Annotated in this window: 50 protein-coding genes and 1 tRNA gene; 33 read left to right on the forward strand and 18 right to left on the reverse strand. The window is 59.6% G+C overall.

Annotation, left to right across the window (positions count from 1 at the left end; translation table 11 throughout):
- Window positions 1-98 precede the first annotated feature (98 nt).
- The 5 genes from pknB to ACWI8T_RS00820 form a co-directional block, all read right to left on the reverse strand.
- Window positions 99-2,078 (reverse strand): Stk1 family PASTA domain-containing Ser/Thr kinase, encoded by a 1,980-nt coding sequence (gene pknB / locus ACWI8T_RS00800; RefSeq protein WP_449137581.1) that lies wholly within the window; start codon window positions 2,076-2,078, stop codon window positions 99-101.
- Window positions 2,079-2,199: 121 nt separating this feature from the next.
- Window positions 2,200-5,013, reverse strand: a complete 2,814-nt coding sequence (locus ACWI8T_RS00805) for an FtsW/RodA/SpoVE family cell cycle protein (RefSeq protein WP_449137582.1) — start codon at window positions 5,011-5,013, stop codon at window positions 2,200-2,202.
- On the reverse strand, window positions 5,013-6,167 hold the full coding sequence (locus ACWI8T_RS00810; protein WP_449137583.1) for a Stp1/IreP family PP2C-type Ser/Thr phosphatase: 1,155 nt from the start codon (window positions 6,165-6,167) through the stop codon (window positions 5,013-5,015). The genes ACWI8T_RS00805 and ACWI8T_RS00810 overlap by 1 nt, the downstream gene beginning before the upstream one ends.
- A complete protein-coding gene (locus tag ACWI8T_RS00815) occupies window positions 6,167-6,580 on the reverse strand; it encodes an FHA domain-containing protein (RefSeq protein ID WP_123219567.1) in 414 nt (137 codons plus the stop codon). Before ACWI8T_RS00815 ends, ACWI8T_RS00810 begins: the two co-directional genes overlap by 1 nt.
- A gap of 10 nt (window positions 6,581-6,590) precedes the next feature.
- Window positions 6,591-7,934, reverse strand: coding sequence for an FhaA domain-containing protein (locus tag ACWI8T_RS00820; protein WP_449137584.1), 1,344 nt, complete (start codon window positions 7,932-7,934; stop codon window positions 6,591-6,593).
- Window positions 7,935-8,020: 86 nt separating this feature from the next.
- On the opposite strand from ACWI8T_RS00820, the gene ACWI8T_RS00825 reads away from it, so the two are divergent.
- The 11 genes from ACWI8T_RS00825 to purB all read left to right on the forward strand — a co-directional run bounded on the left by ACWI8T_RS00825 (window position 8,021) and on the right by purB (window position 19,336).
- Complete coding sequence (locus tag ACWI8T_RS00825; RefSeq protein ID WP_449137585.1) at window positions 8,021-9,790, forward strand: serine/threonine-protein kinase; 1,770 nt, start codon at window positions 8,021-8,023, stop codon at window positions 9,788-9,790.
- 292 nt (window positions 9,791-10,082) lie between these two features.
- Window positions 10,083-11,093, forward strand: a complete 1,011-nt coding sequence (gene hemH / locus ACWI8T_RS00830) for a ferrochelatase (RefSeq protein WP_449137586.1) — start codon at window positions 10,083-10,085, stop codon at window positions 11,091-11,093.
- A gap of 244 nt (window positions 11,094-11,337) precedes the next feature.
- The gene (locus tag ACWI8T_RS00835) at window positions 11,338-12,237 is read left to right on the forward strand and encodes a DUF2797 domain-containing protein (RefSeq protein ID WP_449137587.1); all 900 of its coding nucleotides are present in this window, start codon (window positions 11,338-11,340) and stop codon (window positions 12,235-12,237) included.
- A 243-nt stretch (window positions 12,238-12,480) separates the two neighbouring features.
- Entirely contained in the window at window positions 12,481-13,164 is a 684-nt protein-coding gene (gene trhA, locus ACWI8T_RS00840) for a PAQR family membrane homeostasis protein TrhA (protein ID WP_123219561.1), read from the forward strand.
- A gap of 117 nt (window positions 13,165-13,281) precedes the next feature.
- On the forward strand, window positions 13,282-14,064 hold the full coding sequence (locus ACWI8T_RS00845) for a hemolysin family protein (RefSeq protein WP_245910416.1): 783 nt from the start codon (window positions 13,282-13,284) through the stop codon (window positions 14,062-14,064).
- Window positions 14,065-14,106: 42 nt separating this feature from the next.
- Window positions 14,107-14,868: a PspC domain-containing protein gene (locus tag ACWI8T_RS00850; protein ID WP_449137588.1), complete on the forward strand. Its 762-nt coding sequence runs from the start codon at window positions 14,107-14,109 to the stop codon at window positions 14,866-14,868.
- A gap of 13 nt (window positions 14,869-14,881) precedes the next feature.
- Window positions 14,882-15,316 carry a PspC domain-containing protein gene (locus tag ACWI8T_RS00855; RefSeq protein WP_114615282.1) on the forward strand — a complete coding sequence of 145 codons (435 nt, stop codon included), beginning with the start codon at window positions 14,882-14,884 and terminating at the stop codon, window positions 15,314-15,316.
- A 171-nt stretch (window positions 15,317-15,487) separates the two neighbouring features.
- A complete protein-coding gene (locus ACWI8T_RS00860; protein ID WP_281668615.1) occupies window positions 15,488-16,228 on the forward strand; it encodes a hypothetical protein in 741 nt (246 codons plus the stop codon).
- Between the two features lie 38 nt (window positions 16,229-16,266).
- Window positions 16,267-16,929, forward strand: coding sequence for a potassium channel family protein (locus tag ACWI8T_RS00865; protein WP_114615283.1), 663 nt, complete (start codon window positions 16,267-16,269; stop codon window positions 16,927-16,929).
- A gap of 6 nt (window positions 16,930-16,935) precedes the next feature.
- Window positions 16,936-17,616: a potassium channel family protein gene (locus ACWI8T_RS00870; RefSeq protein WP_288485160.1), complete on the forward strand. Its 681-nt coding sequence runs from the start codon at window positions 16,936-16,938 to the stop codon at window positions 17,614-17,616.
- A gap of 376 nt (window positions 17,617-17,992) precedes the next feature.
- Window positions 17,993-19,336, forward strand: a complete 1,344-nt coding sequence (gene purB, locus ACWI8T_RS00875) for an adenylosuccinate lyase (protein WP_449137589.1) — start codon at window positions 17,993-17,995, stop codon at window positions 19,334-19,336.
- Window positions 19,337-19,695: 359 nt separating this feature from the next.
- Here the strand turns inward: purB and ACWI8T_RS00880 are convergent, their stop codons facing one another.
- Window positions 19,696-21,012, reverse strand: coding sequence for a hypothetical protein (locus ACWI8T_RS00880; protein ID WP_449137590.1), 1,317 nt, complete (start codon window positions 21,010-21,012; stop codon window positions 19,696-19,698).
- 355 nt (window positions 21,013-21,367) lie between these two features.
- Between ACWI8T_RS00880 and ACWI8T_RS00885 the strand changes: the two genes are divergently transcribed.
- The 4 genes from ACWI8T_RS00885 (at window position 21,368) to ACWI8T_RS00900 (ending at window position 25,496) form a co-directional block, all read left to right on the forward strand.
- Window positions 21,368-22,072 (forward strand): response regulator transcription factor, encoded by a 705-nt coding sequence (locus tag ACWI8T_RS00885; RefSeq protein ID WP_114615287.1) that lies wholly within the window; start codon window positions 21,368-21,370, stop codon window positions 22,070-22,072.
- Window positions 22,073-22,129: 57 nt separating this feature from the next.
- A complete protein-coding gene (locus ACWI8T_RS00890; protein ID WP_449137591.1) occupies window positions 22,130-23,737 on the forward strand; it encodes an ATP-binding protein in 1,608 nt (535 codons plus the stop codon).
- 3 nt (window positions 23,738-23,740) lie between these two features.
- On the forward strand, window positions 23,741-24,613 hold the full coding sequence (locus ACWI8T_RS00895) for a phosphoribosylaminoimidazolesuccinocarboxamide synthase (RefSeq protein ID WP_114615289.1): 873 nt from the start codon (window positions 23,741-23,743) through the stop codon (window positions 24,611-24,613).
- A gap of 274 nt (window positions 24,614-24,887) precedes the next feature.
- A complete protein-coding gene (locus ACWI8T_RS00900; RefSeq protein ID WP_418950214.1) occupies window positions 24,888-25,496 on the forward strand; it encodes a hypothetical protein in 609 nt (202 codons plus the stop codon).
- A 179-nt stretch (window positions 25,497-25,675) separates the two neighbouring features.
- On the opposite strand, the gene ACWI8T_RS00905 is transcribed toward ACWI8T_RS00900, so the two are convergent.
- Window positions 25,676-27,037, reverse strand: a complete 1,362-nt coding sequence (locus ACWI8T_RS00905) for a class I SAM-dependent rRNA methyltransferase (RefSeq protein WP_449137592.1) — start codon at window positions 27,035-27,037, stop codon at window positions 25,676-25,678.
- Window positions 27,038-27,213: 176 nt separating this feature from the next.
- Here ACWI8T_RS00905 and ACWI8T_RS00910 point away from each other — a divergent pair, with 176 nt between their 5' ends.
- The 4 genes from ACWI8T_RS00910 (at window position 27,214) to ACWI8T_RS00925 (ending at window position 31,883) form a co-directional block, all read left to right on the forward strand.
- Window positions 27,214-28,515: a glycosyltransferase gene (locus ACWI8T_RS00910; RefSeq protein WP_281668610.1), complete on the forward strand. Its 1,302-nt coding sequence runs from the start codon at window positions 27,214-27,216 to the stop codon at window positions 28,513-28,515.
- Window positions 28,516-28,535: 20 nt separating this feature from the next.
- Window positions 28,536-29,477 (forward strand): sulfite exporter TauE/SafE family protein, encoded by a 942-nt coding sequence (locus ACWI8T_RS00915; protein ID WP_449137593.1) that lies wholly within the window; start codon window positions 28,536-28,538, stop codon window positions 29,475-29,477.
- A gap of 129 nt (window positions 29,478-29,606) precedes the next feature.
- Window positions 29,607-30,902, forward strand: a complete 1,296-nt coding sequence (locus ACWI8T_RS00920; protein WP_449137594.1) for a histidine kinase — start codon at window positions 29,607-29,609, stop codon at window positions 30,900-30,902.
- 267 nt (window positions 30,903-31,169) lie between these two features.
- Window positions 31,170-31,883 carry a LytR/AlgR family response regulator transcription factor gene (locus tag ACWI8T_RS00925; protein WP_123219552.1) on the forward strand — a complete coding sequence of 238 codons (714 nt, stop codon included), beginning with the start codon at window positions 31,170-31,172 and terminating at the stop codon, window positions 31,881-31,883.
- A gap of 56 nt (window positions 31,884-31,939) precedes the next feature.
- On the opposite strand, the gene ACWI8T_RS00930 is transcribed toward ACWI8T_RS00925, so the two are convergent.
- Window positions 31,940-33,481, reverse strand: coding sequence for a hypothetical protein (locus ACWI8T_RS00930; RefSeq protein WP_449137595.1), 1,542 nt, complete (start codon window positions 33,479-33,481; stop codon window positions 31,940-31,942).
- 72 nt (window positions 33,482-33,553) lie between these two features.
- Between ACWI8T_RS00930 and ACWI8T_RS00935 the strand changes: the two genes are divergently transcribed.
- A complete protein-coding gene (locus tag ACWI8T_RS00935; RefSeq protein WP_449137596.1) occupies window positions 33,554-33,931 on the forward strand; it encodes a YhdT family protein in 378 nt (125 codons plus the stop codon).
- Window positions 33,918-35,435 (forward strand): sodium/pantothenate symporter, encoded by a 1,518-nt coding sequence (gene panF, locus ACWI8T_RS00940; protein ID WP_449137597.1) that lies wholly within the window; start codon window positions 33,918-33,920, stop codon window positions 35,433-35,435. Before ACWI8T_RS00935 ends, panF begins: the two co-directional genes overlap by 14 nt.
- Before the next feature lie 83 nt (window positions 35,436-35,518).
- Here the strand turns inward: panF and ACWI8T_RS00945 are convergent, their stop codons facing one another.
- From ACWI8T_RS00945 to ACWI8T_RS00975, 7 genes are all read right to left on the reverse strand, one after another.
- Complete coding sequence (locus ACWI8T_RS00945) at window positions 35,519-37,243, reverse strand: glucose-6-phosphate isomerase (RefSeq protein WP_449137598.1); 1,725 nt, start codon at window positions 37,241-37,243, stop codon at window positions 35,519-35,521.
- 258 nt (window positions 37,244-37,501) lie between these two features.
- Window positions 37,502-38,527 carry a hydrogenase expression/formation protein HypE gene (gene hypE / locus ACWI8T_RS00950; RefSeq protein WP_281668605.1) on the reverse strand — a complete coding sequence of 342 codons (1,026 nt, stop codon included), beginning with the start codon at window positions 38,525-38,527 and terminating at the stop codon, window positions 37,502-37,504.
- Window positions 38,528-38,907: 380 nt separating this feature from the next.
- Window positions 38,908-39,987, reverse strand: a complete 1,080-nt coding sequence (hypD, locus tag ACWI8T_RS00955; protein ID WP_114615299.1) for a hydrogenase formation protein HypD — start codon at window positions 39,985-39,987, stop codon at window positions 38,908-38,910.
- A 9-nt stretch (window positions 39,988-39,996) separates the two neighbouring features.
- Window positions 39,997-40,245: a HypC/HybG/HupF family hydrogenase formation chaperone gene (locus tag ACWI8T_RS00960; RefSeq protein ID WP_114615300.1), complete on the reverse strand. Its 249-nt coding sequence runs from the start codon at window positions 40,243-40,245 to the stop codon at window positions 39,997-39,999.
- A 15-nt stretch (window positions 40,246-40,260) separates the two neighbouring features.
- Window positions 40,261-42,747, reverse strand: a complete 2,487-nt coding sequence (gene hypF / locus ACWI8T_RS00965; protein WP_449137599.1) for a carbamoyltransferase HypF — start codon at window positions 42,745-42,747, stop codon at window positions 40,261-40,263.
- A gap of 15 nt (window positions 42,748-42,762) precedes the next feature.
- A complete protein-coding gene (gene nikR, locus ACWI8T_RS00970; RefSeq protein ID WP_123219544.1) occupies window positions 42,763-43,281 on the reverse strand; it encodes a nickel-responsive transcriptional regulator NikR in 519 nt (172 codons plus the stop codon).
- Window positions 43,282-43,284: 3 nt separating this feature from the next.
- A complete protein-coding gene (locus ACWI8T_RS00975) occupies window positions 43,285-43,539 on the reverse strand; it encodes a dynein gamma chain protein (protein ID WP_114615303.1) in 255 nt (84 codons plus the stop codon).
- Window positions 43,540-43,843: 304 nt separating this feature from the next.
- Between ACWI8T_RS00975 and ACWI8T_RS00980 the strand changes: the two genes are divergently transcribed.
- Complete coding sequence (locus ACWI8T_RS00980) at window positions 43,844-44,290, forward strand: hypothetical protein (RefSeq protein ID WP_418349827.1); 447 nt, start codon at window positions 43,844-43,846, stop codon at window positions 44,288-44,290.
- A gap of 1 nt (window position 44,291) precedes the next feature.
- On the opposite strand, the gene ACWI8T_RS00985 is transcribed toward ACWI8T_RS00980, so the two are convergent.
- A complete protein-coding gene (locus tag ACWI8T_RS00985) occupies window positions 44,292-44,648 on the reverse strand; it encodes a winged helix-turn-helix transcriptional regulator (protein ID WP_114615305.1) in 357 nt (118 codons plus the stop codon).
- Between the two features lie 392 nt (window positions 44,649-45,040).
- On the opposite strand from ACWI8T_RS00985, the gene ACWI8T_RS00990 reads away from it, so the two are divergent.
- On the forward strand, window positions 45,041-45,229 hold the full coding sequence (locus tag ACWI8T_RS00990; RefSeq protein ID WP_114615306.1) for a 4Fe-4S binding protein: 189 nt from the start codon (window positions 45,041-45,043) through the stop codon (window positions 45,227-45,229).
- A 324-nt stretch (window positions 45,230-45,553) separates the two neighbouring features.
- Here the strand turns inward: ACWI8T_RS00990 and ACWI8T_RS00995 are convergent.
- Together ACWI8T_RS00995 and ACWI8T_RS01000 are read right to left on the reverse strand one after the other, a co-directional pair.
- Window positions 45,554-45,640: transfer RNA gene (locus ACWI8T_RS00995), tRNA-Leu, on the reverse strand.
- A gap of 215 nt (window positions 45,641-45,855) precedes the next feature.
- Window positions 45,856-46,059, reverse strand: a complete 204-nt coding sequence (locus ACWI8T_RS01000; RefSeq protein ID WP_114615307.1) for a DUF6724 family protein — start codon at window positions 46,057-46,059, stop codon at window positions 45,856-45,858.
- A gap of 399 nt (window positions 46,060-46,458) precedes the next feature.
- Between ACWI8T_RS01000 and ACWI8T_RS01005 the strand changes: the two genes are divergently transcribed.
- From ACWI8T_RS01005 to ACWI8T_RS01050, 10 genes are all read left to right on the forward strand, one after another.
- Window positions 46,459-47,388: a hypothetical protein gene (locus tag ACWI8T_RS01005; RefSeq protein WP_449137600.1), complete on the forward strand. Its 930-nt coding sequence runs from the start codon at window positions 46,459-46,461 to the stop codon at window positions 47,386-47,388.
- Between the two features lie 89 nt (window positions 47,389-47,477).
- Complete coding sequence (locus tag ACWI8T_RS01010; protein ID WP_449137601.1) at window positions 47,478-49,373, forward strand: protein kinase domain-containing protein; 1,896 nt, start codon at window positions 47,478-47,480, stop codon at window positions 49,371-49,373.
- Window positions 49,366-50,310 (forward strand): FHA domain-containing protein, encoded by a 945-nt coding sequence (locus ACWI8T_RS01015; RefSeq protein ID WP_449137602.1) that lies wholly within the window; start codon window positions 49,366-49,368, stop codon window positions 50,308-50,310. Before ACWI8T_RS01010 ends, ACWI8T_RS01015 begins: the two co-directional genes overlap by 8 nt.
- Before the next feature lie 219 nt (window positions 50,311-50,529).
- A complete protein-coding gene (gene serS / locus ACWI8T_RS01020; protein WP_449137603.1) occupies window positions 50,530-51,813 on the forward strand; it encodes a serine--tRNA ligase in 1,284 nt (427 codons plus the stop codon).
- Window positions 51,814-51,831: 18 nt separating this feature from the next.
- Window positions 51,832-52,701, forward strand: a complete 870-nt coding sequence (locus ACWI8T_RS01025; RefSeq protein WP_449137604.1) for a hypothetical protein — start codon at window positions 51,832-51,834, stop codon at window positions 52,699-52,701.
- A gap of 28 nt (window positions 52,702-52,729) precedes the next feature.
- A complete protein-coding gene (locus ACWI8T_RS01030; protein ID WP_449137605.1) occupies window positions 52,730-53,872 on the forward strand; it encodes a hypothetical protein in 1,143 nt (380 codons plus the stop codon).
- A gap of 71 nt (window positions 53,873-53,943) precedes the next feature.
- Entirely contained in the window at window positions 53,944-54,339 is a 396-nt protein-coding gene (locus ACWI8T_RS01035) for a cyanophycin synthetase family protein (RefSeq protein ID WP_449137606.1), read from the forward strand.
- A 276-nt stretch (window positions 54,340-54,615) separates the two neighbouring features.
- Window positions 54,616-55,230 (forward strand): YtxH domain-containing protein, encoded by a 615-nt coding sequence (locus ACWI8T_RS01040; RefSeq protein WP_449137607.1) that lies wholly within the window; start codon window positions 54,616-54,618, stop codon window positions 55,228-55,230.
- 76 nt (window positions 55,231-55,306) lie between these two features.
- Window positions 55,307-56,500, forward strand: coding sequence for a PRC-barrel domain-containing protein (locus ACWI8T_RS01045; RefSeq protein WP_449137608.1), 1,194 nt, complete (start codon window positions 55,307-55,309; stop codon window positions 56,498-56,500).
- A 182-nt stretch (window positions 56,501-56,682) separates the two neighbouring features.
- Window positions 56,683-57,579 carry a TVP38/TMEM64 family protein gene (locus ACWI8T_RS01050; RefSeq protein WP_449137610.1) on the forward strand — a complete coding sequence of 299 codons (897 nt, stop codon included), beginning with the start codon at window positions 56,683-56,685 and terminating at the stop codon, window positions 57,577-57,579.
- Window positions 57,580-57,671 lie beyond the last annotated feature (92 nt).

A 57,671-nucleotide genomic window follows, 5' to 3' on the forward strand; every position in this document is an offset into this window, starting at 1 on the left:
CGTTGTCGAATGGCGTTCACTCTATTCGAGAATGCCATTGCGCTAAAAAAGAAGCGCCCCTCGATGAGGGACGCTTCTTGAAAGTAAGGGCTCGACCGCTAGTTCGTCGTGCTTCCGGTGTTGGAAGCGTTGCCGGAGTTGTTCGTGTTATCACCCGTGGAGCTCGAAGATTCGGGCACGACGTAGATAGTGACCACGGTGCCGCTGTCGACCTTCTTTCCGGCGGTGACGCTTTGCTTGGCAACCGTTCCCGGGGTTCCCGAACCAGCGGATGCCGTGTCAAGCGCATAGGCGAGGTTGTAGGAGAGCAGCGTGTTAATCGCTTCGCTCTGGCTCATGCCCGTGACTGGTGGTACGGTGACTTTGTTCTTCTCGGGGTCTTGGCCCTGCGATACGGTGATGGTCACGGTGCCGCCTTTTTCAAGCTTGCCGCCGTTGGGGCTTTGCGACATGACGATGCCTTCGCCGTATTTATCGCTGTAGTCGCCCGTTTCGACCTGCACGGTGAACCCGGCACTTTCCAGCTGGGCTTTTGCGCTTGCCTGGTCGGACCCGACTACGTTAGGTACCGACGTGTCTTCGGGGCCCGTGGAAATCCAATATTTGACCGTGGTGCCTTCGTCGACTTCCTTGCCTGCGGCAGGGTCTTGCCTGCTCACGGTGTCTTTATCGGCGTCGGATGCCTCGTTGCCGGCGTATTGGGCCTTCAGGCCAGCGTCTTTCAGCGCCTTTTCGGCCTGTTCGGATGTCATGCCCGAGAGGTTGGGAATGGAGCCCTTCTTTACACCCTTCGAAATGACGATGTTGATCTTACCGCCCTTCTCGAGGTCGCTGTCGGCTTCGGGGTCTTGCTTGCACACGCGACCCGCTACGGTTTCGGCGTCGTAGTCTTCGGTGACGGTGCCTACGGTGTAGCCGGCTTTTTCAATGGTTTGAACGGCGGCTTCCTGGGTTTGGCCAATCACGTTGGGAACTTTGTCGCCCCCGCCGAGACCTCCCGTTATCGCGAACGCGAGCGCGGCGATAACGGCGATTGCCGCGATGGCCGCGACGGCGATAAGGGGGCCGCGTTTCTTGCTCTTCGCCTTGCCCATGTCGATATCGTTGCCGCCGCGGTATGAGTTCGTTTTCATTCCCGCGTCGCTGCCGATGGGTTGCATAACGGCGGTGCCGCCCGCTTCGCTTGCCATGCCGGGCACGCTGCCCATGACCGACGTGGGAGCGCTTGCGAAGCCGCCCGCCGCACCGGCGATGTTTACGGGGCGTCCCATGAGGAAGTCGTCGAGCGCCTGCTTCATATCGCGCGCCGTTTGGAAGCGGTTGTAGGGGTTTTTGTCCATCGCCTTCAAGATAATGGCTTCGAGGTCGGGCGAAATGTCGGGCTTGACCTGCGAAGGGGGCAGGGGCTCCTCCTGAACTTGTTTCATGGCGACGCTTACGGCGTCGGGGCCGTCGAAGGGAAGTTGGCCCGTGGCGGCTTCATAGAGCACGCAGCCGAGCGAGTACATGTCAGAGGCGCCGGTGAGTTCTTTGCCCTGGGCCTGCTCAGGCGAAATGTAGTGCGCCGTGCCAAGCACGCTGCTCGTTTGCGATTTCACGGAGTTTTTCGCGCGCGCGATACCGAAGTCCATGACCTTCACGTTGCCGTCGGGCTGGACCATGATGTTTTGCGGCTTCACGTCGCGGTGGATGATGTCTTGGTTATGCGCGACGGAAAGCGCTTGACACACTTGGCTGCCGATTTCGGCGACCTTGCGCTGATTGATGGCGCCGCGTTGCAGAATGGCGCTCTTCAAATCGGTGCCACGCACGTATTCCATGACGATGAAGTATGTGCCGTCATCGTGGCCCCAGTCGTACACGTTCACGATGTAGGGGCTCTGCAGGTTGGCCGCCGATGCGGCTTCCTGCTTGAAGCGCGCCGCGAATTCGGGGTCGGCTGCGTATTGCGGCAGCATCACCTTCACAGCGACAATGCGGCCGAGCGTTTGGTCCTGGGCCTTGTAGACCTCGGCCATGCCGCCAATGCCGATGCGCTCGGTGATGCGGTATCGGCCGTTGAATACTCTGCCTATCACGTTTCTCTCCTCACCTTCCGCCGCCGCGGATGGACCTATGGTTAAGCGCTTTTCGGCTGGTGCGTTTTCCTGGTTCGATTGCCGAGCGCTTTCTTTCGTTAAATACCTTATTTTATTCCAACTACAGCAGGCCTTGCGCCTGAAGTGCCGAAGTTAACACCTTCTGCGCACGCACGCTCGCCAGGCCCGATTCGTCGGTGCCGTGCACGCCTTCTTCGATGAGCACAGCGACGGCGACCGAGGGGTTGTCGGACGGTGCGAAGCCCACGAACCAGCTGTCGTTGTATTCCTTGTTCGTCTCGGCCGTGCCGGTTTTGCCGGCGACCTGCACGCCTTGGATTTTTGCTCCCGCGCCAGTGCCGTTGTTCACGACGCCTTCCATCATTTCGGTGATGGTTTTCGCTGAAGAGTTCGACATGACGCTGCCGAGGCTCTTCGGAGTTGCGCTGAAGGAGCGCTCGCCTTGGGCGTTGTAGACGCCTTCAACGAAGTATGGCTTCTCGAGCACGCCGTCGTTGGCAATCGCCGAGGCGACCATCGCCATTTGCAGCACGGTGGCCTGCGGGCCTGCGGGGCTTGCGTGTTCGCCTACCGGCTGGCCGCATGCCGCCCACGCGGTTTCCCACGTGGTCATCTCGTCGGGGTCGGGCATGAGGCTTGCCGTGGTGGGGATGTCGGTGTCAATGGCGCTGCCGAAGCCGAACTTCTGCGCGGTTTTCACGAGCAGGTCGCTGCCGACTTCCTCACCGAACTGGCCGAATGCTGTATTCGACGAAACGGCGAGAGCCTGGGCGAGCGTGATGGTGCCATAGCCAATGTCGTCGGCGTTGGTGACCGATGCGTTGCCGATGGTCATTTGCGCAGGCGCGTCGACGGTGGTGGAAGGCGTGGCGAGGTTGCCCTCGATAAGCGCAGTAAGCGTGACGAGCTTGAATGTGGAGCCCGGCGCATACACGGCGCTCGTGGCGCGGTTGACGAGCGCACCATTCGTGGCGTCGGCGCCGCTTGCGGCCTGGGCCAATATGTCGTCGACGTCGTTGATGTCGTAGGTGGGCGAGCTCGCGCAGGCGAGCACCGCGCCTGTTTTCGGGTTCATGACCACGACGGCGCCCTTGTAGCCCTCGAGCACCGATTCGGCGGTTTTCTGAATCTCGGAATTGATCGTGAGGCGCACGTCGTTGCCGGGCGTCTCGATTCCCGCCATGCTGTTCACTACGTCGGTCCAGCTTGCGAAGCTCGAATCGCCTTTCAGCGCGTTGTTCTGCGAGGCCTCAATGCCCGATGCGCCGTAAACCTGCGAGTAGTATCCCACCAGGTGAGCTGCGAGCGAACCCTGCGGATATTCGCGCGTGTATCCGCCATCGTCTGCCTGCACGCTGTCGGCCAACACGACGCCATCGTATGTGGAGATGGAGCCGCGTTCGGTGCGCGCTTCCTTATAGAGCGTGTGGTTGTTGCCGGGGTAGCTCTGATACTCGTCGGCCATAAACACCATAACGTAGGTGAGGTTCGCTACAAGCGCCGCGAACATGAGCGCGAACGCGAGCGCGGTATTGGTGAGACGTTTGCCCAGGGCAACGCGGCCGAGCACGCCCGTTTCTGCGGGGCGGCCGTGCGAGCCGTGCGCGCCAATGGGGGCCATGCGGCTCGTTCCGTCGCGAACTTCCGAGTTGATGCCGGTGCCCTCGTCGCCGCATCGCAGCAAAAGGCCAATGCCAATGAAGCTTGCGAGCAGGGAAGATCCGCCTTGGCTAATGAAAGGCAGGGTAAGGCCTGTAAGCGGAATGAGTCGCGTAACGCCGCCCACGATGATGAACGCCTGAAGCACGATGGTCACGGTGCAGCCTACGGCCATCATAGCCGACACGTCGCTTTTCGCGCGAGCCGCGGTCGCGAAACCGCGAATGCACAGACTCAAATACAAAAGCAACACGGCGGCTCCGCCGAGCAAGCCCGTTTCTTCGGCGATGGCGGCGAAGATGAAGTCGGACTCAACGACGGGGATGTTTTCGGCGAGGCCGTTGCCGATGCCTACGCCCACCATGCCGCCATCGGCTAGGGAATAGAGCGTTTGGCACAGCTGATAGCCATTGCCCGATGCGTCAGAGAACGGGTCGAGCCAGGTGTTCACGCGAATTTGCACGTGGCCGAAGAACTGGTACAAAAACACGCAGCCAATGGCGGCAAGGCCGAAGCCCACCACTAAATAGAGCTTCTTTCCGCTCGCGATATAAAGCATGACCAGGAACAGCACGAAGCATACAAGCGCGCTTCCCAAATCTTTCTCGAACACGACGATGATGAACGAAATCGCCCACATGACGAGCAGTGGCGCAAGCGTTCCCAGGTCGGGAACGCGGAAGCGGCCAACGCGCACGGTGAAAATGGAGAGCATCTCGCGGTTTTGCGCCAAATACGACGCCAAGAAGATGACGATGCAGATTTTCGCGATCTCGCCTGGCTGGAAGCTGAAAGGACCAAGCTTCAGCCAAATGCGGCTGCCGAGGATTTCCTGGCCGAGGCCGGGAATCATGGGGGAGAGCAGCAAAATGATGCCCAGCACCATGAACGTATATTTGTATTGTGAGAGGCGGTCGATGTTGCGCACGACCGCCAGAGTGATCACCATGCACGCGATGCCCACGAACAGCCAGATAATCTGGCTTACCGCCAAATCGGGCGCGAGGCGCGTGACGAATGCGATGCCGATGCCGGAAAGGCCGAATGTGATGGGCAAAATGGCCGGATCGGCGTTTTTCGCAAGGAAGCGGGTGGCGATGTGCGCCACCACAAACGCGGCGAACAGGCCGAGGGGCGCGGTGAGCGATTCGAGAGAAAGCGCCGTGCCTTGCTGAACGAGCACCATGGCGAACAGCAGCACAACGAACGGCGCCGCCAAGCACAAAAGCAGCAGTTCGGTATTGCGACGGCTCATTATTTGTCACCACCCTTTCCCTCATTGGCGTCGTCCTGCGTTTTTTCGGAAGTCGCTTGCGATTTCCACGTGCTCACGAGCGAATCGGCGTCGGCCACGGAATCGACGCGCATGCCGCCGTTTTCGGTGAGCCTGTCGATGGTGTTTTGCGGAAGGTCCAAATCGTTCGTTTTCACGCCGGTTTTATGGTCGAGCGTGTAGGTTTGGATGCCGAATACCTCGCCCGGCAGGCCGCGGTTCACGACAATCTCGTTATTCGAATCGACGGTAAGAAACGCCACGTGGTTCAAATAGGCATACGAGCCGAAGGCGGTTGCGGCGAGCACGGCAAGAAGCGCAAGCGCGCCGATAATGGCGCCCGTTCGGCTGCGGAACCGCGCTTTTTTCACGCGGGTCTCTTCGTCGCCTTTCACATCGATTACGACGGCGGTCACGTTGTCGAAGCCGCCTGCCTTAATCGCCTCATTTACCAGGATGTTTGCGCAAAGCTGCGGGTCGCAACGACGCACAAGCACGCTTTGGATGACGTCGTCTTCAATCATCGACGAAAGGCCGTCCGAACACAAAAGCAGCCTGTCGCCGCCTTCGAGCGTCATCTCGTAAATATCGGGAAGGGTTCGCGGATCGCTGCCAAGCGCTCGGGTGATGACGCTGCGCTGGGGATGCACGCGGGCCTGTTCTTCGGTGATTTCGCCCGCTTCAACCATGTCGGCCACGAGCGAGTGGTCGCGCGTGATGCGCTGAAGATTGCCGCGATGCAGCAGGTAGGCGCGCGAATCGCCAACCTGTGCCACCACGAGGCGAACTCCGTCGACCACGGCGGCGGTCATGGTGGTTCCCATGCCTTGTTTGCCGCGCCCGTCGACCGCGGCGCGAATAACCGCGCGATTCGCTTCGACCACGGCGCGCGCAAGCGCATCGCCGTCGGCGGTGTCGGGTGCGTTTTCGACAAGCGTTTGGATGGCGATTTCGCTGGCGACCTCACCTGCCGCATGGCCGCCCATGCCGTCGGCGACGGCGAATACGGGTGGGGCCACGGTCAGGCTGTCTTCATTATGGTCGCGAACCAGGCCGACGTCGGTGCGAGAACCGTATTCGGGGAAATCGACCTTGGCGTGGCGGCCGCGGCGCTGGGCCTTCTTTGCGGCGGCCATTATTCGTACCTCACTCGCATGGTGACGTCGCCGATATTGACCACATCGCCGCTCTTGAGCGCGACAGGTTCAGCGATGCGCTGGCCGTTTACGGCAGTGCCGTTCGTTGAACCCAAGTCTTCAACGAACAGGTTTTGGCCCATGATGGAAAAACGCGCGTGGCGCGCGGAAACGTAGCTCGCGCCAATCACGATGTCGGCGCCAGGCGAGCGACCCACGATAACGGGGCCGCGTACGGGCATTTTCACGCCGCGCAGCTCTTTGGGCCCGCGTTCTACCGACACCTCCCAGGCCTTTTCGCGTTTGCGCTGGCCTTTCACCAGGCCAATTCCCGTTTTCATGATGGCGAACAGGAAGAGATACAAAAGCGCGACGAACAGAAGACGGCCAACTAAAAGGACGATGTCGATCACGGAAGGGCTCCTAACGCAGTGAGAAGATGAAATCGGTGATGCCGAGCGTGATGCGGTCGCCGTCGGACAGGCCGCGTCGCGTGACGGGCGCGCCGTTGACGAGCGTGCCGTTGGTGGAGCCAAGGTCGGTAATGACCCAGACGCCCTGCGGTTCGAATTCGATTTGCGCGTGCTGGCGCGAAGCATTCAGGTCGTTCACGACGATGTCGTTGCCCGTTTCGCGGCCGAGGAGCACGCGGTTGGTGGCAAGGTCGTAGGAGCGATTCGATGCGACGTCGATGAGACGCGCGCGAACGGCATTGGCATTGGGAATTTGGTTTGCCTGTGCGGCACCCGCAGTGAACGCGACGGTTCCGGGAACGCCCGCATAAGCGGCATTGCCCGGCATGCCAGGCGTGCCACCTGCGGCTTCGGCGACGTGGGCGACATCGGGGAATGCGCCAGCTCCGCCTGCGGGGTAGGTCGCGGGGAATGCGCCGGGGAACGCGGGGGCCTGCTCAGGCAAAATGACCGGTTCGGGCGCGGGAGGCTGCGGAATGCTCTGCGCGAACGATTGGGCGGCCTGGGCTCCGGCGGCAGCCGGCTGTGCGACGTGCTGCTGGTTGGCGTAGGCGGGAGCTTCGGGTTCAATCACGGGCGGTACGTTGACCGGCGCATGGGGGTCGCTGAAGTTCTCGCTGTTGAACGTGTATTCGCCGTAGTTGGCGTCGTAATCGATTTCGTCTTCGTTGACCTGGGGCAGCGGCGGCTTTGCGACGGGTTGCTGGGCCGCGACGTATGCCGCGCCTGCTGCTGCGCCGTATCCGGGCGCCTGACCGAAAGCCGCATTTCGATTGGGCTGCGCGTAGGCGGGCTGTTGGGGCTGCGCTTGCGGTTGCTGACGGTATGCGGGTTGCTGCTGGGGTTGCTGCGCGTAGCCTCGGCCACCGGCGGGAGCCATGCCGTAGCGCTGCATTTCCTCATCGCGCAGCTGTGCGATGATGGGTGCGCTCACCACTTCGGCGATCACGTCGAATTTTCCGTGCTTCAGGCTCTCGTCCACGATGAAGCGCACGAGCGGCTTGCAATCCAGGGCCAGACCTTCGGAAGACGCTGCCGATTCGAGGCGCGTTTCGGTTTCGCCCGCAAGCGTGGGATAAAAGCCGAAGAGACGCTGGTCGTCGTCGGCGTTCACGAGCACGGTGTAGAGCGTGGGGGCGAATTCGCGGCCCGCACTCACCATTTTCTCGCGGCGCATTTGCTTTTCAGCCTTCTTCATTATTTGGACGGGCGAGATGGGGGCGTTGTTCATTTTCCCCGCTGCACCCTCGAAGGTATCTTCCATTTTGCCTTCGAATTTCGAGAAGAATCCCATGGGCGACTCAAGCCTTTCTGCGGTTTTAGTACGTGAGCTTAAAAAAGATATAATAGCCAACCATTAAAACAGAAAGGCCATGTGGCGTGCAAAATCTCATCTTGAACAGATATAGGCCGCTCGAGGAAGCGGGCGCGGGCGGTTTCGCGACGGTGCTTGCGGCGTGGGATACGCGTATCCAGCGACGCGTGGCTATTAAGTGCCTGCGCCTTGACGGCTACGCGTCGCCCGCTGATGCGCGCTCGCCGCGCGAGATTCCCGGGCTCGATGAGGCACGCACGGCTGCCATGCTGTCCGATTCGCACATTGTGGGTGTGTACGACTTCGACGCATCGGGCGCCCAGGCGTATTTGATCATGGAATACATGGACGGCATCACGCTCACCGAGCTCATGCGCGAGGAAGGCGCGCTGTCGCTCGATGTGGCGACGTGCGTGTTCGAAGCGGTGGCTGGCGCGCTTGAAACGGCGCATGAGAACCAGGTGCTTCACCTCGATATTAAGCCCGATAACGTTTTGATCAATCGGCAAGGCCAGGTCAAAGTGGCCGATTTCGGCCTGTCGCAGTTGTCGCATGCGGCGGGGTATGGCCGAGCGGCGGGTGGGACCATTGGGTATATGCCGCTCGAGCAAATGCGCCTTGAAGCATGTGACGCGCGTACCGATGAGTGGGCGCTCGCTGCGCTTACCTATGAAATGCTCGTGGGCGAAAATCCGTTTCGGGCGCCCGGGCTCGATGCGGCCGAACGCGCTATTGAACAGGCGGAAGTGTTTGTGCCGTCTATGGTGCGCGACGATTTGAACGAGGAGATTGACGAGGCGCTGTTTGGCGCGCTCGCAATCGATCGCAACGACCGATTCGATTCGGTCGAGCTGTTCGCCGACGCCATGCTGCCGCATATGGGCGATGCGCGGCGAGGCGCGCGCGAGCTTGCGGTATTGGTGGGCGAGGCGTGTGACGACGGCGCCGAATTTGATGAAGGGGGCGGCGCGGCGTCGGCCTTCTTGCCGGGACGCGGCGGGGCGTATGCGGGCTTGAGCATGTTCGACCGCATGGCGCCGCGCACGAAGGCGCTGGCCGCGCGTTTATGGGCGGCTGTCGTATGCGGATTCGCCGCGTTCGAGGCGGCTGCGAACATTCCTGCGTGCATGACGATTGCTGGGCGCATGGAGCCGGCGTTTTGGGGCGTGGTGGGCGTCGCCGTCGCGGCGGCGCTCGCGTGGCCCGGGGCTGGCGCAGCGTTTGCGATGAGCGCGCTCGTGGTGGCGCTCGCGCTTGCGGGGTCGCCGTTTTTGGCGCTGGCGCTCGCGCTTGCGGGCGTGGCATGGCTCGCGCTCGGCGGCGCGCGCTGGCACGCCTGCGCGAATGTGGGGGCGACGGCCGTTTTGGCGGGCGCGTTCGGCTTCGCGCCGGCGGTGCCGCTGCTCGCGGGGTATTTCTTGAACATCAAGCATGCGCTCGCTGCCACGGCGTTCGCGGCGGTTTCGGCGTTTTGCCTGGCATGTGCGGGCTCGCTCGATTTAACGGGCTGGAATGTGTTCGCGTTTGGCGCCATGCCGGGCGCGAGCGCTATGGAGAATGCGGCGTTGTCGCTCGTCGCAAGCCCGAGCATGTGGGCGATGGCGGTGTCGTGGCTGGTTGCGGCCGTGGCAGGCTCGCTTCTGTGCGCCCGCGACAACCGCGGCCTTGCGGCCTGCGGTATGCTTGCGGCAACTGCCGTTTTGGTGCTCGGCGTTATCGCGGCGGCGCGCCTTGGCGGCGCTGATTTTCCCGATGTGGCGCAGCTCGCCCCCGCTTTGGTCGCTGGAATCGCCATGGCCTGCGCTACGGCGGCCGGCGTTCCCTCGCGCGAGTAACGTGCGTTGGGGTTGTCGCCTTTGGCGATCTTATTTGCGGTGGACGGCTTACTGCCCAGGGTTGCCTCGATTTCGACGAGGTCGCTCGCAGGGCTGCTGCCGAGTTCGTCGAATAGACATTGGGCCGCGTGCCACGCGTGGCCAAGCGTCTTTCATTACGTCATACGCCGTCATTTTCCTGCGGCTCATGTGGCTGGTTCCGTGCGGGGCCAGCCTCTTTTCGTCTGGTGCTAAAGTTTGGTTCGCTATAAAGGGGGCGTGCGGCTTTTCGCTGCTCGCGTTGCATGGAAGGATGTTTGTTGTGCTGGGCGTTTTGATTCTTAACACGGGAACCCCCGATGCTCCAACGCCCGAAGCCATTCGTCCCTACTTGAAGCAATTCCTTTCCGACCGCAACCTCATCAATGTACCGCGGCTCATTTGGAAGCCGGTGCTCAATTTCTGCATTTTGCCGAATCGTCCGAAGAAGACCGCTGCGCACTATCAGCAGTTTTGGACTGAGGAGGGCAGCCCGTTTTTGCTTACGTCGCTCGCGCAGCGCGACAAGCTTCGCGCCCGCCTGGCGGAGCTTATGGGCGAACCTGTCGCGATTGAACTGGGCATGCGCTACGGAAACCCGTCGACGAAATCGGCCATTGAGGCGCTGCTCGACGCGGGCGTCTCTCGAATTGTGGTTGTGCCGCTCTATCCGCAGGAAACGAAGGCGTGCGCGGGCACGTGCCTGGAGGAATTCGAGCGCGCCTTCGGCGAGGCTATGGCCGAGCATCCCGAGCTGCCGCGGCCGGAAGCGCGCACGATTTCGCACTATTGGAATGCGCCGGGCTATCTCGATGCGCTCGCGCAATCGGTGCGCGATGCGTGGTCGTACGAGCCGGGCAAAAAGCTCGTGGTTTCCTTCCACTCCATTCCCGTGAGCTTTCAAGCGGCGGGCGACACCTATCCCGAATCGACCAAGGCCACGGCCGAGGGGCTGGCGTCCAAGTTGGGCATTGCGCCCGAAGATGTGGTGCTCACCTACCAATCGCGCTTTGATTCGCGCAAATGGCTTGGGCCTTTCCTCGAACCCGAACTGCGTCGCTTGGCGGCCGAAGGTGCGCGCGACGTTGCCGTGGTGTGCCCCATTTTCTCGGTCGATTGCATCGAGACTTCGTATGAGGTGGGCATCGAGGCGCGCGAGGAATTCGTCTCGGCGGCGCGCGAAGCGGGCACCGAGGCGCCGAATTTCACCTATATTCCCGCGCTTGGCGCGGCCGATTCGATTGTTGGCGTGCTGGCCAATCTCATTATGGCGAAGGGCGCGTAAAGCCCCACGTCCCGCGCGCCTTCTCATCGCGCATGGCGTCGCTATTCTTCCTTGTGCGCCATAAAGCGTAGCCTTTGGGCCTCTTTCTGGATGGTGGGGCTTTCGCTTTCGCGGGCGAGCGGGCATGTACCTCTTCGGTTTCGCCGCGAATGCGAAGTCTCGCCTGCACGGCGTTTGCGCTATTATCGAACGCCGAAAGTTTCGCGGCGCGTCGGCGCTGCCATTTGTGAAAGGATTCGCCCGCATGCCTCGTTTCATGCCGAATGCAACGCTCGTGTTTTCTGGGCTCGGCTATGCCGCCGATGGTCCCTATCTGCTGGTCAATGATGTGTATGGAAAAAAGCAGATGCGCCTGCCCGTTCTGGGCCGCACCTTTACGTTCCGCCATACGCAAAAGCGCTTCTGCATTGGACCGTTCGATTTGAAAACCTACCAATCGAAGGCATGCGAAAACAGCGTGGAACTCATGCCGTTTTCCCAGTACAAAGATGACATGTGTCCGGCTTGCCGCGAAGAGACGGGCTTCAATCCCGCTTTCTACAACGCCGACAGCATTTCGGCTCAGCAGCGCGCCTACAACCTCACGCCGCACTTCGTGTACATGGCGTATTTCTCGCCGCAGCATTTGAAGGTGGGCATTTCGTCGGAGACGCGCGGCATCGAGCGCCTGCTTGAGCAGGGTGCGCGCGTCGCGGGCATTTTGAAGCGTTTCGCGAATGCCGACGAGGCCCGCGCGCTCGAGGCCCACTTGTGCGCGCAGGAGGGCATTTACGAAACCATGCGTTTGGGTACGAAGGTTCGCCTGCTCAGCGACCCGTTCAAGGCCGATGCCGCCATTGAAACGGTGTACGAAGCGGCTCGCGCCCATGGCGTTGAGCCCGAGGGCGGCGTGCTTGACCTCACGAAATACTACTTCGGTGATGTGGAAGCGGCGCCCGACATCGTGCAGCTGCCCGACGATTCGCCGAGCGATATGGTCGCTGGTCGCTGCGTGGGCATGGTGGGCGGCATTTTGATGCTCGAGCAGGGCGGAAATGTGTTTGCCGCGCCTGTGAAGGAATGGGAATCGTACGAGGTTGAGATCACGGTCGGCGAACTTTTATGCGAATACGAGTACGAACCGCAGCAAATGGGGCTGTTCTAGCGCGGCATAGTTGGCGCCATACGCAAAAAAGGCGGCGCCACAACCCCTCCCTCGGTGGCACCGCCCGCATTGGAATCATAGCCGTTTTTTCGGGCAAATTCGCCCAGGCGTCGTAAAAAAGTCACTGCACGGGCGGCCCTGTTCCGGGTATATCCATTGGTTGCTCTGTCCTATCGCCGCTCGTTTGTGCCCAAATATGGCAAGGGGGCCGCCCATGGCGGTTGGCATGCTAGAATTGCACCCATGACTACTTTATTAACATCCTCCGCCCACGACACCATGCGCCGCCACAAGAAGGTGCGCGAATATTCCGTGGGCGAAGAAATCGGCAATTCCATTACGCACGGCGTAGGCGCGGCTTTAGCCATCGCGGCGATTCCCATTAGCATTGTGCGCGCTGTCGGCGATGGCGCAGGCGTGCTTTTGGCCGCGGCGCTCATCTATTCCATCTCTATGCTCATGGAATACTTGGCCTCGACGCTTTACCACGCTCTTGCCATCGATGGCGCGAAGCGCGTGTTCAAGGTCATCGATCACGCTGCGATTTACCTGTTCATTGCGGGAAGCTATACTCCCTATTGCTTGGTTACGCTTTCCGAATCGGGCGGCGTGTATCTGTGCGCGTTCGTGTGGGCGCTCGCGATTATCGGCATGGCTGCCGAGGCGTTCTGGACATTCCGTCCTCGCTGGGTGTCGGTCGTGATTTATTTGATCATGGGCTGGTGCGTAGTGGGATTCTTGCCGGCGCTTGTCGAAAACCTCGCGCCAACCGGCCTTTGGCTGCTCGTCGCCGGCGGCGTTTGCTACAGCATTGGCTGCGTGTTTTATGTGCTGAAGAAAATTCCCTTCATGCATATGGTGTTCCATCTGTGGGTGCTCGCTGGCAGCGTCCTGCAGTTTTTCTCGATATTGTTGTTCGTGCTGTAAGCACACCCGCATGGCTGCGGTGATTTATGAAAGCGGTGACGTGCCTTTATGGACGCAGGCCCCACGAGTTCGACCCCTTCTTTTGAAGAAAAGCCTTCATCGAAAGGCTTCCTTTCGATGTTTTTCGGCGACAAGCGTCGCCAAGAGGTCTCCGAAGACGAGATTCGCACAATGGTCGCCGACAACGAAGAGCTCGACGACGAAGAAAAGCGCATGATTCATGAGGTCATGGACCTCGGAGACGCTACGGCGGAAGAAGTTATGACTCCGCGCGTCGACATGATTATGGTGGGCTCCGACGAAACGGTGCGCCAGGCTATCGACCGCATGCGCGGCACAGGCTACTCACGCCTGCCCGTGTTCCGCGACGATGACGATGACATCATTGGCATCGTTCGTTATAAAGACCTCATCGACCCTTTGCTCGAAGATAAAGAAGACGACCTTGCGGCCGATTACGTGGCCGAGGTGGGTTTCGTGCCCGAAAGCAAGAGCTTGCTGCCGCTGCTCAACGAGATGCAAACGAATCGTCAACAGATGGTGATAGTCGTTGACGAATACGGTGGCACCGCTGGTTTAATTACCATCGAAGACATCGTCGAGGAGATCGTCGGCGAAATCGTCGACGAAACCGACTTCGAAGATGCTGACATCAAAGCGCTTGGCGCGGGTTCGTGGTGCGTGAAGGGTTCGTGTCCCACAGACGAAGCGGCCGAGGCTGGCTTCCCCGTGAAGGTGAGCGACGATTACGAAACCGTGGCCGGCTGGCTTATGGACGAATTCGATTGCGTTCCTCAGCTTGGCGATGAATTCGCGAAGGACGGCTTTACGTTCAAGGTGCGCAAGGTGCGTCGCCGTCGCATTTCGGAGCTTTTGGTGACGAAGATAGAGCAGGCTTAAGAGCGCGGCCACGTGCCGCGCGTGACGAGAAGGAAGGACACGTTGGCGGCAACGAGGAAAATTTATCGCTCCGACGATACGGCCATTGCCGGCGTGTGTTCTGGTGTTGCCGAAGGGCTCGATATGGACCCCGCCGCCGTTCGCATTCTCGCCGCGCTGCTCGTTCTTGCTACGTTCGGGCTCTTTACCCTGGTATATGCCACGCTGTGGCTCGTGTTGCCCAAGCATGTGGCGATTTCCCCCGAGACCCTGCCGTGCGACGCGTATGCGGCCGACGGCTCGCCGCGCCCGTGCTTTTCTGAAGACGATTCCCCTTGTGGCATTGGCCCTCATGGCTGGTCGCGTGCGGGCATGTGGATTGGCACCGCAGCGCTTGCGGTGATTACGGCGTTTTCCCTCACGATTATTGCGCCGAAGGTCGAGTGGTGGCAGTTTTTGCCTATCGCCGTTTGCCTCACGGGCGCGGCTCTCATGATCACGCCCTCTCGCAGCATGGCGCGCCTGCGCCGTTTCTCGTTAGGCCTCATGCTCATGTTCTGCGGGCTGACGCTTTTGGCCGTCTCGGTTGGGGTGGTTGATTTTGAGATGCTTCTGTATGGCATTTCCAAGCTATGGCCTGGCCTTTTTGTTGTCATCGGTCTTGTGCTCATTGGGAAAGCCATGCAGGACGATTTGTTCTATTTCGCGGCTGCTGCGTGCTTCGCCGTGCTCTTGGCCGCAGCGACGTTTGGTTTTGCGCCTCCAGCTCCGCTTGAGGTAATCGAGATATCGCCGTCGCCCCTTACGCCGCGCGGCATGTTCTAGGAGGCGTATCGTCATGGCTCAAAATTCTTCAGGAAAACGTGGCAATGCTCCGCAGGTCGCCGTCGTTATTGGCGTGGTGCTCATTCTTATTGGCGCATGGAATCTTGTGAACGTGCTTGTTCCGGCCGCCGCTATTTCGAGTTTGATCAACTTCATTCGTCATTTGTGGAACGTCGTGTGGCCCTGCGGCTTGCTTGCTGCCGGCGGGTATTTGCTGTGGGCGACTAAATCTGGAAAGCTGTCGGGCTTTGCGCAGCCTGGCAACCATGAGGCGTTTCGCCGCTCGCGTGCCGACAAGCGCATCTTCGGCGTATGCGGCGGAATCGCGTATTACTTTGGCGTCGACGCTACGGTGGTTCGCATTATCGCGGTTATTCTGCTCGCCGCATTTCCCCCGATGGCCACGGTGGCGTACCTGGTTATTGCTCTTTTTGTGCCGCAGGTGTGAAGCTGCGAGCGCCATTCGCGGCGTGGATTTTGAGCCCTCTCGGTTTCGCGATATAATAGGATAGTTTTCTTGTATTGGCAGATGCGTTTCGCAGGTCAGCACGTATGTGCTTTCCATCGCGATTCGCCGCATGAGGTTTGGGCGGCGCGCATCTTGAACATTGGAGGCCGAGTGGCTCGTATCGCTGAAAAACGCGGCAATAGGCACGCGTTCGCAGCGGCGTTCATCGCCGTGGCGGTTGTCGCCCTTGTTGCTGCGGGGTTCACGGTCATCACCCTTGAGCCCGCCGTGGCATCCCATGACGTGGACAACTCCACGCTTGGCATCGGCGAGGCACGCAATACCGTTTCCGACGATGAGGCATTCGCTTCTTCCGAAGGCGATTCCAACGCGCAGGAGCGCATTAGCGATTCAAATTCGCTTACGAAAACCGCGTCGCGCACCATCACGGTGAAAGACCCCGATCCGGTTATCGCGCTTGCCGCATATGACGCCCTGAATTCGTCTACCGCCGAGGCCGCGTTGGCCTTGGGAACCACCAATCCGCTGCCCACTGCACCGCGCATTCTCCCTGATGAGTCTGACGGCTGGTCGTACGGCATGGCTTCGGCGTACAGCCGCTCTGACAACGACGACGGTTCGGGCAACTTCTGCACCGATGCCACCGCGTCGGGCCGCCTGCTTTCTGAAAACGAGCTCACGGTGGCCGTTCCCCAGTCGCAGTCGAATCTGCTTGGGCACGCGGTTGCCATTCGCTACGGCGAAACCATCATTGTCGCAACGGTGACCGATACGGGCGGCTTCGAGAAATATGGGCGAGCCCTCGATTTGGCGCCGGGCTGCTGGAAAGCCCTTGGTGCAAGCCAAATCGGCGACTGGGGCGTCAAGCCTGTTTACTACAAATTCCTCTAACGCGCCGTTGACCTCGGCGTAGGCCGAAAGGCAGGAGTATGGCGAATATCATCATCGTTGGCTGCGGGCGTGTTGGCTCTCAGCTTGCAACGTTGCTTTCCCAGGGCGACGGCAACGTGTGCGTCGTTGACCGCAATGCCGCGGCGTTCTCGAATCTCGATCGCAATTTCAATGGCAACACCCTGCAGGGCGTAGGCTTCGACGAGGATGTTCTTGTGCGCGCGGGCGTGGAGGAGGCCGACGTTGTGGCTGCTGTTACGCAGTCGGACAACTCGAACCTCATGGTGATCGAGGTCGCTCGCCGTATTTTTCACGTGCCTCATGTTATCGCGCGACTTTACAACCCCGCGCGCGAGCGAGCCTATATGCAGTTGGGCCTCGACTATGTGTGCGGAACCTCGCTCGTTGCTGAGGAAATCTTCTCGAAAATCATGTCAGGCCACGGAAGCCATCTCGATACGTTCGGCGACTTTGAGGTGCTTCGCTTCTCCATCGACCTGTCTATGACGCCCCGCGGTCGCGTGAAAGTGGGCGACCTCGAACGCAACCACGGCATTCGCATAATCGCGTTCGAGCGCCGCGACGGCTCCATGAGCTCCATTCCCACGCGCGACAGCGTGCTCTACCATGGCGACAGCGTGCTGGCATGCATTCGCCATGACCTGCTGAATTCGTTCTCGGTTTACATGATGCAAAGGTAGGCTGCGGTGTATATCGTTATTATGGGCGGCGGCAAAGTCGGCGAATACCTGGCGAGCGTTTTGTTGGGCAAGGGCCATGAAGTCGCCGTGCTCGAAAGCGACCGCGATACGGCCGACCATCTCTCCGTCGAGCTTCAGGGCGAATACCTCATCATTAACGGCGATGGCTGCGACTCCGACTTCCAGGAAGACGCGGGCATTCGTAAGGCCGACGTCTTCGTTGCCGTAACGGGCCGCGACGACGACAATCTGGTGGCGTGCGAAATCGCGACGCGCGTATTCAACGTGAATCGCTGCATCGCTCGCGTGAACAACCCCAAGAATCGTCGAATCTTTCGCGAGGTCGGCATCGAGAGCGTGTCGTCGACCATGCTTATCGCGAACATGATTGAAGAAGAAGCCCTGATGGGCGGCGTGGGCGTCGTGTCGGCCCTTTCGCGCGGCGATATCGCGCTGCTCGAAATCGCGATCCCGCAGAAGCTTCGCCACTTCAAAATGAACGACGGCGTGCCCGTCGATGTTATCGATCTGCCCGAAGGCAGCCTGCTCATTGCTGTTGATCGCCGCGAATATGGCGAGGCCGAGGTGGCGACCGACGACATGGTGCTCTACCCGGGCGATAAGGCCGTCGTGGTTGCCGAGCACGATATCGTCGACGACGTTCGCGCGGTATTCGGCGCTTTGTAGGCCACCGCTGCGCGAATCGAGTGCCGTCTGACGATTCGCATGCCTTTCTGTTCGTGTTCGGGGGGCCTGGGCGAACGCCCTGAAATGCCCGCTCGGCTACCGGCCGCTTCGCGGCCTATGCGCCGAGCTCCGGTTTCCCGTTTTGGGGAGAAGTGAGAAACCGAGCATTTCCAGTCGTTCGCCCAGGGCCCCCGAACACGAACGCTTGTCTTTTCCACCTCCGGAGCGGCCGCCCCGGCGCCTTCTGCGTGTGAGCGGTTGTCTTTTTCGCCTCTAGGGTGTTCGCGCTTCGACTTTATCGCGATTCCGCGAGTTTGCGCCCCCGCTGTACCATTGGCCGTATAATAGCCTGGTCAATTCGCCTGAAAGGACCAGTATGATTTCTCGCTACACGCGCCCGGCCATGGGCGCCATTTGGGAGCTTGAGAACAAGTTCAACATTTGGAAGGAAATCGAGCTGCTCGCATGCGAGGCCCAGGCCGAGCTGGGGCAGTGCGGCATCACCAAGGAAGACGCAAAGTGGATTCGTGACCATGCGAACTTCACCGTCGACCGCGTTTCCGAGATCGAGGCCGTGACGAACCACGACGTTATCGCGTTCCTCACGAACATGGCCGAGTATATCGATGCCGATATTCCCGAAGGCGAAGAAAAGCCCAGCCGTTGGGTGCACTATGGCATGACCTCTTCCGACTTGGGCGACACCGCGCTGTCATACCAAATTACCCAGGCGCTCGACATTATTTTGGCCGACGTGAAGCAACTCGGCGAAACCTGCAAGCGTCGCGCGTTTGAATTCCAGGACACCCTGTGCGTGGGTCGTACCCACGGCATTCATGCTGAGCCCATGGTGTTCGGCATGAAGTTCGGCAGCTGGGCTTGGGCCCTCAAGCGCGCCGAGACTCGCCTGCAGCAGGCCCGCGAGGTTGCCGCAACGGGCGCCATTTCTGGCGCGGTGGGCACCTATTCGAGCATTGATCCGTTCGTTGAGCAGTACGTCTGCGAGAAAATGGGCCTGACTCCCGATCCGCTGTCTACGCAGGTGCTTGCCCGCGATCGCCATGCGCAGGTCATGTGCGCGCTTGCCGTGTGCGCCTCCACGCTCGAGAGCATCGCTTTGCAGGTGCGCCTCATGCAGGAAAGCGATGTCATCGAGGCGGAAGAGCCGTTCAAGGCTGGCCAGAAGGGCTCTTCGGCCATGCCTCACAAGCGCAACCCCATCACCGCGGAACGCGTGTGCGGCCTGGCTCGCATCGTGAAGGCGAACGCCCAGGTCGGCCTCGACGACGTGGCGCTGTGGTTCGAGCGCGACATCTCGCACTCGGGCGCTGAGCGCGTGGCTCTGGCCGATAGTTTCATTGCGCTTGACTATATGTTCGGCAAAATGCAGTGGATGCTCGATGGCCTGCAGACGTATCCCGACAAGATGGAGCACAACCTCCACCGCACGCGTGGCCTGATCTTCTCCTCGAAGGTATTGCTTGCCCTGGTGAACACGGGTATTACGCGCGAAGATGCCTATGTCATCGTGCAGCGCAATGCCATGGCCGTGTGGCATGACATCCAGAATGCGGTTGCCGGCCCCACCTATCGCGAGCGTTTGGAAGCCGACCCCGAGGCAAAGCTTTCCAAGGAAACCCTCGACGAGATTTTCAATCCGTGGGCGTTCTTGCAGCACAAGGATGAAGCCTTCAAAAAGCTTGAAGGCCTGGAATTCTAAGCCTGTTCGATTATCGCTAAGGAGCGTTCGGCGACCTGCCGGGCGCTCCTTTTCAGTATGCGGAGAAGGCGTCTTGTCCCGCGCGGAAGACTCGTCGTAGCCCGTGCGCGGAAGGCGCCGGGACGGACGCTCGGAAATGCCCGCTCGGCTACCGGCCGCTTCGCGGCCTATGCGTCGAGCTCCGGTTTCCCGTTTTAAGAGGAAATGAGAAACCGAGCGTTTCCGGTCGGCCACCCCGGCGCCTTCCGCGCATTGATGCGACTGCTGCTAGGTTTTTGAAGGCCAACATTGCACGAAAAAAGGGCGGCGCTTGAAGCGTCGCCCTTAGGCTGGTATTGGCTCGTTTGGTTGGGCGCGTCTTATGCGGTCCACACGCGTACGAGGGTATAAGCGTCGTCTTCGTTAGTGCTCATTCCCAGATACGTGACAAGGGAGTTGACATCACCTTGGCTGGCGAGGAAATCGCCGTAGTTGTCGCAATCGTCGGGACAGTCGAGCGAGAACATCTCGCGCGTGCTTAAATTCACGCCTGCGACCGTGCGAGTCGATTTCACAACGAGGTTTCCGCCGCACCATGCGGGGGCGCATAGCGGGTTGCGGTCGAAACAGAACCACTGGCCGCCCGTATCGTTGCTTACGGGAGCATACGTGCCAAGGCTCGCGAGGCCTTCGCCATAGGTGTAAATAGAGTCGAATGTGAACGAGAACCGTCCATTCACATAGGCGGCTTCGAGCGGGCGCATCGAAGCGGGCAGCGTGAGCGATTCGCGCATGGCTCCCGATTCCGCGTCGATGAGCGTGAGCTGCGAATACGAGCTGGAGGCTTGCGAGCGCGGCGAAATGCAAATGGCGTCGCCCGTGGAATAGGGCGACGTGCTCATGCGGCCATTGCTCTGCCAATCGACGCGCACGTCGCTCGACCCGAAGGCCGCCGATTTCAGCGCGGACGGCTCAGAGGTGGCGTTTCCGCTTGTTGAAGGCATTACCTGCCAAAACGCTCGCGACTTCGCAACGGTGATCGATGGCACGTCCCAGTCGCCATTGCCTGAGTCGACTTGCTTGGCGTCGCCCGCAACGCCGCGCGAAAGCGTGGCCTGGAAAACGCGCCACTCGCCCGTATAGCAATTGGATTCAATCCACACGATGCCCTGGTCGTTGCAACGCACGTCGTAAATGTCGAAGCCGCGCTCGCTGCTGTGCGGGCCGTCAAGCACGACGGTGTATTGTCCGCTGGAAAGCGAGAGAACGGCAGCCTGCGTGAGTGGGCTTGAGTTTTCGGTGGGCAGAAGGCATGCCGCATAGGTTTCGCTGTTTGCCCACACCAACGTGCCGTAGGGCATTTTGAACTCGCCGGCGAGCGAGAGCGGAGCGGAATCGAGCACGGTGCAATCGGAAATCGAGAACACCGATTCCTTATTCACGGCAAGCGCGTCAACTTCGCTGTCGGCCTTCTTTTCGTTGCTTACGGCTGAGGCGGCGGCTCCAGCGACCACCACAGCGCCAATGCCAAGGGCCCCAATGAGCAATTGGCGTCGCGTAATGGAGAGGCTTTCGCCTGCCGGCAGGGAGATGTTGATTCGTGCGTCAGGCGCTTGGGATGCTGCGGTAGGGCGCCCTGTGCCAATGCCCACATTGGGGCCAGGCGTAAAGGTCGCAGAGCCGAGGCTCTGCTTCACGGTGCCGTGCGCACTGCGTCCCGCTTTGCCGCGAACCGTCGAGATGCCATGGCGAGGTGCCCTTGTTGCTTGGTTGCGCGCCGACGGACGTGCTGTTGCGCCGCGCGACGTGCGGGTTGCGCGCGTATTTTGGGCATGCGGACGCCTGCTGCGCTGCGAAGCGCCGCGTGCGGAATGTCGAGGTGTTTGGTTTCTTTGGGCCATAGGGGCTTATTATGTCGTTTTGCCAGCAAATGGCCCACGGTTGCGCCTGAATCGTTACAATAAACCCAAATCGAAAATTGCGCGCGGCATGCGGCCGTACGCCGGGGTCGCGTGTCGGCCTCGAAATCAATACAGCAGGGGAGCATTCATCATGAGCAACGAAACGCGACGCATTCTCCTCGTCGAAGACGAGAAGGCAATCCGCGATGCTGTAGCCGCCTATCTCGAACGTGAGAATTACTGGGTGACTGCCGTTGGCGACGGCCAGGAAGCCCTCGAAGAATTTTCCAAGCATCATTTCGACCTGGTCGTGCTCGACCTCATGCTTCCCCGCGTGCCGGGCGAGCGCGTGTGCCGTGCCATTCGCGACAATTCCGATGTGCCTATCATCATGCTCACCGCAAAGGGCGAGGTTGAAGACCGCATCATCGGCCTCGAGCTCGGTGCCGACGACTATCTGGTGAAACCCTTCAGCCCTCGCGAGCTCGTCGCCCGCGTTCGCGCCTTGCTTCGCCGCGTGCATGCCGATTCCGAGCCTCAGCGCGAGGTGCTCGAGTTCGGCGAGCTCACGATTGACGTTTCGGGCCACAAGGTGCTCGTCAAAGGCAAGGAAGTCGACCTTACCGCCAGCGAGTTCAAGCTGCTCACCACGCTTTCCCGCTATCCCGGCCGCGTGTATTCGCGCATGGAGCTCGTCGAGAAGGTTCTCGGCTACGACTTTGAGGGCTATGAGCGCACCATCGACTCCCACGTGAAGAACCTGCGCGCCAAAATCGGCGACAATCCGCGTAATCCCAAGTGGCTGCACACCGTGCATGGCGTGGGCTATCGTTTCGAAGACCCCACCAAGCAGTAAGTCGGTTTGCGCCGGCTTGCCGGCATTGAGAAACACGGGGGCGAGATCGCAGCAATCATGGCGTCAGAACCTAAGCAAGCAAGTGGCAAGAAGCAGCGAACCGATGAACGAACCGTGCTCCAGCGCATTTATGATTGGTTCTTTGGCTTCTCGTATACCACTCGCGTAACCGTAACCTTTTCGCTCGTTGCCATCATGACCGTCGTGGTGGCAATGGGCGTTCTTTCCTATGTGTGGGAAGAGCATTTCCAGGCCTATACTCGCGAGAATGTTCAACAGCTCGCCGATACCACCGCCGCCAACATTGCGAACCGCTACGAGCGAAGCAACTCTGCAACGCTTGACGCTATTGGCGAGGGCAACAAAATGAGCTACCCGTCGCTTTCCATTAACGATGTGGAGCCGGCCGAATCGGTGCATATGCTGCAGCCGGGCATGGGCATTCAGGTTATTTCCTCTTCGACCGAAACCGTCGTGTACGACTCGTCGCGCCCCAACGGCTCTTCGTATTCATCTTCGAACAGCATTGATGAAACGGGCTCGTTTGCGCCGTCCGACGGCAAGATGGCCTCCGCGGCCATCACGCTTGGCGATGGGCAGGTTGTCGGCACCGTCCAAATTTGGGTCTATGGCAGCGATCTGCTGCTTTCGAAGGCCGATCAAGAATTCCGCATGCAAAGCTACCAGGGCATGTGCCTTGCCGCCGTGCTCTCTGTCGCGCTCGCGTCGCTTATCGGCATTGTGTTCGCTCGCGGTCTGGTGCGCCCCATTAACCGCATCACGAAAACGGCGCAGGAAATCAAAGAAGGCAATCTTTCGGCTCGTGTGAACCTCGATGGCAAAGACGAAATCGCCGAGCTCGCCAAAACGTTTGACGCCATGGCTGAAAGCGTCGAGAGCAATCAGGAGCTCGAGCGCCGCCTCACCACCGACGTGGCGCATGAGCTGCGCACGCCTCTCATGGCGATTCAGTCGACGGTCGAGGCCATTATGGATGGCGTGTTCGAGGCAGACGAAGAGCGTCTGAATACGATCGACGCCGAGGTGCAGCGCCTTTCTCGCTTGGTCGACGCCATTTTGAAGCTCTCGCGCCTTGAGAGCCGCTCGACCCCCATGAATGAGGAAGTCGTCGACGTGGGCGACATTATTCGTCCGCTCGTTATGTCGCACGAAGCGTTCGTCAACGACGCCGGCCTCACGCTCGAATATGACGCAGAGCCCGACGTCATCGTCTACGGCGACCGCGACATGCTGCGCCAGGCAACCGCGAACCTCATCTCCAACGCGGTTCGCTATACGCCGGCGCCGGGCAAGATTACCGTTTCGGTTAAGCGCGGCGATGTTATGGCCGCGATTGCCGTTCGCGATACAGGCATCGGCCTTTCCCCCGAAGAGCGTCGCATGGTGTTCAAGCGTTTTTGGCGTGCTGAGGAAAGCCGTCAGCGTCAAAGCGGCGGTTTGGGTGTAGGCTTGGCCGTTGTGAAAGAAATCGTCGACCGCCACGGCGGCTGGGTGCAGGTGGAAGGCAAGAAGGGCGAAGGCGCTTGCTTCACCATTCATGTTCCGCTTTATGACGAAGAGCGCATTAAGGCGCAAAAGGAAAAGGCCAATTCGAAAGAACGCGGCGCAAAAGCGCAGGCGGCAAAACGAAAGGGAAGGAACTAGGCTGTGAACCCCATTACCATCAAGCCCGACGCGCAGGGCAAGGTACGCGACATCTATGATCTTGGCGACACGCTGCTGTTCGTCGCGACCGACCGCATCTCGGCGTTTGACTACATCCTGGAAGACGAAATTCCCCACAAGGGCCAGGTTCTTACCCAGATCAGCTGCTTCTGGTTCGAGCTGCTCGAGGGCGTTGTCGAAAATCACCTGGTTTCTTCCGACGTGAACGATTTGCCCGAACAGTTCAAAGAGTGGAGCGACTACCTCAACGGCCGCTTCATGATCGTGAAGAAAGCCCAGATGATTCCTATCGAGTGCATCGTGCGCGGTTATCTGACCGGTTCCGGCTTCAAGGATTACCAGAAGACGGGCAGCGTATGCGGTATCGAGCTTCCTTCTGGCTTGCAGAACTCCGCCAAGCTTCCCCAGACGCTATTCACGCCTTCCACGAAGGCCGAGATTGGCGATCACGACGAGAACATCAGCTTTGAGCGCGCGGTTGAGATCGTGGGCGAGAAGGCCGCGACCGACATTCGCGACCTGTCGCTGAAGGTGTACGAGACCGCTGCGGAGCATGCACGCAAGCAGGGCATCATCATCGCCGACACGAAGTTCGAGTTTGGCGTGCTTGACGGCCGCACGATTCTGGGTGACGAGGTGCTCACTCCCGACAGCTCTCGCTTCTGGAGCGCCGACGATTACGAAGTGGGCCGTGAGCAGGCAAGCTTCGACAAACAGTTCGTGCGCAACTGGCTTAACGCCAATTGGGACCGCCAGGGCAATCCGCCGCATTTGCCGGCCGACGTTATCGAGAAGACCACCGAGAAGTACATTCAGGCATATGAGAAGCTTTCGGGCCGCACGTTCAACTTCTAGGTGGCATCCGCTTCACGATTTTGAATGCGCCACATTGCTGGTATGACGAGTGGTGCGATAACGCATGTAGGCTGCGCATGGGGAATGCCTCGAGGTGCGCCCGCGCCTTTGTTGCTCCCTTTATGCGATAAAGCTACCTGCCAATTTTGGCGTGAATGCGACGTTTTTCAACGAAACGCCAAAAGGTCCCATTGAAGGTTTGCCTTTGATGGGGCCTTTCTTTATTATTTATGCTTTGGATTTACCAAGTGTTTTCGAGAAGAAAAGTATCCATATGAGCACACGAAACCCGATGAACGACCGCTATCAGACCGACGGACCGAAGGGCCAGACCAAGAAATCTGCCTCGTCGCTCAAGCCGAAGTCGAAAGCCGCGTCGAGCGTGTACGTGAAGTCCACGCAAAAGACTCCTCAGGAAAAGAAAGCTGCGCAAAAGGCCGCTCGCCAAAAGCAGGCCGAGCTCGACCGTAAGTATTACAATCCGCCTACGGCTCAGTACAAAAAGTACAAGCGCATTTGGTGGGGCATGCTCGGCGGCGCTATCGTCTGCACGTTGGTCGCCATGGGCGCTGGCTCCTGGTGGCCCGATAACCCGAATATGACGTGGTGCTTCCTGATTCCTGCATACGCGTTGATTATCGGCGCGCTGTGGTTTGACTTCGCCAAGGTGCGCAAGGTTCGCCGCGAGTACCAAATGGAGATGCTCAAGAAACATCCCAAAGAGGCTAAAAAGCATCCCACCACGGCAGCGAAGAACAAGATCGATGCCGCTAAGGAAGCTGAGCGTGAGGCCGCGAAGGCGGAAAAGAAGCGCTTCGGCCATTCCTTCATTCGCAAGGCAAAGCCCGAAGAGGCAGCTGAAGGCGAAAAGAAATCTGAATAGCAGAAAGCCCGCTCAATCGAGCGGGCTTTTTTGTGCGGCTCCGATGGGGCGTGCCGCGCTGAGTGGCAGGCTGAAGGCTTTGCGGGGAAGCTTCGAGCCTCGTTGCGAGACGAGCTGATCGTTTCAAAACGAACGAACAAATGAGCGAACGGGCGCGTTTGTCCCTTCTTGTCCCGCCTTTACACAACCTGGAACAAGAAGAACTTGAGGTAGTCGGTTTCGGGCACGCCCCATACGATGGGATGGTCGGGCGATTGCTGGCGTTCCTCGATTTGGCGCAGCTGAACGCCGGCATCGTGCGCCGCGCTCACGAGCATTTTGCGGAAGCGGTCGGTATCCATGAAGTGCGAGCAGCTGCAAGTGGCCAAGTATCCTCCGCGCGGCAGGGCTTTCATGGCGCGGTAGTTGATCTCGTGGTAGCCACGTGTAGCCGAATCGATGGTCTTGCGGCTCTTCGTGAACGCCGGCGGGTCAAGAATGATGAAGTCGTACGGTGCTTTTTTCTGGGCCTCGATTTCGGGCAGCAAATCGAACACGTTGACGGCCTGGAAGCTCATGCGATTTTCGAAGCCGTTCAGGCGGGCATTCGATTCTGCCATGTCGACCGCGAGTTGAGAGATGTCGACGGCATGCACGTGCTCGGCTCCGCCAGCGGCAGCGTTTAGGGCGAACGAACCCGTGTGCGTAAAGCAGTCGAGCACGCGACGCCCGCGGGCGATATTGGCCACGGCGCGGCGGTTGTATTTCTGGTCGAGGAAGAAACCGGTTTTCTGGCCGTTTTCGAAATCGACATGGTAGCGCACGCCGTTTTCGGTGATTTCGGTCGTGGTGGGGCCGAATGCCGCTGCGGCTTCGTCGCTTGGCGCGAGAGGCGCGGGCACCGCCGAAAGCGCGGGCTGAGCCCCTAAGCCAGCAAAATCGTTTTCCAGGGGGAACCAGCCGCAGCTTTCCTGAAGGCCTTCGAGTTTGCGCGTTGACACGTCATTGCGCTCGTAGATGCCGCGAATGACGACGCCATCTTCAGCGAGCACCTTCACAAGCAGGGGGAACACGACGGGCTTCAGGCGTTCCATGCCGTAGGCGAGCGTTTGGGTTACGAGCACGTCGTTGAATCGGTCAACAACAAGGCCGCAAAAGCCATCGGCCTCGGAGAAAATCATGCGGCAGGCGGAAACGTCGTCGCCCATCACGGCGCGACGATGGTTCCAAGCCCAACGAATCTTGCGTTCCCAAAACGCCGAATCGAACGCGTCGTTCGCGTTGGTTGAAAGCAGGCGAATGCGAATCTTGCTTTGCTGCGAGAAAATACCTGTGCCAAGGTATGCGCCTTTGCGCGAGAGCACGTCGACGAGGGCACCGTTTTCAGGGGTGATTCCACCCGACTCGATTGATTCTTTCCACGTGCGGGCCGCTTCTTTGGGGTCGCCCGCTTCTACGATGCGCTCGACTTCCGCATCGTAGACCCAAGGGTGGCCGGCGCGGCATGCGCGTTCGCCTTTGGGCGTGATGAATGCCATAGGGTAGGGACGGTGGGTTTTCATGGGTTCTCCTTGGTTGGAGCGTGCTTGGCCGCATGGGCTGCATCGCAAGTAATACCAGGGCATTATACGTTGCGTTGGGGCGGGGCGGAACAAAGGGGTAGAATAACCGTAACTGAAATACGGCTTCGCCGAAGCGAGGACACGCACCTTGTCTCGAGCGATGGAAAAGAGTGCCCATGAACCCAGTTGTGATTATTCCCACGTTCGTGTCCGCGCGTGGGCGCGTTGAATCGGGTCCTGTTACCACGACATATGACCATACGACATCGATGTCGGCCTCGGGCGAGTTGCCCCGCTGCCTCGAATCGCTTCGGTGCGTGCGCGGGCTTGGGCATATCATTGTGCTCGTGATTGCCGAACCCGCTATCGAGAATAAGGCCGCGAGCAAAATTCGCGCCGTTGCCGAGCAATTTCCCGATTTGAATATCGCCGTGGTGGGCGCTCCCGAGATGGCGCTTGTGCGCCAGCGCATGGAGCAGCTCAACATTGGACTGCGCAACGAAGTGGGTCTTGCAGGCTATGGCGCAATGCGCAACCTGGGGCTTCTTCTTGCAGGCGCACTCGATTTCGATTCGGTGGTATTCGTCGACGATGATGTGGTGATCGACGATCCCGCGTTTCTGGAAAAGGCGATGTATGGCCTGGGCAAGCTTACGCGAAGCGGCGTGCCTATTCTTGCGAAGTCGGGCTTTTATCTGAACAAAGAAGGCGAATATCTCTCGAGCCGATCCACGAAATGGTACAACCGCTATTGGGACCAGGCTACCGCATTCAACAAGTGGATTTCCAAAGCCATGAAGGGCCCGCGCCTGTCTCGCTCGAACCATGTGTGCGGTGGTTGTTTGGCGCTTCATCGTGAGGCATTTCGTCGCGTGTCGTTCGACCCGTGGATCGCCCGCGGGGAAGATTTGGATTACATGCTCGATTTGCGCATGTACGGCAGCGATATCTGGTTCGACAACACGTGGTACATGCATCACCTTCCGCCCGAAACCAAGCGTGAAGGTCTTCGCTTCCGCCAAGACATCTTCCGTTGGCTCTACGAGTATCGCAAGGTGGAATACGGGCGAACCCAAATCGACCTGCTGCAGATCAAGCCGCAATCGTTGCTGCCATACCCGGGGCCTTTCTTGGAGCCAGGCATCACGCGCCGCATTAAGCGCACGGCGTGGCTGCGTAGCTTCGGGCGCCCCGATGGCGCTGGGTATCGTCGCGCGGCGAGAGCGGCCACGGGCGAGGCGTCTCGATATGCCGAAGCCCACTGTTCGAAGTATTTCGGCTTCCAGTCGATGTGGCCTGCGGTCATGAAGCGCATGGCGAACGACGCGATTCTCCAAAGCGTGCTTTTGAGCTCGTCGAACCGTGATGTGCGGCAAGCCGAGGCGCAACGCGCCCAGCGTGCGGCATGGGGAGCCGCCGGCGGAATCGACCCTGGCGCAACGACGGAGATTCGCCTTAATATGGGCAACGCAGAATAGGGTTTACGGGAAGTTCATTCATGGTTTCGTTCTTCATCGCCGCGCTCGTTGGCGTGGGCGTCGGCGTGCTTTCAGGGCTTTTGGGCATTGGTGGCGGCACCGTTATGGTGCCCCTGTTCCGCCTGGCTTTTGGCATGGAGCCCATTGCCGCTACGGCGACTTCGCTGTTCACCATTGTGCCAACGTCAATTTCGGGCATGTGGAAGCATGCTAAAAACAAGACGTCCCTGCCGCGGGTGGGAATCGTGTGCGGCCTGACGGGCGCGTGCCTCTCGCCCGTTGGCGTGTGGGCCGCAAACGTGTCGCCGGGTTGGGCGATTATGGGCGCAGCTGCGGTTGTCGTGATGTACTCGTCGTTCACTATGCTGAAAAAGGCGCTGGCGGCGCCAAAAGGCGGCGCAGCGAAGGGAAGTCGCAAGGCGTGCGAGAAGAAGTCGACGACGAGCGACATGGCGGCGGTGGGCGCTGCGGGGGCGACGGGCGATGCGGCAGCGGCAAGCCTCGCGGCGACGGCGCCTGTGGCAGCGGGCGGCTCGAGTGCCGCAGGGGCGCAGGCCGCTCCTCTTGAGGCGCCGGCAATCAAGCTCACCCCCAAATACGTGGCGAAGGTGGCGCTCATTGGCGTTGTTGCCGGCTTCATGAGCGGATATGTGGGCGTGGGCGGCGGTTTCATTATGGTGCCGCTGTTCGTGAGCATGCTCGGAATTCCCATGCGCTTGGCGTCGGGCACGTCGCTTACCGCGGTGTGCATTCTGGCGATTCCCGGCGTTATTGAGCAGGCTGTTTTGGGCAATATCGACTACATGGTCGGCGTTGCGATGATGGTCGGTTCTATTCCTGGCGCGATTGTCGGCGCTAACTTGGTGAAGCGCGTGCCCGAGCGTGCGTTGCGTTTTGCGTTTGCGCTATTTTTGCTGCTGATGGCCGTGCTTTTGGTCGTGAATGAAGCAAGTGTGATTTAGGGGAAGGCGATCGCGCCGACGCGTCGTGCGAATGTGGTGCATGGCGGCTCGGATTGATCTCCTTCTTCAAGAGACGTTCTCGAAATTCCGCCCATCGGGCGGCGCTGCCCAACGTATGAAAGGAACCTCATGTCCAAACCACCTCGAAATATATATGCGCGCGTGCTCGATGTCGTGCTTGCGGCGATATGCGTGCTCTCGGCCGCGGTGCTTGCGTGCGCGATGGCCTGGCCCGAAACGGTGGGCAATTTGAATGTGGTCGCGGGTATTTCGTTCACCATTTCCGTGGCACTGCTCATCTATTTGCGCCTTAATCCCGATACGGTGCGTGCTCGTCAGTCCGATACGATTCTTAAAATCGCGTCGCAAACGCTTGCGTGCTTCCAAGAGGGCTTCGACATTCCCACAGCGCAGAAGGTGTGCCATTTGCTGCTGCCCGCCATTGGGGCGCAGGCTGTGGCGATTACCGATCGTGAGTCGATTTTGGGTTATGCCGGAGACGACGAAGAAATCAGCCCAGGCGGCGCGCCCATTCGCACAAAGGCTACGCATGCCACGCTTGAAGACGGCAAGCTGCGTGTGCTGGGCACACCGCAAGAGATTGGATTCCCCGATAGCATCAAAGGCCTGCGAGCCGGCATTATCGTGCCGCTTACGCGAGGCGACGCCATTATTGGCACGCTGAAGTTTTACTATCGCCGTTCGCGCGACATCACCGAAACGCAGGTGGCGCTCGCGGAGGGCTTGGGGCAGCTGCTTTCGACGCAGATTGCCGCCGTTGAGCTGGAACAACAAACCAAGCTTGCGACCACCATGGAGCTCAAGGCGCTCCAGAGTCAAATCAACCCGCACTTCCTGTTCAATACTATCAACACCATTGCGTCGCTCGTGCGCACCGACCCCGATCGCGCACGCATGTTGCTGCGCGAGTTCGCTGTGTTTTACCGTCGTACGCTTGAGAACTCCGACGATTTGCTTGAGTTGTCGCGCGAGGTCGAGCAGACGATGCGCTACTTTACGTTCGAAGTGGCGCGATTCGGCGAAGACCGCCTTGCCATCGACGTCGATATCGAGCCGGGCCTTGAAAGCGTGATGGTACCCGCGTTCATGGTGCAGCCGCTTGTGGAAAACGCCGTGCGCCACGCCATGCCGCAAGAAGGAAAGCTCGAGATTCATATTTTGGCGTACAGCGAGGGCGATGATTTGTATATCGCCGTTTCCGACAACGGCGTGGGTATGGATGCCGAGCAGCGCCGCAAGCTTTTGCGCCCCGAAGCCTCGAAGGGCTTGGGCATCGCAATGAAGAACATCAACGAACGCTTGCGCGGTTATTTCGGCACTGAGTCGCGCATGGAGGTTGATTCGACGCCAGGCAATGGCACCCGTGTGACCATGTTCATGAAAGACGGCTTGGTGGAAGACTAGCGTTATGGCGTTTTGTCGGCGACTGGTTTTCCTGAGCTGGCGAAAGGTATGAATTTCCTGATGAACGGCATTATTCATTGGCGATATCTATAGCTTGCGTGAAGTGGGGCTAAAGGTGTCCCATTCTAGGGTTTCCATGCTTTCAAACATCGCGAATTTGGGCTACTATTCGTATACGGGCATCGCTCGCCGACGGTTTTACGCCGTTGGCATGGGGCGCTTGAGTCCGCCTTCCTTATACGAACTTTCCAGTTATTGGGGGATGCTGTGCTGAACGCGATTATCGTTGACGACGAAGCTCCTGCTCGTTCCGAGCTGCGTTACTTGCTGGGCGAAGTCGGTGGGGTCGAAGTGCTCGCCGAAGCCGCAAGTGTACGCGAGGCTATTGAGAAAATGCAGAGCTACCCCGTGGACGTGCTGTTCCTCGATGTGAGCATGCCTGAGGTCAATGGCATTCAGTTCGCCGAGGCCCTGCAGCGTTTGAAGAACCCTCCGGCGGTCATTTTCGTTACCGCCTATAGCGAGCATGCACTCGAAGGCTTCAAGGTGAATGCCGTCGATTATTTGGTGAAGCCGGTCGAAACCGATCGCCTGCAGCAGGCCGTGAATCGCGCGAGCGAATACATTACGCTGCATGTGAAGGCCAGCCAGTCGGAGCGCATTCCTGTCGAAAAGGGCGGCAAGAAGATTCTTATCCCCATCGACAGCATTCGTTTTGTTATGGCGCGCGACGATTACGCGTACCTGCAAACCGACAACGACCGCTACTTCTCCACCGTGTCGCTCGCTCAGCTCGAAAAGCGCCTCGATGGCCACGGCTTCTTCCGCGTGCATCGCGGCTACTTGGTGAACCTTTCGCATGTCGAAGAAGTCGAGCCCGTTCCCGGCGGCACGCTGCTTTTGTCGCTGAATGCCACCGACGAGAAAATCCCTGTTTCTCGCCGCCGCGTTTCCTCGCTGAAAAAGGCGTTGGGGCTGTAGAGTGCAGCAAAAATGAACTTCGAAAGGCTCGCTTTGGCGAGCCTTTTTCATATGCGCTATCCTTCTTGCCGCTCGATATGCTTACGGGCTTTTGCAATGTCGCGCTTAATGTCGGCGGCCGTTCGCAGCCTGCGTGCCACGTCGACGCCCGCGGCCTGTTCTATCTCGTCGGTCACGGGGCTTCGATAGCTGAACAAAAACCAATTCTCGGCCAAGTGGCTGCCTTCCATGCGTAAAAGCGCGTCGGCGACTTGGGCGGCGTTTCTGCTCCATCCCATATCGCTGCGAAGCAGACGCAAGGCGAAGAATGCGGCGTAGCACACCAAGAAATGCGCGCGCATGTGTATGGCATGGGCCACGGGATAGGGCGAAGGCGAGAAATCGGATTCAAGCAGCTGGAATGGCTCGGTGAGGCGCCACAGCTCGCGATAGATATGGAACAGTGTGCCGGCGGTGAGCTTCGTTTCGCTTGATGATATGCATATGTAGCCATCGAGGGCCAAATCGCGTGCCTCGTCTTCGGCGCGGCCTTGTTTGCGGGCGATTTTCGCGTAGTCGCGGCCCCAGAGCACCGTGTCTTTGACGCGAATGCCCGCCATCTCGTCGGTGCGCGATTTGACTTTGTAGCTGCCCGATTGCGTGGTGATGTAATCGGAGGCATCGGCGACCCATGCCTGAAGGTCGAAAGCGGCGGTTTCGAGCGGTCGGAAAAAGACGAACCCGTCGCCGCTCTCGGCGAGCGTCTCGGCGATTTCTCGCGCGTGGGGAGTGCGGCCCGCAACCACAATGACGCGTTTGGCGCCGAAATTGCTTTTCGCGCTCGCGACGAGCCCCGATACTTCATCGGCGCTCGGCGAGGCGCTCGTGACGTGGTAGGTCATGGGAATGCCCGTGCGGTCGAGCAGCATGCCAATGCCCATCGACAGCCCTTCGTCGCGATCGATTCCGCCCGCCAGTCGGGCGTTCGTCGCGTTCACATCGCCCGTGTCGGCCAGCGTAAAAGAAGCGAGAACCAGCAGCACCGAATTGACCTGGTAAGGCCCGCGAATTGCTTGGTAGGTTTTCGAGAGATGCGCCACGAGGGCTCGCTCGTTGCGCGCGAAGCACTGGAAAGCGGCGTACGTGTCGGCCAGCGTGAAATCGCATGTGCGCGGGAATGAGGCGCGGCGTTGCCACGTCTCGCGCTTGGGGGCCACGTGAATCATGCGTTCGGATGCGAGCATCTCGAAAATGCGGCCCGCATGCGCGGGAAAGCCGACATGTCCCGCGCGATTTTCGAAGAAGCGCCGAACGCCTAGCGCATCGAGGTATGCGAGCGCGATGGCGCTTCCCCAGCGAGCTTGGGCAATATGGGTGTCATCGATGGTCGCGTCGCGCGGAAATGTGAAAGCGATGGGCGGGTTTTCGCTTTTCGCCCGTTCGTTGAGCTCGGCGACGTAGGCTTGGAAGTGGGCGATAGGGTCGGCGTATTGGCTTGTGAATTGGTCGACGTAGCCGATCGACTCGATGGTCTTCGTCTTCGTTTTCCCGCCTTCTCGGTAGTTCTGCACAACCGAAAGGTATATGCGCTCGCCGCGCTTCGTTTTCTTCAAGTGCATAGCACACCTCCTGAGTGTAAGTATAGCCTTGCCGCTCGTTCGGAATACCCCGCTTACCCCCGCATAATGCCTATGGATAAGAAAAAATCGTTTATGCAGGTCGGCGGCGCGTACAATATGCGCGTTATCGTTCGCGGCGTGTGTGCGCCCGAAGGAGAGGAGTTATTTGTGCGGCCGGAAAAGAAGCAGTGGACCTATCGCGAGAAAATGGCGCAAGCCAATCGCGAGGCGAAGGCGACCGTGGTCGCGCTCGTGATTGTTGTGGTGGTGTGGATAGCGGCAGGCTTCGGCCTTTCCGCGTTCGATGTGGAAGTATTCGGAACGCCTATTTGGGTGTTCGGCGGAACGCTTGGCACATGGATCGCCGCTATCGTGGCGGCTGTGGTGCTGGGCCGCCGGGTGTTCGCCGATTTCGATTTGGATGAGGAGGAGCGCGATGCAAACAACTAGTATTGCGGGTCTGCTTCCCGTGCTCATTTTCCTCGTATTTGCTCTCGGGCTCGCGATTGCGGCGCGTCGTCGCTCGCGTGCTGCGGGCGAAGGCGGATTCGTGAAGGAATACTTCATCGGCAACCGCACGCTTGGCGGCTTCGTGCTGGCTATGACCACCATTGCCACCTATGGCTCGGTGAGCTCGTTTGTGGGCGGTCCTGGCCAGGCGTGGCAAACCGGCTTTGGTTGGGTATATATGGCGGCCGTGCAGGTAACGACGCTGTTTTTGCTCTACGGCATTATGGGCAAGAAGATGGCGCTTGTTTCGCGTAAGCTTGGGGCGGTCACGGTGATCGATGTGATTCGTGCCCGCTTCCGCAGCAATGCGTTGGCGAATGCTGCGGCTCTGATCATCGTGCTGTTCTTCGCAGCAACTATGGTTGCCCAGTTCGTAGGTGGCGCGAAGCTGTTTGAAGCCGTGACAGGGTATTCGTATTTTGTCGGCTTGGCCATTTTCGGCGTTGCTGTGATTATTTTCACGACGGTGGGCGGTTTCCGCGGCGTAGCCGTGACCGACGCGTTGTGCGGCATCGCTATGCTCGTGGGCATCGTGGTGCTTGCGGCTGGCATTCTTATTGCGGGCGGCGGCTGGGAAAACATCATGGGCACCATTCGCACGAACCATCCGCAGATGCTCGAGCCCCTTTCGGGCGGCACCATGCCTGTGTCGTTGTACTTCACACAGTGGCTGCTCGTCGGCATTTTCACGTTCGCGCTGCCCCAATCGGTGGTGCGATGCATGGGCTATAAAGACACGAAGAGCCTGCGCGGCGCGATGATTGGCGGCACCCTCATTATCGGCGCCATGATGATTGGCGTTACCACACTCGGCGTGCTTTCCGCGGGCGTGCTTACGGGGGACTTGGCCTCGTACGGTGGAAGCGTTGACAATATTATTCCGCGCACCATTGTGGAAACCCTGCCGCCATGGCTTGCCGGCGTTGCGATTGTCGGCCCTGTTGCCGCATCGATTTCTACTGTGTCTTCGCTGCTCATCGCCTCGTCCTCGGCCATTATCAAAGACTTGTGGCTGCACTATGCAGAAGATAGGGGCCAGCAGGTAAGCGATGCCGTCGTGGCGCGTTCGAGCCAGATTATTACCCTGGGCGTGGGCGTTATCGTATTCGTGCTTGCCGTGGTTCCGCCGAGCGTTATTTGGAAGATCAACATGTTTGCGTTCGGCGGTCTTGAAACGGCATTTTGCTGGGTTCTTGTGGGCGCGTTGTTCTTCAGGCGAGCGAACAAGGTGGGCGCGATTGCGTCGATGGTGGGCGGCACTGCCGTCTATTGCCTGTGCATGGCGCTTGGCTTCAAGCTGTTCGGCCTGCACCAAATCGTGATCGGCATCACCGTGTCGCTTCTGTGCATGGCGATTGGCTCATGGATCGGCAATCGTCGCGCAAATGCCGCCGACGCGACCGCAGACGCCGAGATGCGCGAAGTGTTCTTCCCCGAGGCGTAAGAGGGGCTTGGCTCATAATCCTCCCAAAAAGAAGAGCCCGCAGTTCATTGAGCTGCGGGCTCGTTTCGTTTCGTGGGGTGCGCCTATTCGGCAGCGCGCTCTCGCTCGATTTCGTCGAGAACCTTCATGACGGCATCGCCTAGAGCACGAATTGTCACGCCGGAATTGTCGGGCAGGTGCAGGTGCATGCAGCGGCGGCCGCGCTCAATAAGAATCGAGAGGTCGGCGGCGGCCTGCGTGCGTGCGAGCATTCCCAGGCTCTCGGGCTCAACGTGGCGCAGTGGGATGTCTTTCAATTCGTTGGCGGAAACCATGAGGAATACGCCGTTGTTGGTGCCGCCTTTTTGCAGCTGGCCCGTGGAATGCAGGTAGCGGGGGCCAATCTCGAGGCAGCTTACGACGCCGAGCTTGTCGGCGACACCATGGCGAATAACCTCGAGCGCTTCGCGGCGCCCTTCGCCGTCGAAGGGCAAGAACGCATCGAGCGCGAAGTAGTCGCCCGGCTTAATCGACGCAAACAGGTTGCGCAAGGCTCCCATGAGCGTGTCCGATTTGATGCACGGCGCAATGGTGACCTCGGCTTCGCCCATGTTCACGTTGCCGATGAAGTTCTCGGTGAAATCGGGCTCCGGGCACCCTTCCGCGAGGAACTTCAGCGCGGCGGCCTTGGTGGAGGCGACGTCGGGCTGGTCAAACGGGCAGCGCTTCATAAGATAGCCGCACATGGCCGTTGCATATTCCCACATCACGAAGTGCTCGGCCAAATCGAGCACGCTGTCGATGCGGAAGGAAAGGCGCGGAATGGCCGGGTCGAGGTAGGCGAGGCTCATATCGAAGTTCTTGCGCTCGTCCCACAGGTCGGTTTTGGTTTGATAGGTGATGACGCTGCGGTCTTTCGGGTCTTCGGTAAGAAGCAGCGTGTCGAGCTCGATGTTCGGCAGAATTCCCACGCCCTGCTTGCCGAGGCTTTCGGCGACAAGCTGCTCAATCCAAAGGCCAAGCACGCGTCCGCGTTTCGGCGTGAGGAAGCTGAATTTGTCGCGGCCGTTCAAGTAGCTGTCGTACAGGAAGCTGGCCAGCGTAATGGCGGGGTTGTCGATGGAGTTTTCGCTGCAGACGCGTTCGGCGTCTTTGGCATGGCCCAAAAAACCGCCCAGGTCGATGCCGACGAGCGCGGCGGGCACGAGTCCGAATACCGAAAGCGCGCTGAAGCGTCCGCCAACGGTGGGCTCGCCAAGGAAGCATGCGCGCCAGCCTTCATCATGGGCGCGCTTCTCCAAGTCGCTGCCGGGATCGGTGATGGCGACCAGGTGCGAGGGAATTTTCTCGGTTTTCAGGTACATCTCAAAGTGATCAAGCACAGCGTCGAGTACGCTGCGCATCTCAATGGTGCCGCCCGATTTGCTGGAAACGAGCACGAGCGTGCGTTCCAAATCGAGGCCTGCAAGAATCGAGCGCACGCGAACGGGCGATACGGAGTCGAGCACCTTGAAGTCGAGCGCGTTGCGGTCGACTTTGTTGTATTTGGTGATGGTCATGGGAGCCTGAGTGGAGCCGCCCTGACCAATAAGCAAAACGGTCTTGAAGCCTTCGGCGATGATGCCTTCTGCGAAAGCCTGGATTTTTTTATAAGGATAGGGCGGCTGGCTCGCAAGCGTTGCCCAGCCGGTGTAGTTCTTTGCGCATTCGGCGGCAGCTTCGTCGAAATCGTAGAGGCTTGCATCCTTGGCGTGAAGGCGGCTGGCGACTTTGTCGCGAACCAGGATTTTCGCCGAGGGGTAGAGCTTCTCGGTGTCGTTGATGAGCATGGTTCCTCTTTCTCGCAATTATTATGCGAATGCGGGGAGCAATCTGGTACGGGTGTTGCCGAAAGCTCCCCTTCACGAAGCAGGCGCGCAGAAAACGCGCGCCTGAGTGATTTCTTCGTTGTTGGGGTATTGTACCGAAATCGGGCCTCAACTGGAAATTATCACCTGTTCAATGTGGAGGTGACGTGATGGAGGAGCGGATGCGGCCGTAAGAAAATGGGGGTAGAGGATGTTTTCCCTGCCCCCCATTGCGGGTAATTAACAAATGCGCGGAAGCTGTTCGCCCACGAGCATGTCGAGGATGCGGCGCGTGCCGAAGCCCGTTTCCAGGAAAACCTTTGGACCGCGGGTCACGTTGGCTTCTTCGACGCGGCCGATAATGGCGGCATCGGCGCCGTATTTGTTGGCCTTCATGGCGGCAAGCGCCGCTTCGGCCTGCTCGGCGGGCACGATGCAAACCATTTTGCCTTCGTTGGCAACCTGGAACACGTCGTAGCCGAGCATGTCGCACGCGCCACGTACCACGTCTTTCACGGGAACGTCGTCTTCCGAGACCACCATGTCAACGCCGCTTTGCGCACCCAATTCGTTGAGCGTCGAGGCCAGGCCGCCGCGAGTGGGGTCGCGGAAGCAGCGCGTATCGGGGGCGGCGGCGAGCACGTCGGCAATAAGGCCGTTCAGGGGGGCGGCGTCGCTTTCGATAGGGGCGTTGAACGAGAGGTTCTCGCGTTGGCTCATGATGCAAATGCCGTGATCGCCCAGCGTTCCGGAAAGCAGAATAGCGTCTCCCGGTTTGCAGTTCGCGCCAGAAAGCTCTACGCCAGCCGGCACCAAGCCCACGCCTGCCGTGTTGATGTAAATGCCGTCGCCGTGTCCGCGATTCACGACCTTCGTGTCGCCCGTCACCACATGCACGCCGGCTTCGGCAGCGACTTCGCGAATCGTTTCGCAAATGCGGCGCAGGTCATCCATGGGAAAGCCCTCTTCGAGAACCATGGCGACCGAGAGGTATTTCACCTTGGCGCCGCTTGTGGCAACGTCGTTTACCGTGCCGCAAACGGCCAGGCGGCCGATGTTGCCGCCGGGAAAGAAATGCGGCGTGACCACGAACGTGTCGGTGGAAAACGCCAGGCGCTCGCCGGGGGCGGGGGCGGGCAGGAGCGCCGCGTCGTTGCCCTGGGCAAGTTCTTCAGAGCCATAGGTCGCGGCGAACACGTCGTCGATGATGCGCTTCATCATGGTTCCGCCGGAGCCATGACCCAAAAGAACAGTTTCGTCAGCCATTATGAAAACTCCCTTCATTGGGTGATGAGTGTGGACCCATCCAGTAATAGCGGGATTCGCTCAAATTCGTCAGCTTTATAGCTTGACGCATTGGAATGAATCTTCAAACGGCAGAAATGCCCGATGTTTCGTTTGCCTCGCCAAAAGGCGAAGCAAACGAAACGAGTATTCCCATCGTCCAGCGAACGAGGAAAGCGCCGCGTTTTCCTCGTTCGCTGGACGGTTTCGGGAGCGCCGGGCGGAGGGGACCGATTTGGCATGCTCGGTTTCTCAATTTCTCCCAAAACGGGAAACCGGAGCGAGGCGCATAGGCCGCGAAGCGGCCGGTAGTTGAGCGGGCATGCCAAATCGGCCCCCTCCGCCCGGCGCGGACAACAACCCTAGTAATACCTGAAATACGCAGCGCAGGAGCCCTCGGAGCTCACCATGCAGGGTCCCACGGGGTTTTCTGGCGTGCAAACCTTGCGGAACAGCGGGCACTCGCTTGGCGCCATAATGCCGCGCAGGACATCGCCGCAGCGGCAACCCTTCGGTTCAATTGTGGGCTCTACCTCGACCTCATGCACGCGCATCGCATCGAAATCGGCGAATTCATCGCGAATTCGGTAGCCGCTTCCCTCAATGGGGCCAAGGCCGCGCCATGTCGCGGTGCAGGTATCGAACACCTCGTCAATCGCGGCAAGCGCCACGGGGTTGCCTTCGGGCATGACGCCGCGCGCGTACGCGTTCTCGATTTCGGCGCGTCCTTCGTGCAGCTGGCGCATGATCATGGCGATGCCTTCGAGCACGTCAAGCGGCTCGAACCCGGTGATAACGCCGGGGATGTGGTATTTCTCGGCCAAAAACTGGTAAGGCTTCATTCCGATGATGGTGCTTACGTGCCCCGGCAAAATGAGGGCGTTAACCTTCAGCTCGGGGTCGCCCATGAGCACGTCGAGCGCACCGGGCATGTTCTTGTGTGCTGCATACACGCTGAAATTGGCAAGCCCCATCGCCTTGGCGCGTTTGATCGCCATGGCAACGAGCGGCGTGGTGGTTTCAAAGCCGACGCCTACGAAAATGACGGGACGCGTGGGGTTTTCCTTGGCGACCGTCAGTGCGTCGAGGGGCGAATACACAATGCGAATGTCGCGTCCCGCGGCCTGTTCCTTAAGGAGCGAGCTCGTGGAGCCGGGCACGCGCGTCATGTCTCCGAAGGTGGTGATAATCACGTTCGGAACGCGCGAGAGCGCGATAACCGTATCGATGTCGTGGTTGCTCGTCACGCATACGGGGCAGCCTGGACCGCTTGCAAGGCGGCAGCCTTCGGGCATGAGCGAACGAATGCCGTTTCGGGCAATGGCGACGGTGTGCGTTCCGCATACTTCCATAAGGGTCGCATGCTCGGGCGCGAGTGCCTGGATGCTTTCGATGAGCCCGCGTGCAAGCACGGGGTCTTTGAAACTGTTTTGGTCAACCATGGCCGCCACCTACACCGCGGGCGCGGGTTGTACGTCGTCGGCGAATTCGGGGAATTGGCGAATAAGGTCGAGCGTTTCGTTCGCGGCCTGTTCGCTTACCACCTCAATCGCGAATCCCGCATGCACCAACACGTAATCGCCTACGGTTGCCTGCGGAGTAAGGTCGATGGAAATGGAGCGCGTGACGCCCAAAATGTCGACGGTAGCCATGTTGCCCTCGTCGAGCTCGGTGATTTTTGCGGGAATCGCAAGGCACATACTGGGTTCCTCCCTCTATTTCTGCGCATCTGCCCCAGCGTGGCGCGCTGCGGCGATGACGGCTTGTCCGAATGAAATGCCGCCGTCGTTGCACGGCAGCTCTTTATTGAGCGCGACGGTGAATCCGGCGGCTTCGAGCGCGGCGAGCGTATGCTCGAGCAGGTAGCGGTTCATGAATACACCGCCCGAAAGCGCAACGGTGGAAATGCCGTAGGCCGCGTTTGCCACCAGGCATGCCTGCATAATGGCTTCGACCATGGCGTCGTGGAACTTGCGGGCGATGGCCGACGTCGCCACGCCTGCCGCCATGTCGTCGAGCATGCTCGCGAATACGGGCTGGGCGTCGAGCAGAATGACGCTCGTGTCGTGCGCGGTGCTGTCGGGGTTGGCGCAATTCTTGGAGACGCCCATATGGTAGGCGTCGCCTGCGGCTTCAGGGTCGATGGTTCGCTTTCGGCCCAGCGAGGCGTCGCTTATGGCCGCTTCCAGCAGCACAGCGGCTTCGCCCTCGTAGGCGGGGTGCTCGCATACGCCCAAAAGCGCGCTTGCGGCGTCGAACAGTCGGCCGACGCTTGAGGTGCGCGGGCAATTCAGGTCGCGTTCAATCATGTGGTCGCACACGTGGGCGGCATCGCCGAGCGCCTCAATCGCGGGGATGGCTGCGGGGTGATCGAGCAAGTCGAATTCGTGCAGCGCCCCATAGGCCATACGCAGTGGGTTTTTCACCGCCGCCGCGCCGCCTGGCATGGGGAGGTAGGCGAAGTTCGCGAACCTCTCGAAATCGGTTCGATTCGCGAGCAGAACCTCGCCGCCCCAAATGCGCCCGTCGTAACCGTAGCCCGTGCCATCGAAGGCAACGCCAATGGTCGCCTCGTCGAGGCCGCATTCGGCCATGGCGCTTACGATGTGCGCGTGGTGGTGCTGAATTTTCTCAAGGGGCAGCTCTTCGCCTGCGTCGACTGCGCGACGATGGGCCTCTTCGGCCCATTTCGACGAGAGGTACTCGGGATGCATGTCGGCCACAAGGCTTTCGGGTGCGGCTTGGAACAGGCTTTCGAAATGCTTTTTTGCCGAAAGCCACGCGTCGAACGTCTCGGCGTTTTCCATGTCGCCAATATGCTGGCTCACGAATGCCTCGTCTCCGCGCAGCAGGCAGAACGTATTCTTTTGCTCGGGGCCCGCGGCGAACAGCACGCGTTTTGTTTGGCTGCTGGTTTGGTCGCCCTTCTTCGCAAGCGAAATCGGCATGGGCGCGAACCCGCGCGCGCGGCGCACCATTTGCACGGCGTCGCCGGCGCTTCCCGCCGAAATCACGCGCACGACCGAATCGTCGAAGCGGCAACGAATGGGGCGATTGTTGCCCAGAAACGCGTCGGCGATGCTCGCGAGCTGGGAGCGCGCCTCATCATCGGTCATGCAAATGGGCTCATCGTGCAGATTGCCCGACGTCATGACGAGCGGACCGCCGAACGCGGCAAGCAGCAGGTGCTGCACCGGCGCATACGGCAGCATAACGCCCAGTTCGGGAAGATGGTCGGCGAGGCCCGCCGCGAATTTCGCGTCGTCGCGCTTCTTCAAGAGCACGATGGGTCGCTGCGTGCCTGTGAGCAAGCGGCGTTCGGCATCGTTGACCTGACAGGTTTCACGCACGTCGTCGAGTGTGCGATACATAACCGCGAATGCTTTGCCTTCGCGGCGTTTGCGGCGGCGCAGCTCGGCGAGGGCTTCGGGGTTGCGCGCATCGCATGCTAAATGAAAGCCGCCAAGGCCCTTCACGGCAACAATGGCCCCTTCATGCAAAAGTTCGGCTGCGCGCGCGAAAATCGCATCGCTGGCCTGAAGGGTGCTGCCCCACAACGTTCCGTCTTCGTCAATGTCGGCGCCGTCAAAGGCTTCGTTCGTCGCGGGGGTTTCCGTAAAGCCCTTTTCCCACCAGGAGATATGAGGGCCGCATTCGAAGCATGCGTCGGGCTGTGCGTGGAAACGTCTGTCGGTCGGGTTGCGATATTCGGCGTCGCACGCTTCGCACATGGGAAAGCCTGCCATGGAAGTTTTCGCGCGATCATAAGGGAGGCTGTCGATAATCGTGAAGCGCGGTCCGCAATTCGTGCAATTGATGAATGGGTAATGGTAGCGGCGGTTGTGCGGGTCGAACAGCTCGGCCACGCATTCGTCGCATGTTGCCAAGTCGGGCGATACCAGGGTGGTCGCGTCGGCTTCGGCTTCGTCTGAATAGCGAATCTCGAAATTGGAGAACCCCTCGAGCGGGGCTTCTTTCATATTGATTTCGTCCACGCGCGAGGCGGCCGGCGCATTGCTATTGATTTCCATAACCAATGCGTCGATGTCTTCGGGCTCGCCTTCCGCGTGCACGAAGACGCCCGCGGTGGCGTTGAGCACCCAACCGCAGATGTTGTGGCGCAGCGCGGCGTTGAAGACGAACGGGCGAAAGCCTACGCCTTGAACGACGCCGTGAACTTCTATGTCGAGGGCTTCTCTCATGGATGCTCCTTGGGGCTAGTGCGTGTGGCTATGGCCGTGGGTATGCGGATGGTCGTGCGCGTAAGCGCGTGCAGCATTCACGGCATCGGTGCCCGGCGTGGGCTGATTGTCGTAGATGCCATGTCCCGTCGAGGTCATGGTGAGATGCCCGTGCGTCACGCCCTTTGTGCCCAGGATAATATTTGAGATGGTTTGAATCAGGCCGCTTTCGCCGCGCAGGATAATGACTTCCATGCAGGTTTCGGCATCGAGATGCACATGCATGCTCGAAACAATTTGCTCGAAGAACTCGTGCTGGATGCCGTCGAGTTTGTCGCGTACGTCTCCCGTGTGATGGTTGAACACGATGGTGAGCGTGCCCATGACCTCTTCGCCAGGCATGGAGCATTCTTCGTCGATGAGCGCGTCGCGCACCAGGTCGCGAATGACCTCGCTGCGGTTTTTCGCCAGGCCGCGTCGCGCGACCAGGGCATCGAAGCGAACCAAGAGGCTCTCGGGCATTGCAACCGAGAACCTCATAAGGTCTTGAGCCATGATTTACACCAGTTTGACGGTTACGCCGCTGGCTTTTTCGGCGTCGTCTTCCAGGGCTTCTTTGGCGTCGTCGAGCAGCGCGCGAATGTCGTCGAGCGCGCTCATGGCTGCGTGGAGCTTCTCTCCAGCGGTTTCAAAGCCCGCGTCTTCTGCCTGGTGGGCCAGGTTGTGAGCCCAGCGGCGCTCCAGCTTGATGTGGTCGTCGATCTGTTCGATCATTTGCTCGAACTGGCCGGTGTTAATGCCGTTGGTGCACATGGTGGCTCCTCTCGCTGCGCCTCGCAGGCAACGCTTTGGCCTCGCTGGCCGGTGGTCGTTGGGGTTGGCGCAAAAAATGGCGATGGGCGCGATGGGCGCTCATCCGTACGGTTTTCGGCGGGCGTTCGCTTTTAGACGTTACGTTGTCGCTCGCGACTGGAAGTGCGGCGATTGGGCGCGTTGCCTTTCGGGCGGGTTGCTCCGTCGGAGTTGCCCCGAAGAGGGTTTTGCTGTTTGGCCTCTCGGGTTTGGGGCTATTATGGTCCTGCGCGTGTTGCATTGAAAGCAAGAAAAGGGGATAGGTGTGAAAAAACCAGTGAAAAGTAACATGTATCTCGATGCGAAGTTCGAGCAGCTCGCGGAATACGATGCGGCTATTGCGGGCGACGTGGATGCCGATGCGTGCATCGTTGGTTTTGGCGAATTGCCTGACCAGGTGTTTTCCGCGCTTTGCGCGGCATGCGCAGGTATTGGCATGCCAGACCCCGTGATAGTGGATGCGTCGCTTGTCGGCGACCCCGCGCGTGCGACGTTCGTAGTGGAAGCGCTTGACCCAGCGGCGATTATCGTGGCCGATGGGATTGCGGCGGCCATGCTCTCAGATGGCTACCATGCAAAGCTGCCGCTCAATGCCGCGACGCGCTTGTTGGGGCGCCCGTTCGTGGCGTTCGAATCGTTCCAGGAAGATTTGTCTGACGACAAATTGAAGCAGCGTGACTGGGCGCTCATCAAAACGCTGAAACGTGCGTAACTTAGTTCTGCTTGTAGGTGGCTTCTTCTTCAATAATGAGTTCGGCCATGTGTGCCTCGCCCCAGACGCGCATGGCGTCGATGACGGGCTCGAGGCTGCGGCCGCGATCGGTGAGCGTATATTCGACGCGCGGTGGCACTTCGGCAAACACTTCACGCTTGAGCAGGCCGTCTTCTTCCATGGCACGCAAATTTGAGGTGAGCACTTTTTGGGAGATGCTGCCGATAGATTTCTTCAGCTCGCCAAAGCGTTTCGTGCCGGTAAGAAGGTCGCGAAGAATGAGGACTTTCCATTTGTCAGACATGAAGGAAAGCGTCGCCTCGACGGGAGATGAAGTTCTAGACAGCTTAGTGGCCATGTGCCATGGATCCTTTCGCTCGTGCGGTGTTTAAGGTGTGTGTAAGCGAAACTTATGAAATTGTGTGCGGTTGCTGGTTGCACGGTGGTTAGTATCCCACAGAAACCTGATTACCGCAAATAATTCATAGGGTTTCCTATGAAAAAAAACGAGCAATTCGAAAATGCAATTTGTTGCATGCGGCTACCTTCTGAACGTGTGACGTGGGGTTTTGCTAACGCGTTACAAAAAGCTTGGAACCGTTCAACGCCATTTCCGAATTTCTTCTTGCAAACGCTGCAAGTCATGGTATTTTGCGGTCAGTGATTTGAGCCGGCGGGGTGCCGGTTTGAGTTTTTGTCAGTGTTGATTTTCAGCGTTGAAGCTGAGTACACAAGTGAGAGGAGCGCACAATGGCTCATCCTGTGCTTGAAACCGAAGAGTGCATTGGCTGCGGCATTTGCGTTGACGCTTGCCCGCAGGACGTTTTGGAGATTGCCGGCGGCGTTGTCGTTGTCGAGAACGAAGATGCATGCATCGCCTGCGGCGACTGCGTCGAGGAATGCCCCATGGGCTGCATCACCGAGATCAGCGAAGACTAATTCAGATTTTGGCTGCTTCCGAAGGCCCCGTGTTCAAGACGAGCGCGGGGCCTTCGTGCGTTTTTGGGTCGAAAAGCCAGTCGGCTTGGTTTGGGCCTGTGGGGCGGAGTTTGCGGAATGAAGGCGGCTTGGTTTTATGGGGCAAGGTGCGCGTCGTTTTTTGATGTTTGCGCAGATGGCGCTTGTTTTTCTGTGAAACCTTGTTTGAAGAGCCGCTCGCGCTAAAGGTCGCTTTGTTTGAAGCGACGTTGGGTCCAAAGACTGGGCCGCATATTCGATGAAATAAAAAAGACCAGGAGTGAACTCCTGGTCTCAAGTTTTAAGTGGTGCGGGTGAAAGGACTTGAACCTTCATGGGGTTGCCCCCATACGGACCTGAACCGTACGCGTCTGCCAATTCCGCCACACCCGCGTGGCTTCTTGCGAAGCGAGTTAGTACTATATCCGAAGCGATTCATGGATGCAAGCACCTTTTTCGAAAAAAGCGAGATTTTTGGTTTCGGTGCCATGGGACTGCTTTTTGGAGGCGCTCGTTTTCGCGGGCGATATCTTCCAAATAAAAATGCCGACACGAGGTCGGCATTTCTTTCGACGGTTGGGGCCTGAGGTGCCCAGTTGGTTCAGAGACTACTCGTCCTCGTCGTCATCGTCATCGAAGAAGGTGAAATCGTCATCATCGTCTTCGACCTCGCCGCGATCCTTGAACGCTTGGCGGGTGCGCCACTCCATAATCACGCACACCAAAACCGAAATCACGAGGCCCGCAAGCACCAGAATGCCCACGCCAGCGAATGACTCGAAGAAAAAGTGGTACAGCGACTCTATGCTCATGACGATCTTCCTAAGTTTTAGATGAGTAATTGCGCCTTCGCGCATCTGCGATTCTAAACGATTGTGCGCAGAAGTTGGGCGAGACTTGTTCATATTGCAGAGAACCAAACAACCTCGCGGGACGGGGCGTGCGTGCGGGGGGATTACGCGCTTGTGGCGCTTAGCGTGTTTTTGGGCGCATGCGGGCCGTTTTGCGCGGGCGCGTTTGCGTTTTCGCCGGGGGCTTGGCGGATGGCTTGGCGAGCCCGTGCGCGGTCGCGTTCGTGCGCTTCGGCGGTCGGTTGCCAGCGGATTAAGGGGGCCGTTAACGAGCGTGCGCCCGAAGACTGCGGGGCTTTGCGGTACTATAAGCGGTCATTGGTGAAGCAAATGCGTCGCGAAGGGAAAGGTTGGCGGGTTTTGAAGAGACTGGGCGGTGAGATTGAGGTATCGAACCCCCGCAAGCGGGTGAAGCTTGCGCCGGCCGCCGCGTCGCTCGTGACATTTTCTTTTGCGCTTTTGCTTTCAAGTTCTCTGTTGTATGCGGCGCTCTTCCCTGGCTTTTCCATGCCGAGTTCGTATGCGTCTTTTCATGCTGAGAAGAGCAACGCCGCATCGCCTGAGGGCATTATTCGCGCGCTCGTCGGTGGTGGCTCGAGCGAGGTTTCTTCCGTTGACGGGAATGGGCCCTCTTCCGACGTTTCGGCCTCTTCTGCGCTTACGTTCTCGAGTTTTTTCGCTTCCGCGATTCAATCGACCGAGGCGACCGTCTCGAAGACTGAATCCGTCAAAACACAAAACCCTTCATCGGGCAATCTCTCTTCGGGTGGGGCGTCGGGCGGCTCTGACCAATCGGGCCCGTCGGGCGGAAGCCCTGCTGGCTCAGAAGATTCGGACGGCGCTGCTAGCGGATCGGGTGGCGCCGCGCCGGCGTCGGGCCTTACGGCCGCCGAAGAAAATGAATTTCACGCGTTTCTCGTTGATCGGTTCAATCAATGCGTGCAGCTTTCTGGCAGCCTGCGCGAGTCTTCGGGGCATTTGCAACACGATGCCGACTTGGGCGATTTCGGGGATGCCGCGCAATGGTATTCCGAAATGCTTATTTACGACAACTCAATTGACTCCATGAAGGTAGAACTCAACAGAAAGATTCCCGTGGCCGAGCGTTCTCGCTATGGCAATTTTTGGAGCGAGATTCAGTGCATGGTGAACGATTTGGGCACCATGTCGGCCGCGCTCGTGAATCAGTGGGGAATCGCAAAGCAGTCGGGCTCGGCGAGCGCTGTGGACACCTCTGCGACCTATGCGAGTTACCGCGCGCATGAAGATAGGGCGAGGAGCTTGGCATGAGTGGTTGGCTTTCGGGGCCGCGCGGTTCGCGGCCATTGGGGCATTCTGCGATCGATGGGGGCGGTGACCCTTTCAGCGGCGCTCGGGTAGTGAGCGTTGCGCACTTCGAACCAGCTGCCGGCATGCAGGGCGAAGCGCTCGATTCGTACAAGCGCCGTTTCGGCACGCTCTTCGTCGACGAATCTACGCGCCGTCGCGGCGGCATTGGGTCGGTCGTGCGCGCGACCAATGTGCTTGGCGAGCAGTTCGCGCTGAAAACGCTCGTTATACCCGAGCGCGATGAGCGTGCGAGCGATGCTGAATACGAACGGTATGAAGCAGGTTTGAAAACCGCGTTTCGTCAGGAATTCGAGTGCCACAAGGCAGTTTCGGGCCTCAAGGGATTTCCTCATTTGTATGGGATGGGCGAGGTCGTGGGCACGCCTGCCATCGTTATGGAATGGGTGTGCGGCGAAACGCTCGTGCATGTATGCGACGCCCTTGCGGTTGACGGGGCTGGCCGCATGTCTACGCTTGTGGCTGCCCAAATCGGCCGCGACGTGTTTGATCTGCTCGCACACCTTGATTTCCTTGAAGGTGGCTTTGTCCATCGCGACATCTCGCTCGCCAATGTGATGGTTCGCACGTCTCGCCTTTCTCTTGCCGAACAGGTTGAGGAAGGCTTTTTCGACGTGTGCCTTATCGATTTCGGGTCGTCGACGCCGGAGGAGATGCAGGGCTCGTCGTTTACGAGAGTCAGCTCTCTTACTCGCAAGGCGACGGCCGATTTTGCGCCGCCCGAGATGCTTACGGAGGATATCGCGGGAATCGATGCGCTGCGCAAATCGCCCAAGATCGATGTGTATGCGACGGCGAGCGTGATATACCGGCTCGCTTGCGGGCGTGCGCCGTTTGACTTGGAGGCGGAAACCGCACGGCCCGCGGCAGGTTCGGGCGATGCGGCCGATTCGGGAAGCGAAAAAGGCTCGGGAAAAGATGCCGAAGCATCGAACCGTGCGTTCTCTCCGTATCGCGTAAAAACCGAAACCGCTCCTGCCCACCCCGTGTTCGCGCATGCTGCGGCGGCCGATATCGCCGCTGTGGTTCTTTGCGAGCCGGAAGTGGACAAGGCTCTTCGTCGCGCGTGCTCGAATGCAGCGCAAGCCCCGAGCGCCGACGAAGTGCGCGATGTGCTTGCATTCGTCGACGACCAGCTCGCCTCTGTGCTTTTGGCGTGCCTTTCCGCCGATCAGGGGGCGCGTCCCACGGCGCATGAGGCTTTCAATGCGTTTTCGGCGTTTTGCGGCCACTATTTGGAAAACGTTGTGCTTTCGTTTCAGGGCGAGCCGCTGATCCCATGCACGTTCGATGGCTCGGGCGCGGGGTCGATGCGCGATATGTTTGCCGCGCGATTGGCAGTGCGCATTGGCGCGTGGGCGGCTTCGGCGGCAGTGCTCGTGGTTGTGGCCGCGTCGGCGGCGTATTCGGCGAGCGGCATGGAGGTGGGCATCCTTTTGCCTGGCCTGCAATGGCAAGGGGTGCTTGAGCCTTGGATGGTCGCCCTCGCGCTGGTCGCGCCCGCAGTGCTCGGGGTTGTTTTTCGCGGTCCGAGCCTGCATTCGCGAGCCGGCTTCATTCGGGCGAGCTTCGGTGTTGCGGCGGCGAGCGTGGTCGAGGGCTTCATTTTGTCGAATGCGGCGGTGGCTCCGTCGAGCGCGCATGCGAGTTTGGCGGCAGCCCTTTTTGCGGCCGCTGCCGCGGCATGGTGTCCGTTTGTGGCCGATTTTGCGTTGGCGGTGGTATACGGCCCCGCTCGTAAGAAAATGCGGGGAGCCTTGCCGGTGGGTACGGCACCTCGAGGCGAGTTTGGCGCTGCGGCAGCGGCGCTGGAAGAGCCCCAAGGCGATAGGGCGTGCGAAGATGCTTCGGACGAGCAGGAAGAACCGGCCGAGCAGGAAGATTCGGTTTTAGAAGACCCAAGGAAGGAAGGTGACCAGAGTGAATAACAACCCTACGCCCTGCGGCGCCCTGTTTGACGTGATGAAAAAGCACGCCAGCATCAGCTACAAAGAGCTCGCGGGCCTTATTCTGTCGAATCGCCCTCTTTCGGATGGCCGGAGCCCCATAAGCCGCGTCGGCGACAGAACGTGGATCTCGCGCTTCATCGTGCATGCGCCGGCGGGCTCGCTGCAGGAGCGTTATTTCTGCGACTATGGCGTGGCGGCGCTTCGCGTCATGGCGCGCCTTCGTTCTCGCACCAATCGTTCCATGCGGGGGCGTGATGTGCTTATCATGCTTCGCGACCAGGGAATTCCCGAAATGGCGGCAGCTCTTTCGCGCATTGGCGAAGATGCGAGCGTCTTGCGCAACGTGTTCGACCGCCTGGTGTGCGGGTCGGGCTATTCCGAAGACGAGCGGGCCGACGTGGCCATGGTGCTGTTCATCTCGGCCGGTTGCATGGGAAGCGCTCGCAAGGCGGCCGCGTTTGCGCTTGAGTATGCGCAAACCTCGCACGGTGGCAGGCTCGCGGCCACGCCTGCCGTTATGATGCGCGACGATGAAGCCGAAGACGTGCGTGAAATAGAGCCGCTTCCTTTGTCGCTCGGCCTTCTTCGCGTCGTCGATGGCTACGTGAAGGGCTCGCCCCACTGGGTCGACCCCGGCAGCAAAGAGATTGAAATTGGCGCGCTTGCCTTGGGCGATGGCGATATCGCCGACGTGGGGGCGGGCGCTTCGGCCCACCACGCGCGTCTCGTGCGTGAAGGCGCGGCGTGGTTTGTGCGCGACCTTGGGTCCACGAACGGCACGGAAATCGTGAGCGGCGCCACGGGCGAGCGCTCGGTTGTGCATGAAGGCGCGATGTCGCGGCTGAGCGCGGGCGACCGCCTTGTGCTCGGGGACGATACGGTGTTCATCGTTATAGAGGGCGTGCCGGGAGCGTAAAACGAATAAACAGAGGGATACTGCGTCTGGCGCCTTATGGCTGGTTCAGCCCTTTCTTGTGCAACCTTCGCGCAGGCGGGGCGGCGCGTGGCTTGAAGCGTGCGCGTTTGGGCTATACTTTGGCGATATGTTTCTATTGCCCCTCGCGATGCGCGCGGGGCTCAAAGCCACCGAAGGCGGCGCGCCGCGCGTCGCAGTCACTTGAAGGAGTGCCAGGCCATGCTTGATATTCGCTATGTTCGCGATAACCAGGAAGCCGTTGCCCAGGCAATGGCGAACCGCAATTTCCCGTGGGATGCCGAGCTGTTCGCATCGCTCGATGAACAGCGTCGCGAGGCTATTTCCGCCGAGGAAAGCCTGCAGGCCGAGCGCAATGCCGCTTCTAAGGAAATCGGCAAGCTCATGGGCGCTGGCAAAAAGGAAGAGGCCGAAGCTGCCAAGGAGCAGGTTCGCCAGATCAACGAAAAGCTCGCCGAGGCAAGCGCCAAGCGCGAAGAAGTCGACGCCAAGCTCAATGACATTTTGGTGGGCTCGCCGAACATTCCGTGCGACGCCACTCCAGTGGGCAAAGACGAAAGCGAAAACCCCGAGCGCCGTCGCTGGGGCACGCCGCGCGAGTTCGATTTCGATTTCAAGCCCCATTGGGATCTTGGCACCGACCTGGACATTCTCGATTTCGATCGTGGCAATAAGCTTTCGGGCAGCCGTTTCACGGTGCTCGGCGGCGCAGGCGCTCGTCTCGAGCGTGCGCTCATCAACTACTTCCTCGATACGCACACGTCCCGCGGTTTCAAAGAGTGGTGGCCGCCTATCGTCGTGAAGCGTCAGACCATGTTCGGCACGGGCCAGCTTCCCAAATTCGAAGACGACGCATATCACGTTTCCGGCGACAACTTCCTTATTCCTACCGCCGAAGTCGTGCTTACCAACCTGCATGCGGGCGAAGTGCTCGATGCTGCCGATTTGCCGAAGTGGTACACCGCGTTCACGCCGTGCTTCCGCGAAGAGGCTGGCTCGGCTGGCCGCGACACGCGTGGCATCATTCGCCAGCATCAGTTCGACAAGGTCGAGATGGTGAAGTTCGCCACGCCCGAAGATTCCGATGCCCAGCTCGAGAGCATGACCGCCGAAGCCGAATACCTGCTGCAGCAGCTCGAGCTGCCCTACCGCGTTATTTCTCTGTGCACGGGCGACCTGGGCTTTTCCGCACGCCAGACCTACGACGTCGAGGTGTGGCTGCCCAGCTACAACGCATACAAAGAGATTTCCAGCTGCTCGAACTGCGGCGACTTCCAGGCGCGTCGCGCGAACATCAAGTATCGCGACCCCGCGAACTTCAAGGGCACGCGCTACGTTCATACGCTGAACGGATCCGGCCTGCCTGCGGGCCGCACGATGGCTGCCATTTTGGAAAACTACCAGCAGGCCGACGGCTCCATCAGGGTGCCTGACGTGCTCGTTCCCTACATGGGCGGCATGGAATACATCAAGGCTGAAGCGTAAAAACGCAAAGGCGCACGAATGACCGAACCTCTTCGCGACGATACACGGGGCGCTGCGGCGCCCCCACCGCCCCCTCCGCCGAAATATGCGCCGGAGTCGTCGAGCCCTGCGCCCGATGAGGAACTCCAGCAGGAAAGCGGAAGCGCGCGGGGCTCAGCTGCATCGCGGGCAAAGCTCAAGGGCACGGGAAAGGCTCACGGCGGCAAACGCGTGGTTACCGCCTCTACTGTCGTGGCCCTGGTTGCCGCATGCATCGTTGTTGCCGCCTTGATTTTCGCGTTGTGGGCGATCGGTTTTGCGCAGAAGTCTCCCCTCGACACCCGTCTGGGCGATGCGTCGTCGCAAAATTCGTCGAGCGCGCGTTCGTCTTCGTCTGACGATGCCGCGAAAAACGACGAGTCGAAGCGAGCGACGGCCGATGTGCAGCAGGCTCTCAATGCGCTCGCCGCCGATGAAGATAGCCAGTTCCTCGATTGCGTACAGGAATTCGTGGACGCATACGATTCCGTCGTTGACGAGAGGAGCTACTCGCTCGCCGATTTGGATATCGACGCCTCCGATTTGGCTCCGCGTTTGCGCTCGGAGTTCGAATGCAAGGTTGTCCAAGCTGATGTATACAACGGCATGGCTTGGGTCGACGTCGATGTGACCTCGAAAAACATAGCGAGCGCAGTTGATTCGTTCGCTCGCGAGGTGGCGGGCGATGCCTTGTCGTATGACGACGAGGATGCTTATCGCGCACATTTGAAAGAAGCGCTGCTCGATTCGATCGACAAGCAAAAGCCGCGCACGGTGCGCGTGCTGCTCACGCTCGAGCAGGGCGATGATGGGTGGCAGGTTTCGCAAAGCGACGTGGAATCGCTGCTCGGTTCGGCATGGGGTTCATAGTGAAATTCAAGAAAGGGCTGCAGTAGGAATGGTCAAGTCTCGTTCGAACGACTCTCATGCACGCCCTTCCGTGCGCCAGTCTGTTCCGCAGCCCGCAAAAGAATTTCTTGAACCAGCCGATTCGTTTGACCTGGGAGACGATGCCTCCAGCGCCGAGGCGGCTGCGGGAGAGTGGCTTGGCCGCAAGGCCGCGGCGAAATCGCGCAAGAAAAAATCGCTGAAAGAAAAAACCGCCCGCGGGTCGGCCGTGGCCGCGGCGACGAAGGAATCGGCGCCCGCGCAGAAAGTTCCTGTCGCGCAGGAAACGGCGTTTTCGCCGAGTGTGGCCGAGTCGGGCCGTGCCGGCGCGTCGGCCTCGTCTGGCGCAGATGCCCCCTCGAATTCCGCATTGGATGAGACGTGCTCCCCTGATGCAGGCTCGTCGTCGCGCAATCGCCCCTCGCGCAGGGGAGCGGTGGCAAAGCCCCACTCTTCGGAGCACCGCAACCGCATTCTTAAAATCATCGCCGTATGCTTTGCGGCAGTGCTTGTCGCATGCGCTGCCGTGGCTGCATTCTGGGCATGGGATACGTGGCTTCGCTTTGACGATTCGGCCGATATCCAGGGCGAATGGCTTACCGCCAACGGCACCGCGCTCGTGGTTATCGATGCCGAAGCAATCCATATGCCCGATTCGGTCGATTTCAAATACACCCTGGATACGAAGAGCAAAACGATTTCTTATACGTTCGTCGATCTTACGGGCGGCGGCTCATACGAGTTCTCGCGAGACCGTGCGACGCTCACTATCACCGAGTCCGACGGGTCCCAAACGGTGTTCCAGAAATACTCCGACTCAACCGATGGGGAGCCTCGCGTGCTTTCGGCCGATGAAGCGGCGGCTCTTATGAATGCTGGCCAAGGCCAGGAAGGCGCCAGCGCTCAGGATTCTGGCGATTCAAGCGAAGCCTCGGGCGAAGCATCGGCCGAAACTTCCGGTGAAGCAGCTGGCGATTCAGCCGCTCGAACCGAAACGACCGATGAGTCGGCGTCCTCTGCGTCTTCGGCTCCTGCGTTAGATGAAGAGGAAAGCGCCAAAATCGCCGAAGCGCTTAACTCGAGCTCGGGCGATTTGTCTCCCGGATCGAATGCCGTGCAGCCTGGCGCGATGGGCGCGGCTGCAGGAGCGTAGCCTTGTTTTCCCAACGAAAATCGCTTGAATCCACTCAAGCGCCGCCGGTTTTTCAGTGGGCGTGCCGAATCGTGGCTATCGAGGTTCTGCCCGACCGCATGGTTGCTCATGTGGAAGTATCCGATGAGCGATTCTGCTTTGCTACGCCGGCGCTTATCGCCGACCTTTTGCCGCGCTTTCCGAATATCCTGTCGCACACGTGCGTGAATGAGCGTGGCGAAACGTTTATGAGCGTGGCCGCAAACACGTCGATTCCCCATGTGCTCGAGCATTTGGTTATTGACGAGCAGGCTCGGCTTGATGAATCGCCCAGCAAGGTGGTGTTTGTCGGCAAAACCGCGTGGTCGAATCGCTCCGAGCGCAAAGCGTGCGTGCAGGTGAGTTATGCCGACGAGCATGTTGCTCGCCAGGCGCTCGCCGTCGCGCAGCGCGGGCTGAACGACGCCTTGCTCGCGCGAGCTCGTTAGGCGGGCGTTCCGGCACCGGCGCTTTGTGCGCATCGCCTGGCCCGATTCCCGATCGTTTTGAGTAAGCTCGGAAATCGCCCGAGGCTCTTGCGCTCGCGGCGGGCATGGGTCGCCGGCAGCTCTGCGTACTGTGCGAATTCTCGTTTTCGGCGCTTCGGTCTTTCGCTTCAACATAACGGCAACGCTCGCGTTCGTGCGGGCGTTTTCTCTTATAATGACCCCAATAACGATAACAACGTCGTTGCGTGGCGGCGGCGCGTACTCGAGGAGGCAAATATGAACAACAAACTCGGTATGTTCCTGGTGGGCGGATTGATCGGCGCGGGAGTCGCATTGTTCTACGCTCCTCGCACGGGCGTTGAGACGCGCGCGATGGTGGCCGATAAGGCCCAGGCAATGTGGGGCCAGGCTCAAGGCTTGGGCGCACAGGTCGCGGTTGATGCTCAGCAGTTCTACGGCAATGCCGCTCAAAATGCCCAGCAGGCCTACGGCACCGCAGCCGCAAACGCGCAGGCTGCTTACACGAACGTCGCCGCTTCTGCTCAGCAGGCGTACACCAATGTCGCTCAGGGCGCCCAGCAGGCGTATGTAACCGCGTCCGATCGCGGCAAGCAGGCCGCCGACGCTATCGCCCAGGGCGCTCAGGTCGTTGCGGGCCGCGCGCATGAGGCGGCCGAGGGCGTGAAGCCCGTATTCGCCGAAAAGAACGACGAGCTGCGCGCGAAGATTGACGCCGCCCGCGAGCGCATTGCCGCCCAGGTGGCGAAAAACGCCGAGCAAGCATCCGCGAATGCCGAGCAGGTCGCAGACGAACTTCAGGCAGAAGCCGCTGTTGAGCAGGCCGTCGAGCAAGTCGAAGAGGCCGCAGAAGAAGAGCAGAAGGCAGAATAACGCCGCAGCTACAGGTACAGCACAATGAAGGGTCGGCCTTGCGCCGGCCCTTTTCGCGAACGGAAGGGAAGCCGACATGGCTCGTAAGAAGCTGGTGACAAGCCACGATATTCGAAAGCTCCGCGTTGTGGGCGGCAAGAAGGGAACGAAGCGCATCGGCAAGGTGAAATCGTGCGTGTTCCACCCGACCGAGCGACGCTGCATTGGTTTTATAGTGAAGCGTCCCGATTTGCTGTGGATGTTCCACCGCAAAGACATTTTCGTGGCGCTCGACGGGTTCGACTTCGTTGACGGCCGCATTCGCATCAAACCTGATGCGCCCACTTCGGGCCATGCGGTATGTCGAGCCATGGGGCTCGATTGGGATAAGTGCGTTCTGTGGGAAGGCCTGCCGATCATGACCGCCGACGAAACGGCGGTCGGCTTCGTGAGCAACATCACGTTCGATATCGAAACGGGCCAGGTCGAAGCCGTAGAGGCGAGCAACGGTGCTACGGCGAAGCTTCTTCTGGGAACGCTTGAGGTGCCGGCGAGCTGTATTGCGGGCTTTAAGCATGGCATGGGTGCCGATTTGGCCGTGAAGGAAGATTCGCGCGAAGCGGGCGAAGAGGTCGTGTTCAAGGGCGCGATTTTGGTTTCCGACAACGTGTGGGAACTTTCTCCCGAAGGCGGTTGGGCCGAGGCGGCTGGCAAATTCACGGCGAAGGCCGGAGCTCGCGCGCGGGAAACGGCCGCCGCCGCCAAGGAAGCGGCTGATGCCGCAAAGCCCAAGGTTGAGGCCGCGACGGCTGCTGCGGGCGCTGCGGTGAAAGAGGGCGCCGAAGGCGTTGGTCGCCAAGTGAGCGCGACTAAAGACGCGTTTGGCGCATTCAAGGAAGAGTTCAACAAGGCTGCTGCGGGCGAAGAGACCGAAGTGGGCGAAGAGGTCGCCGAGCGCGAATCGAAAACCAAGGGCATGTTTGCCGCCTTCAAAGAAGAATTTGATAAGGCCAAGGCCGGCGACGAAGATCTTGAGGAAGACGTCGAGGAAGAGTACGACGAAGCGGTCGACATCGAGGGCGAGGCGCTTGCCGAAGCGGCCGACGACGAGGGTGAATACGAAGAGCCCGATGACGACGAGTACGAAGACGAAGACGATGGCGAGTATGAAGACGAAGGCGAAGACGATGACGAAGATGCCGACGAGGAGCCTTCTCGCAAAGATCCTGGCATAGGAGGTATGTTCGCCGCGTTCAAGAGCGAATTCGACAAGGCGGCGAAGGGCGAGTAGCCCAGTCGAACGAGTTCCGTTCTGGCGGCATTCGTCTTAATCCGCATCGATTGTTACGGCAACCTAACGAAATTACGGCAAGACGGTGGCATTCGGGTTTTTCGCCTGGCGCCACCGTCTTTTGCGTCACAATGGCGTCAATGCGTTTGGGTGAGGCGCTTTGATGAAACTAGGTGAACCAGATGGCGATGGATTCGTCGGGCATGACCGGCAAGATTGCTCTGAAAAAAGAAGAGTTTCAGGAAAAGCGCGAGGAGCTTCAGGAAAAGCGCGAAGAGCATCGCGAGAAATACGAAGCGAAAAAGGAAGCCTTTAACGAAAAGTACGAAGTTCCCGTTTCCGAGCGCCCCTCTCTTGCTCGCCTGACCAAGGCCGATATTTTCAAATTGGTAGGCCTGGGATTGTTCTTTGTGCTCATGGCGGGCGTGTGCGTGCTTATCGCGCCGTGGATTTCTGAACTTTCCGAGCCTGACGGTTTGCAGCGCGTGCTTGAAGATGTGCGCAACGCGGGCGTCGGCGGCGTGTTTATTTTGCTCGCCTTCCAGTTTCTGCAAATCGTGGTGGCGTTCATTCCCGGCGAAGTCGTGCAAATCGCGGCCGGCATGATGTATGGCCCATGGATTGGCGCCCTCGTCGTAATTGTGGGCGCCGTGATTTCGAGCGCCTTCATTTTCGCAATCGTGCATAAGCTCGGCGCGCCGTTCGTTCGCGCGATGATTCCCGAGAAGTGGATGAACAAGCTTGAACGCTTCGAGAATTCTGAAAAGCTCGATGTTATGGTGTTCATCCTGTTTCTCATTCCTGGTTTGCCGAAAGACGTGTTCACCTACCTGGTTCCGCTTACGAATATGAGCATGCGCAACTTTGTGGTGCTCGCGAATGTCGGGCGCATCCCCGGCGTGCTCATTAGCACGCTTGGCGCCGATAGACTTATCGAAGGAGATTACGGCCAAAGCGCCATTCTGTTCGGCATCGCGGCGGTTATCGGAATTCTTGCGATTTGGCAGCACGACCGCATTCTGCATATCGCGGCAAAGCTTGGGCTTTCCAAAAAGAAGGGCACTGAGCAGGAGAAATAAACGAATTCGGAAGATGCGTGGCGCGGTGTGCCGCGCACGGCCGGACTGCTACACTTGACGGGCTGGGTTATCCGGCCCGTTTTTCGTTTTTG

The sequence above is a fragment of the Slackia sp. genome (assembly GCF_977041755.1).

Coding starts and splice junctions, on each gene's coding strand:
- ACWI8T_RS00865 (WP_114615283.1), top strand. CDS start 16,267: ATGGCGAATATCATCATCGTTGGCTGCGGGCGTGTTGGCTCTCAGCTT.
- ACWI8T_RS01025 (WP_449137604.1), top strand. CDS start 51,832: ATGACCGAACCTCTTCGCGACGATACACGGGGCGCTGCGGCGCCCCCA.
- ACWI8T_RS00810 (WP_449137583.1), bottom strand. CDS start 6,167: ATGGCCGCCGCAAAGAAGGCCCAGCGCCGCGGCCGCCACGCCAAGGTC.
- trhA (WP_123219561.1), top strand. CDS start 12,481: ATGACTACTTTATTAACATCCTCCGCCCACGACACCATGCGCCGCCAC.
- ACWI8T_RS00905 (WP_449137592.1), bottom strand. CDS start 27,037: ATGAAAACCCACCGTCCCTACCCTATGGCATTCATCACGCCCAAAGGC.
- purB (WP_449137589.1), top strand. CDS start 17,993: ATGATTTCTCGCTACACGCGCCCGGCCATGGGCGCCATTTGGGAGCTT.
- ACWI8T_RS00985 (WP_114615305.1), bottom strand. CDS start 44,648: ATGGCCACTAAGCTGTCTAGAACTTCATCTCCCGTCGAGGCGACGCTT.
- ACWI8T_RS00935 (WP_449137596.1), top strand. CDS start 33,554: ATGGATAAGAAAAAATCGTTTATGCAGGTCGGCGGCGCGTACAATATG.
- ACWI8T_RS01030 (WP_449137605.1), top strand. CDS start 52,730: ATGGTCAAGTCTCGTTCGAACGACTCTCATGCACGCCCTTCCGTGCGC.
- ACWI8T_RS01000 (WP_114615307.1), bottom strand. CDS start 46,059: ATGAGCATAGAGTCGCTGTACCACTTTTTCTTCGAGTCATTCGCTGGC.
- ACWI8T_RS00930 (WP_449137595.1), bottom strand. CDS start 33,481: ATGCACTTGAAGAAAACGAAGCGCGGCGAGCGCATATACCTTTCGGTT.
- serS (WP_449137603.1), top strand. CDS start 50,530: ATGCTTGATATTCGCTATGTTCGCGATAACCAGGAAGCCGTTGCCCAG.
- panF (WP_449137597.1), top strand. CDS start 33,918: ATGCAAACAACTAGTATTGCGGGTCTGCTTCCCGTGCTCATTTTCCTC.
- ACWI8T_RS00975 (WP_114615303.1), bottom strand. CDS start 43,539: ATGTGCACCAACGGCATTAACACCGGCCAGTTCGAGCAAATGATCGAA.
- ACWI8T_RS00960 (WP_114615300.1), bottom strand. CDS start 40,245: ATGTGCCTTGCGATTCCCGCAAAAATCACCGAGCTCGACGAGGGCAAC.
- ACWI8T_RS00945 (WP_449137598.1), bottom strand. CDS start 37,243: ATGCTCATCAACGACACCGAGAAGCTCTACCCCTCGGCGAAAATCCTG.
- ACWI8T_RS01050 (WP_449137610.1), top strand. CDS start 56,683: ATGGCGATGGATTCGTCGGGCATGACCGGCAAGATTGCTCTGAAAAAA.
- ACWI8T_RS00845 (WP_245910416.1), top strand. CDS start 13,282: ATGTTTTTCGGCGACAAGCGTCGCCAAGAGGTCTCCGAAGACGAGATT.
- ACWI8T_RS01040 (WP_449137607.1), top strand. CDS start 54,616: ATGAACAACAAACTCGGTATGTTCCTGGTGGGCGGATTGATCGGCGCG.
- hemH (WP_449137586.1), top strand. CDS start 10,083: ATGTTTGTTGTGCTGGGCGTTTTGATTCTTAACACGGGAACCCCCGAT.
- ACWI8T_RS00805 (WP_449137582.1), bottom strand. CDS start 5,013: ATGAGCCGTCGCAATACCGAACTGCTGCTTTTGTGCTTGGCGGCGCCG.
- ACWI8T_RS00915 (WP_449137593.1), top strand. CDS start 28,536: ATGGTTTCGTTCTTCATCGCCGCGCTCGTTGGCGTGGGCGTCGGCGTG.
- ACWI8T_RS00890 (WP_449137591.1), top strand. CDS start 22,130: ATGGCGTCAGAACCTAAGCAAGCAAGTGGCAAGAAGCAGCGAACCGAT.
- hypF (WP_449137599.1), bottom strand. CDS start 42,747: ATGAGAGAAGCCCTCGACATAGAAGTTCACGGCGTCGTTCAAGGCGTA.
- ACWI8T_RS00855 (WP_114615282.1), top strand. CDS start 14,882: ATGGCTCAAAATTCTTCAGGAAAACGTGGCAATGCTCCGCAGGTCGCC.
- nikR (WP_123219544.1), bottom strand. CDS start 43,281: ATGGCTCAAGACCTTATGAGGTTCTCGGTTGCAATGCCCGAGAGCCTC.
- ACWI8T_RS00885 (WP_114615287.1), top strand. CDS start 21,368: ATGAGCAACGAAACGCGACGCATTCTCCTCGTCGAAGACGAGAAGGCA.
- hypD (WP_114615299.1), bottom strand. CDS start 39,987: ATGGTTGACCAAAACAGTTTCAAAGACCCCGTGCTTGCACGCGGGCTC.
- ACWI8T_RS01045 (WP_449137608.1), top strand. CDS start 55,307: ATGGCTCGTAAGAAGCTGGTGACAAGCCACGATATTCGAAAGCTCCGC.
- ACWI8T_RS00820 (WP_449137584.1), bottom strand. CDS start 7,934: ATGGGATTCTTCTCGAAATTCGAAGGCAAAATGGAAGATACCTTCGAG.
- ACWI8T_RS00920 (WP_449137594.1), top strand. CDS start 29,607: ATGTCCAAACCACCTCGAAATATATATGCGCGCGTGCTCGATGTCGTG.
- ACWI8T_RS00990 (WP_114615306.1), top strand. CDS start 45,041: ATGGCTCATCCTGTGCTTGAAACCGAAGAGTGCATTGGCTGCGGCATT.
- ACWI8T_RS00835 (WP_449137587.1), top strand. CDS start 11,338: ATGCCTCGTTTCATGCCGAATGCAACGCTCGTGTTTTCTGGGCTCGGC.
- hypE (WP_281668605.1), bottom strand. CDS start 38,527: ATGGCTGACGAAACTGTTCTTTTGGGTCATGGCTCCGGCGGAACCATG.
- ACWI8T_RS00900 (WP_418950214.1), top strand. CDS start 24,888: ATGAGCACACGAAACCCGATGAACGACCGCTATCAGACCGACGGACCG.
- ACWI8T_RS00910 (WP_281668610.1), top strand. CDS start 27,214: ATGAACCCAGTTGTGATTATTCCCACGTTCGTGTCCGCGCGTGGGCGC.